The organism is Caulobacter sp. SLTY (assembly GCF_009905535.1).
In the GTDB taxonomy this organism is placed as follows: domain Bacteria; phylum Pseudomonadota; class Alphaproteobacteria; order Caulobacterales; family Caulobacteraceae; genus Caulobacter.
On sequence record NZ_JAAALA010000013.1, the window covers coordinates 1 to 55,595 of the forward strand.

The window sequence follows — 55,595 nt, forward strand, 5'->3', positions numbered from 1 at the left end:
GCTGGGTGCGGGCGGGGTCGAACGACACCACGGCGCCGGCGGCCCCGACGGCCGACAACGCTCCCACCAGCACCACGGCTGCGAACCTCAACATCGACGACACCCCGCCATTTTGGCTTCGTTGGGCCACGCCGAGGCGGGCCGGAGCGTCGAAGTTATCCGGGTTGGGTTTGCATACCGTGAATCACAGGCCAATCAGCCCGCCGGATAGAAGATCGCCAGCTTCTCCGGGCGGATGCGGCCCTTGCGGCCGGGCAGTTCGGCCATCAACCGCTCGCGCTCGTCCTCGCTGAACCGGGACCAACCGCCGATTTCCGGCAGGGTGCGGAGGCAGCCCATGCACAGGCTGGTCTCCGGATCGACGATGCAGATCTTGCGGCAGGGACTGGCAATGGCCTTGGGCGTCTCGGTCACCCGTTTGCTCCGTCCGGGATGGCGTAGGCGACCGTGGCCTTTGCGGCCGGCCGGTCGGGGCCTTCCGTATAGAGGAGGACGTCCACCGTGGCGATGCGTCGGCCCAGCTTCAGCAGCCGGGCCTCGGCGATCAGGGTTCCGGGCTTGCAGGGGCGCAGGAAGTGGATGGTCAGGGAGGTGGTGACCGCCATGGCCACCTCGCCGATGTGGGCTAGGATGACCATGTAGGCGGCGGAGTCGGCCAGGCTCATCTGGGTCGGGCCGGAGATCACCCCGCCCGGTCGCAGGTGGCCGGCGTCGGTCGGCATGGCCATCACCGCCACCCCGGCGCCAACGCTGGTCACCTTCGGCATGCGCTCCGGATCGCCCTCCGGGAAGGCGCGGGCCAGGAATGCGTTGAGCGCGGGCGCATCGAGGCGCAGGCCAGCCTTGCCGGTGACGTCTTCACGGATCATGCAGCCAAGGATCGCGTCGTGACGGGCTGGTGACAAGTGTGACGGTTCGAACAAGGTTATGTCATGTTTTCGCCTCGAACATTACACGAAAGTTAGAAATGAAATCTCTGTAATTGTTCGAGTCTTTCAGGAGTTTAATTTGTGAATACGGTGTTCGTGCCGCACCCTGCAGTCGTCGAGTTTGAACACACGGGAGCACACACTATGAAGAAGACGCTGATCGCCGCCGCCCTGATCGTCGCCGCCTCTGCGACCGCCGCCGCGGCCCAACCCGCCGCCCGCCTGACGGACGCGCAATTCGTCAAGGCCGCCCGCTGCAAGGGCCTCGCCAAGTCCGAAGCGCTCGGCGCCATCGACACCGCCGCGCTCGACGCGGTGATCAAGTCCAACAAGCGGGCTCGCGCCGACTTCGTGGTCGATCGCGCCATGAACGCCCAGGACGACGCCCAATCCGAAGCCGCCCGCGCCGACGACGCGCGCAAGGCCGAACTGATCGCCGAGCGGAACGGCGCCTGCGCGGCCATCGCCGGGTAGGACTTACTCCGCACTCTATCGAGCACCCAGAGCCCCTTGGCGCCCCGTCTCCCCCGGCGGGGCGCTCTTTTTTTGTTGGCCACGCGCCGCAACCCCCTATCAATCGACGCCACGTTGGCGTCGGGGGGTAAGGATGCTGGTCACAGTCCTTCTGGTTTCACTGCTGGGCGGCCAGGATCCGCCGGTCCCAATTTCGCCGTTGACGGCGGACCAGGTCCCGAAGACCCTGGCGCCTGCGCCTCCGGTCGTCGATCCAGCCGTTCCGCCCAAGGTCGTCCAGCGTCCGGCGTGGGCGCGTCGTCCGACCGGAGAGCAGGTCAATCGAGTCTACCCGGACCTCGCTTTTCGCCTGGCCATTCCCGGCCGCACCGTCTTGACCTGCAAGGTTCGCGACACCGGCCTCGTCGACGGCTGTGAAGTTGTCGAGGAAACCCCGGCCGACATGGGCTTCGGCGAAGCCGGTCTGCGGCTGTCCAGCGGGTTCCGCATGACGCCGCAGCTTCAGGACGGTGTCCCGGTCGATGGCGCGACGGTACGGATCCCGCTGAGCTTCTCCGCTCCGCCGGGCGACAGCCTCCAAGCCGAGGTGACCTACGAACAAGCCCTGACCTGCGTCAGTTGGCATAGCGCCCGGCTGTTGTTCTTGCCCAAGGACCCAGAATCGACCCGCGCTCTCCCCGAGGCGGAGGCCCTGGCCCGCCAGACCGGCGTCGGGCTCGACCAGGCCGCCGTTCGGGCCGCGATCGCCGGCGCAAGGATCACCCGCCGGGATGACGAGCGCCTCGCGACCCTTCCGCCCGCACCGGACGTCTGTCGGACTGCGGCCTGACCGCCCTGAGCCGCGGCGACGCCGTTTTCTCTGGATGTCCCAACCGGTAAAGCTAAGGTTGTGGCCTCGATGTCGGGCGTGTTGGGGGTGTCGATGTTTTCGGAACTGATCTTGCTGCTGGCCTTGTCGGCCGCGCCGCCGCCGCCTGCCGCTCCGCCCCGACCGGTCATCGAGCGGCCCGATTGGATCCAGAAACCCGACGGGGACGACGTCAACTATCACTACCCGGCCCGCGCCTCGCGAGAGAATGTGGGTGGCCGGGTGGTGCTTCGCTGCCTGGTGCAGGAGACCGGCTACGTCACCGACTGCAAGGTCGTGGAGGAGACGCCTGTCGGTTATGAATTCGGGGCGGCGGGCCTGGGCCTCTCCACCAAGTTCCGCATGAGGCCGATGAGCGCCGACGGCATGCCGGTCCGCGGCGCCACCGTGATGATACCCCTGAGATTCCAACCGGCGGAGGAGGATGCAGGGGAACCCTCGATGCTTGGTTCGGAACTTCCTGATCTGGAGACCGGGCTCAAATGCTACGGCCATTTCGCCGCGTTGGGAGAGAAAGAGCCTGCAAACGCAGAGGCGAGAGCCAATGCCGCCATCTATCTGTTGCCTGTAGCGATCGGCGGGTTCCAGGCGGGATGGAGCCCGTCAAAGACGGAGGCGGCTCTCATCGAGGCCCGGAAAGCTGGAGATCCGGCAAAGCGCCCGGATGACTGCGAGGCCTTTCTCGGCGCCGGCGAGCGCCTTGGGGACCTCTAGGCGCTTACGTTGACGCGAGCGTCATCTTTCCAAACAACTGTTCGGCCCCTATGATCCCGGCCAACGACAAACGGTCCGTAAGCGACCGCGCCGGGAGCCCCTGATGAATCTCGATTTCTCGCCTGAAGATCTCGCCTTCCGCGACGAGGTCCGCGCCTTTGTGGCCGAAAACTATCCTGAGCACCTGCGGGCCAAGTCCGACGAGGGCGAAGAGCTTTCCAAGGAAGACTTCCTGTCCTGGCACAAGGTGTTGGCCAAGAAGGGCTGGGTGGCGCCGTCCTGGCCGAAGGAGTGGGGCGGCTGCGGCTGGACCTCGACCCAGAAGTACCTGTTCGGCGAGGAAATGGCGCGGGCGGACGCGATTCCGATCCTGCCCTTCGGCGTCGCGATGGTCGCCCCCGTGATCTACACCTTCGGCACCCAGGCGCAGAAGGAACGCTACCTGCCGAAGATCTACAATGGCGAGGAATGGTGGTGCCAGGGGTACAGCGAGCCGGGCGCCGGGTCCGACCTGGCTTCGCTGAAGACCAAGGCTGAGCGCATCACCGGGGACGACGGCAAGGAATACTACATCGTCAACGGCCAGAAGACCTGGACCACCCTGGCGCAGCACGCCGACTGGGGCTTCTTCCTGGTCCGCACCGACATGAACGCCAAGATCCAGGAAGGCATCTCCTTCCTGCTGATCGATATGAAGACGCCGGGCATCACCGTGCGCCCGATCATCACGATCGATGGCGGCCACGAGGTCAACGAAGTCTGGCTCGAGAACGTCAAGGTGCCGGTCGAGAACCGGGTGTTCGAAGAGAACAAGGGCTGGACCTGCGCCAAGTTCCTGCTGGCCCATGAGCGGTCGGGCATCGCCGGCGTGGCGCGTTCGAAGCGCGGCGTCGAGCGGATCCGCCAGATGGCCGGGACCGAGCTGGGCGACGATGGGGACAGCCTGATCAAGGACAGCGATTTCAAGCGCAAGGTCGCCGAGCTGGAGATCGACCTGACGGCGCTGGAGTTCACTGAACTTCGCGTGCTTGCCAGCGAGAGCGCCGGCAAGGGCCCGGGTCCGGAATCCTCGCTGCTGAAGATCAAGGGTACCGAGATCCAGCAGCGGCTGACCGAGCTCGCCCTGGAGGCCGCCGGTCACTATGGCGCGCCCTACTTCCGCGGCTTCCCGACCGACGGGGACAACATGCACCCGATCGGCCCGGACAGCGCCCATCGCACCGCGCCCAACTACTTCAACACCCGCAAGACCTCGATCTACGGCGGGTCGAACGAGATCCAGCGCAACATCATCGCCAAGATGGTTCTGGGCCTCTAGGCTCGGTTCCAACCACAAGAAACGCATCAGTCAGGGACGCCCGATGGACTTCAATTTCTCCGAAGAGCAGTCGATGCTGCGCGACACCGTCGCCAGCTTCCTGCAGGACCGCTACGACTTCGATTCTCGCCAGAAGCTCATCAAGACCGAGAGCGGCTGGAGCCAGGCCAACTGGGACGCCTTCGCCAATGAGCTGGGTATCCTCGGCGCGCCCTTCTCCGAAGAGCTGGGCGGCCTCGGCGGCGGCGCCATCGAAAACATGATCGTCATGGAAGAGTTCGGTAAGGCTCTGGTCATCGAGCCCTACCTCTCGACCGTGGTCATCGGCGGCGGCTTCCTGAAGCATTCGGGCCATGCCGGCGCGGCCGAGCACATCGGCGGCATCATCGAAGGCAAGACCATCATCGCCTTCGCCTACGCCGAGCCGCAGGCCCGCTATACCTGGCAGGACCTGAAGACGACGGCCAAGAAGGACGGCGCCGGCTACGTCATCAACGGCCACAAGGCCGTGGTAATCGGCGCCCCCTGGGCCACCCACCTGATTGTCACCGCCCGCACCGGCGGCGGTCAGCGCGACGAGCAGGGCGTGTCGGTGTTCCTGGTCGACAAGAACGCCAAGGGCGTCACCACCCGCGACTACCCCACGGTCGACGGCCAGCGCGCCTCGGAAGTCTATTTCGAGAACGTCTCGGTCGGCGCGGACGCCTTGATCGGCGAAGAGGGCAATGGCCTGGGCCTGGTCAACAAGGTGATCGACGAAGCCACCGCCGCCTCCTGCGCCGAGGCCGTGGGCGCCATGCGCAAGATGCATGAGCAGACCCTCGACTACGCCCGCCAGCGCAAGCAGTTCGGCACCGCCATCGCCAACTTCCAGGTGCTGCAGCACCGGATGGTCGACATGTTCATGAACGTCGAGCAGTCGGTGTCGATGACCTACATGGCCACCCTGAAGCTGGACGAGAGCGACGCCGAGCGGGCCAAGGCCGTCTCGGCGGCCAAGGTGCAGATCGGCAAGGCCTGCAAGTTCGTCGGCCAGAACGCCATCCAGATCCACGGCGGCATGGGCATGACCGACGAACTGGCGGTCGGCCACTACTTCAAGCGCGCCACCATGATCGAAGGCCTGTTCGGCTCGGTGGACCACCACCTGCGCCGCTACGAGACGCTGAGCTTCGGCAAGGCGGCCTAGGGTTTTACCCGGGCGAAATTATTGAGGGCCCGGTCGCTCAGGCGGCCGGGCCTTTTTCTTTGCGGCGTCGGGCGACAGTCTTGAACGGCTTGGGTTCGGGCGCCGGGCTGTCGATCAGCCCGGCCAGCAGACCGATCCCGAGCCACGCGCCCAGGATCGGGCTGGGCCCGACGCCGGCGAAGGGCACGGGGAAGGCGCCGAAGAAGGGTGTGGCGATCCAGGCCAGCAGCAGCAGGCTGAGAAACAGGCCGGCCAGGCGCGCGCCTGGGCTGCGAACCGTCAGGATGGTGGGCAGGGCCGCCGTGGCGATCAGCAGGGCCGTCAAGGCCAGGCCGGTCCAGGGCGACAGGGCCTGGGCCAGGCCGATGATCCCTTCGACCTCCGGCACGGGGGCCAGGGGGTCCGGTTGCAGCCAGGCGTCGGCCGCCGCGACGATAGCCGCGGCGACAACCGCCAGGGCAATGAACCAGCGGTCTCGCAGCCGCACGGCAGCGATGACCACCACGACTGCCAGGGCCGTGGCCTGCGAGGCGTCGGGTTGCCAGACCAGCAGGGGCAGGGCGGCCACGATCGGAATCCAGCTCAGCCAGCCGGTCCGACTGGCCGCCGCGAAGGCGACGACCGCGGCGGGCAGCACCAGCATGGCGGCGTTCAGACGAATGGGCCCAAGGCCGATCCAGCGATGGACACCCTGCAGGTCCGGCATCAGGAAACAGGCGCCCAGGAGCAGCGGGGCGAGCCAGGCGATCCAGCCGGGGACGCCTCGGCGAGTGGCGGTGGCGAGGCCTATGGCGCAAAGCCCGCCGATCAGCCAGGCGGCGAGATTGCGCGCGACCAGTCCGGCCGGGACCTGACTGGCCAAGGCCACCCATCCGCCGACGAGAACCGTGGCGAGCATCAGGCCGCCGAACAGCAACAGCAGTCGGGTGGAGGGGCGCGAAAGCCAGGTGGTCATCCCGCGCGGTTAGCAGATGGCCGTCTGGGCGTCTTCGGCTTTCCCGGTGCGGACTGCTATGTTTCCGCGAACCTTTGGGAATCTCCGCATGATCGATCTGTCGCGCCGCTCCGCCCTCGCCCTGTCCGGCGCCGCCCTGGCCTTCGCCTCCGCGCCGCGCGTGCTCGCCCAGCCCAAGGTCGCGGCCGAATGGACGCCGGACCAGGCCCGCGAAATCCTCGACAAGACGCAGTCCCTGACACTGAGCCCCGACCTCTCGCACCTGTCGCCAGGCGAGGCGGTGGCGGTCCGCTTGCTGGTGGAGGCCGGCGCCATCTTCCAGGAGGTCTATGAACTGCAGCGGCACCGCGATGCGCCGAAGGTCCGCGCCGCCCTGGCCAAGCGCACCGACGCTCATGGCAAGGACCTGGCCACCCTCTACCGCGTGTTCCAGGGTCCGGTCGCCACCACCCTGGACAACAAGCGCATCCCCTTCGTCGCGGTCGAGGACGCGCCGGCCGGCAAGAACGTCTACCCCTGGGATCTGACCAAGGCCGAGTTCGAGGCCTATGTCGCCGCCCATCCCGATGAGCAGGCCTCGCTGATGCACCTGCGCTCGGTCGTGCGCCGGGCCGACAAGGCTTCCCTCGAGCACGACATGAACCGGTTGCAGCAATACCCGGCGTTGAACACCCTGCACCCCGGCCTCTGGGACAGGCTGGCGGCGCTGGCCGACAAGCCGGACCGCAAGGTGCTCTACGCCCTGCCGTATTCGGTGGCCTTCGCCGACCAGATGGTCACTGCTCACGGCCTGCTCAACCAGGCCGCCGATGCGGTCGAGCCCAGCGACTGGGCCTTCGCCCGCTTCCTGCGCAACCGCTCCCGCGACTTGCTCAGCGATGACTATGAGTCGGGCGACGCCGCCTGGCTGAAGGGGCGGTTCAAGAACCTCAACGCCCAGATCGGCGCCTACGAGACCTATGACGACGAACTGCTGGGCGTGCGCGCCTTCTACAGTTTCAGCCTGCTGGCCACCCGCAACGAGGAAGGGGCGGCGCTGCGCAAGGCGATGAGCGGCATCCAGGCGCTGGAGGACAGCCTGCCCACGCCACACCACCGCAAGGTGGCTGAGGTGATTCCGGTCGGGGTCTACGACGTGATCGCCGACTTCGGCCAGTCGCGCGGGGCGAACACGGCCACCAACCTGCCCAACGAGGCCTACCTGACCGAGCGCTACGGCAACATCATCCTGCTGCGCGTCAACATCATGCGGAACCCTGACCTGTTCAAAGGCAGCGGGGATACCTTCGGGGCCGCGATGGCCACGCCGTTCGCCGGCCACCTGACGTCGGACGCCAACTTCTACCGCACCCTGTGGCATGAGGTCGGCCACTACCTCGGCCCGGACCTGACCACCGACGGCCGGGAAATGGACATCGCCCTGGGCCCGGACGCCAGCCTGCTGGAGGAGATGAAGGCCGACCTGGTCTCGCTTTTCGTCGCGCAGGAGTTGGGCAGACGCGGCTACTACACACCCGAACAGCAACGGGCAGTCTACGCCAGCGGCATCCTGCGCACATTGCAGAACAACAGGCCGCGCCGCGAGCAGCCCTACAACATGATGCAGCTGATACAGTGGAACTGGTTCCTGGACCGGAAGGTGCTGACCTTCGACGCGGCCACGGCCAAGATGTCGATCGACTACGGCCGCTACCACGACGCCGTCGCGGCCCTGTTGAAAGAGGTGCTGGCGCTCCAGGTCGGCGGCGACCGGACGGTGGTCGAGGCCTTCATCGCCAAATGGGGAACCTGGGACGAGGCCCTGCACGGAGTCATCGCCACAGCTATCCGCGGTCAGCAACGCTACCGCTACCGCCTGTTCAATTACGCGGCGGTGGAGGCCTAGCAGGGGACTGGTTCGCCGCGCAGAGGCACAGCCAGTGAGCCCCCATCGGTTGGGGCGGCGTACCTGTCCCCGGTCAGCGCCGACCGGGGACAAGTACGCCGCTCCAGACGCCAATTATCGGTCGGATCAATCGTGCGCGGCGAACCAGTCCCCTCGACTTCCGCTGCGTGACCTCTCCAGTCTGCGCGCAAGGGAGAAAACCATGAACTACGACGAGGTCGTCCTGGGGCGGCGGAGCATCCGGGGCTACAAGCGCGAGCCGGTGCCGAAGGAGACGATCCGCGAGGTCCTGCGGCTGGCCATGCGGGCGCCCTCGTCGCTGAACAGCCAGCCCTGGAACTTCCATGTGGTGGCGGGCGAGGTGCTGGACCGCATCCGGGCCGGCAACACCGAGCGCAATCTGGCCGGCGTGCCGCACAGTCGCGAGTTCCGCAGCGGCGGCGAGTTCACCGGCGTCCACCGCGAACGGCAGATCGGCGTGGCCAAGCAGTTGTTCGCCGCCATGGGCATCGCCCGCGAGGACAAGGAGGCGCGCATGGACTGGGTGCTGCGCGGCTTTCGGCAGTTCGACGCGCCGGCGGCGATCATCGTGACCTATGACCGCGCGCTGCATGGCGGGGACATCGCGCCGTTTGACTGCGGCGCGGTCGCGACCGGGATCGTCAACGCCGCCTGGTCCAAGGGCCTGGGCTGCGTGATCAACAGCCAGGGGATCATGCAGTCGCCGGTGGTGCGCGCGGAGGCCGGCATCCCGGACGATCAGGTGATCATGATCTGCATTGCCATCGGTTACCCGGACGACAGCTTCCCGGCCAACGCCGTGGTGTCTGAACGCAAGTCGGTGGACGAGGCGGCGGTGTTCCTCGGCTTCGACGACTAGGGACCGCAGGTCCAGCTGCCCGGCAGGGTGACGCTCTGCCCGCCGGAGGGTGCGTAGGTCAGGGTGGCGGGGCTTGGCGGAGATTCTCCGCCGCCGGTAGCGGGGCCGGTCACCGCGATGGTCACCGTCGCGCCGGCGCCGGTGAAGCTGGCGCCCTTCAACATGCCGTCGAACCCGCCGGGCGCAGTCAGACGCTGGACCACGCCGCCGGCCTTGATCAGGCCCTGAGCCGGTTCGGTCGACGAGACCAAGCCCTTGGCCAGCAGCATCGTGCCCGCCTCGGTCGCGAAGCCACAGGCCAGCTCGCCATCGACCGGGTTTGCCGCGATGTCCGCTTCGGTGAGGGCGGAGAGCGCGAGGGCAGGTTCGGGCATCGGGGCAGGCGGCGCCGCAACAGGTGGCTCGGCGGACGGCGGGGCCGCCGCGGGCTGGCCGCAAGCCGCCAGCGCCAGGGCGGCGGCTAGAGGGATCAGGACGGATCGCGACAGGGCCATGGGTTTCTCCGATGCCCGGAGAGTACGCCTGCGCGGGGCGCCAGTTCCCTATAGCGGCGCGCAGGCTTCCTTCAGCCACTCGCCGGCCGGGCCGTCGACCAGCGGGCCGATCTCCTTCAGGACCCGGGCGTGGTAGGCGTTGAACTGCGTGCGCTCGACGTCGGTCAGCATGTCGAGAACCACCAGCCGCTTGTCGATCGGCGCCAGGGTGAGGGCCTCGAACCGGTGCATGGGGCGTTCGCCGCCGGGGATGGGCTCGGCCGGCATGACCACTTCCAGGTTCTCGATGCGGATGCCGTATTCGCCGTCCTTGTAGTAGCCCGGCTCGTTGGAGACGATCATCCCGGCCTGCAGGGCGACGGTGTTGGGCGCCTTGGCGATCCTGTGCGGGCCTTCATGGACGCCGAGATAGACACCGACGCCGTGGCCGGTGCCGTGGTCGTAGTCGAGGCCCTCGGACCACAGGGCGGCGCGGGCGAAGGCGTCGATCTGGCTGCCGGTGGTGCCGGCCGGGAAGCGCAGGCGGGCGAGGGCCAGGTGGCCCTTGAGCACCAGGGTGTTGCGCCGCTTCATCTCCTCGGTCGGCTCGCCGATGGCCATGGTGCGGGTCACGTCGGTGGTGCCGTCTAGGTACTGGCCGCCGCTGTCGACCAGCAGCAGGGAGCCTAGCGCGGCGCGCTCGTTGGATCGTTCGGTCGGGCGATAGTGGGGCAGGGCGCCGTGGCCGTTGGCGGCGCCGATGGTGTCGAACGACAGGTCGCGCAGCATGCCGGTGGCCTCGCGGAAGCTCTCCAGCTTGGCCACCGCCTCCTTCTCGTCCGGCGGGTTGATCTGGCCCTCGGTGGCGATCCAGTGGAGGAAGCGGGTCAAGGCCGCCCCGTCGCGGCGGTGCGCCTCGCGCGTGCCGGCGATCTCCACCGCGTTCTTGCAGGCGCGGGGCAGGGTGGTCGGGTCCATGCCCCGGATCACCGTGGCGCCGGCGGCGGTCAGGGTGTCGAAATACCAGGCAGAGGACTGGCCGGGATCGACCAGCACCTTGGCGCCCTTCAGATCGGCCAGGGCGGGGCCGAGGTCCTCGGGGTTCTCCAGCGACACCTGGTTGCCGAGCCAGGCCGGCAGTTCGGCGGTCACCTTGTCCGGATCGAGGAACAGCCGCGCCGTCCCATCCGCCCGCACCACGGCCTGGCTGAGCGGCAGGGGGGTGCGGATGACGTCGCCGCCGCGCACATTGAACAGCCAGGCGATCGAGGCCGGGGCGGTCAGCACGGCGGCGTCGGCGCCTTGTTTCTTCAGCGCCTCGCCGATGCGGGCGCGCTTGGCGGCGCTGTCCTCGCCGGCGTAGTCGAGCGGTTGGGGCACGACCTGGGCCTTCGGCTGGGCCGGGCGATTATCGCCCCAGGCCGTGTCGAGCGGGTTGGGGGCCACGGCCTTCAGCGTCGCGCCGGCCTTGTCGGCGGCCTTCTTCAGGCCCGCGAGGGCGTCGGGGCTGTGCAGCCGCGGGTCGTAGCCGATCACCGCCCCGGCCTGCAGCTCGACATAGGCGGGCACCCCGCCGTCGACCAGATCGCGGATCTCGAACAGTTTCTCGTCGACCTGCTCGCGGACCTGCAGGGTGTAGCGGCCATCGACGAAGACGGCCGCCTTGTCCTTCATGATCACCGCCGCCCCGGCCGAGCCGGTAAAGCCAGTGGCCCAGGCCAGCCGGTCGTTGGCGGCGGGCAGGTATTCGTTCTGGTGCTCGTCCTCATGCGGCACCAGCAGGCCGTCGAGCCCCTGCTCGGCCATGGCGGCGCGGATCAGCGGGACGTGCCGCGAGCCGAAGGAGGGGTCGGTGGATTCATCGAAGGTCTGGCGCATGGATGAGATTTAGGCCCCTGGTGGAGCGGGTGCAAACACTTGGGGCGTGGGTGACGCCGCGCCTACGCGAAATCCCGATCTGGCAAGCGCCGCCCGCGTCTGGAACAACAGGCGGAAACACAGGGAGAGAAAAATGGGCGATCTGACAGGGCGCGTGGCGCTGGTGACCGGGGCGGGGCGAGGGATCGGCGCGGCTTGCGCGCGAGCGCTGGCGGAGGCGGGCGCTCAGGTGATCTGCTCGGACCTGTCCGCGCCCGACGATCTGGCCGCGGAACTCGGCGGCCTGGCGATGGCCCAGGACGTCACCGATGAAGCCGGCTGGACGGCGGCCATGGACTTCGCGCGGCGGGAGGCCGGCGGGCTCGATATCCTCGTGAACAACGCCGGCCTGTTCCTGATGAAGCCGCTGACCGAAACTACGCTGGAGGACTGGCGGCGGATTCATTCGGTCAATGTCGAGGGGGTGTTCCTGGGTTGCCGGGCGGCGATCCCGCTGCTGGCCGAGCGGGCCGGGCGGTGGGACGGCGGGACCGCCATCGTCAACCTGTCGTCGATGGCCGGGCTGGTCGGGTCGGCTGGCGCGGTCTGCTACAATGCCTCCAAGGGCGCGGTGCGGTTGCTGACCAAGGGGCTGGCGATGGAGCTGGCGGCGGCCGGGGTGCGGGTCAATTCGGTGCATCCCGGGGTGATCGAGACATCCATGGGCGATGAAGTCATCGCCGCCTTCTCCGGCGCGACGGGCCTGGGCGACAACGAGGCGCGGACCCAGCTGGCCGCCCGCCACCCGCTCGGCCGGATGGGCCAGCCGGGGAATGTGGCCGACGCGGTGGTCTTCCTGGCCTCCAGCCGCTCGGCCTTCGTCACCGGATCGGAACTGGTCGTCGATGGTGGCTTCACCGCCAACTGAATGCTGTTTAGGTTCTCCCCAACAAAGAAGGGGAGAGGGACAATGGCTGACGGTTCGGTTCAAGGTTTGACGCACGACAAGTTCGAGGCCGTGCGCGGGGTATTCGAGGGCAACCTGGCCAGTGGCGAGGACCTGGGCGCGTCGTTCTGCGCGACGGTGGGCGGGGAGACGGTGGTCGACCTGTGGGGCGGCTGGGCCGATCCGGCCAAGACGCGGGCCTGGGAAAAGGACACGATCGTCAACGTCTATTCGACGACCAAGACGATGACCGCCCTGACCGCCCTGCTGGTCGCCGACCGGGGCGAGCTCGATTTCGACGCGCCGGTGGCCAAGTATTGGCCGGAGTTCGCCGCCAACGGCAAGGCGGACGTCAAGGTCAGCCACCTGATGGCCCATTCCGCGGGGCTGTCGGGCTGGCGCGAACCGGTCACCCTGACCGACATCTACGACTGGGAGAAGGCCACCAGCCTGCTGGCCGCCCAGGCGCCGTTCTGGGAGCCGGGCACGGCCAGCGGCTACCATGCTCTGAGCCAGGGGTACCTGGTCGGGGAAGTGGTGCGCCGGGTGACGGGCAAGAGCCTGGGCACGGTGTTCCGCGAGGAGATCGCTGAGCCCCTGGGCGCCGACTTCCACATCGGCCTGCCCGCCAGCGAGGATGGTAGGGTGGCCGAGCTCGTGCCGCCGCCGCCGGGCGGGGCGCTGGGCGAGGGGACGACCAGCGAGCTGGTCCGCAACATGTCGACCAACCCGCCGATCGACGTGACGGCCACCAAGACGCGCGGCTGGCGCGGCGCCGAGATCCCGGCGGCCGGCGGCACGGGCAACGCCCGGTCGGTGGCCCTGGTGCAGTCGCTGATGTCCAACGGCGGCGCCGTCGGGGGCAAGCAGATCCTCTCGGAAGCCGGCGTGCGCCGGGCGCTGGAGCCGCAGATCCAGGGCGTCGACCTGATCCTCGGCATGGAGGTGAAGTTCGGCCTCGGCTACGGCCTCAACGGCGGGTCGGTGCCGTTGCCCAACGACGAGACCTGCTTCTGGGGCGGCTATGGCGGCAGCCTGGTGATCAACGACATGCAGGCCCGCACCACCTTCGCCTACGCCATGAACCGGATGGCCGGGACGACCACGGGCGACATGCGGGCGTTCGGTCTGTGCATGGCCATGTGGGGCGCGCTGGGGGGCTGATCCTCTAATGACGGGTGTTCCGGGCGCGGGAGCGGCTTGACGAATCGCATAAGTATCGACTTATGTATCGGCATGCCTGAGCCCGACATCTTCCGCGCTCTTGCCGACCCGACCCGCCGGGCGGTGTTCGAGCGGCTGAGCGCGGCGGAGATGACCGTCTCCGACCTGACCCGCGGCTTCGACGTCTCCCAGCCGGCCATCTCCCAGCACCTTGCGGTGCTCAAGGGGGCCGGGATGGTGGCCGAGCGGCGGGAGGGTCGGCAGGCCTGGTACCGGGCGGCGCCGGACGCGCTGAGCGGGCTTGAGGCCTGGGTGGCGCGCTACCGCACCTTCTGGCCCGAGCGGGTCGAGGCGCTCAAAACCGTGCTCAAGGAGATGGACGAATGAGGGACATCGACCTTTGCTTCGAGCTGGAGGACAGCGCCGACAAGGTCTGGCGGGCGCTGACCACGCCGGCGCTGCTGGCCCGCTGGCTGGGGCCGAACGACTTCGTGGCGCGGGTCGGAGCCCGGTTCACCGTCGGCGGGGCGGCCAATGACAATGTCGATTGCGAGGTGCTGGCGCTGGAGGCCGGGCGGCTGCTGCGGCTGGGCTGGCGCGAGGGTGAGTTCGACAGCGTGGTCACCTTCGCCCTGGAGCCCGGCCTTGAGGGCGGGGTGCGGCTGCGGCTGACCCACGATGGCTTTGTCACCCACGGCGGCCTGCCGGCGCCGCTGGTCATGGACCCGATAGGGACCGGCGGCTGGAGAATGTCATGGGCGGCCTGATGAACCTGGTGCCGATGGTGGTGGAGTCCACCAGCCGGGGCGAACGCAGCTTCGACATCTTCTCGCGGCTGCTGCGGGAGCGGATCATCTTCGTCAACGGTCCGGTCGAGGACGGCATGGCCAGCCTGATCTGCGCCCAGCTGCTGTTCCTGGAGGCCGAGAATCCCAAGAAGGAGATCGGCCTCTACATCAACAGCCCTGGCGGCGTGGTGACCGCCGGCCTCGCGATCTATGACACCATGCAGTACATCAAGGCCCCGGTGGCCACCCTGTGCATGGGCTTCGCCGCCTCCATGGGCTCGCTGCTGCTGATGGCCGGCGAGCCCGGCCAGCGCGTCTGCATGCCCAACGCCCGCATCGTGCTGCACCAGCCCAGCGGCGGCTTCTCCGGCCAGGCGTCGGACGTGGCGCGCCACGCCGAGGACATCATCAAGATGCGCCAGAGGATCTATGAGCTCTACGCCAAGCACTGCGGCCGGACGATGGAGGAGGTGGCGGTGGCGCTGGACCGTGACAACTTCCTGGATGCGCAGGAGGCGAAGGCCTGGGGTCTGGTCGACCACGTCTATTCCAGCCGGGAGGAGGCTGAAGCGGAGGCCTGACGCAACGTCATACTTTCCGCGCACGTCAACGGAGCGCATGATCCGCCCAACGAAAGGGAGCGAGACATGTACGATCTGGTAATCCGGAACGGGCGGGTGGTCGATGGGACCGGGGCGCCGGCCTTCCAGGGCGACGTCGCGATCAGCGACGGGATCATCGTGGCGGTCGGGACCGTCCAGGGCGCTGGCAAGCGCGAGATCGACGCGGCGGGCAAGCTCGTCACCCCGGGCTGGGTCGACATCCATACCCATTACGACGGCCAGGCGACCTGGGACCCCTATATGTCGCCGTCCAGCTGGCATGGCGTGACCACGGTGGTCATGGGCAACTGCGGGGTCGGGTTCGCGCCGGTGAAGCCGGACAAGCACGACTGGCTGATCGAGCTGATGGAGGGGGTGGAGGACATCCCGGGCGCCGCCCTGGCCGAGGGCATCAAGTGGAACTGGGAGACCTTCCCACAGTACATGGACAGCCTGGATGGCCAGGCGCGGGTGCTGGATATCGCCACCCACGTGCCGCACAGCGCGGTGCGGGCCTATGTGATGGGCGAGCGCGGGGCGCATAACGAGCCGGCGACGCCCGAGGACATCGCCCAGATGGCGGCGATCGTCGCCGAGGGGATCGAGGCCGGGGCTCTGGGCTTCTCCACCTCGCGGACCATCGTCCATACGGCCAAGAACGGCGAGGTGATGCCGGGCACCTATGCCGGCAACGATGAGCTGCTGGCCATCGGCAAGGCTATGGCGGCCGTGGGGCCGGGGGTCTTCGAGATGAGCTCGGACATGGCGCCGGCCGAGCATGAGTTCGAATGGATGCGGGACATGGCCACCGAGACCGGTGTGACCGTGACCTACAGCCTGCTGCAGTCGCCGATGAAGCCGGATAACTGGAAGCACCTGCTGGACCTGACCGCCCAAGCGCGGGCCCAGGGGGCGGCGATCACGGCGCAGATCGCCTGCCGCCCGACCGGGCTGGTGCTCGGCTGGCGCAGCACCATCCATCCCTTCGTGGGCCGCCAGACCTATCGCGACATCGCCCACCTGCCGTTCGAAGAGCGGCTGGAGAAGCTGAAGGACCCGGTGGTTCGGGCCGCCATCCTGGCTGATCCCAGCAAGAAGATGGGGCCGCTGGGCGCCATCATGACCCAAGGCTTCGACCGCATGTTCCGGCTGGTGCAGCCGGACGGCGGGCTGGACTACGAGCCGCGGGCCGAGGACAGCATCGCCGCGATCGCGCAGCGCACCGGCCAGGCGCCGGACGCCATCGTTTATGACATGCTGATGGAGATGGACGGCAAGGGGTACATCTACCTGCCGCTGCTGAACTACGGCCTGTTCAACTTCGACCACATCGAAACCATGATGCACGACCCCAACACCGTGCTCAGCCTGTCGGACGGCGGGGCCCACTGCGGGGTGATCTGCGACGCCAGCTTCCCGACCTACATGCTGACCCACTGGGTGCGGGACCGGAAGCGGGGGCCGACGCTTCCGCTGGAGAAGGTGGTGTCGATGCAGACGCGGGACACGGCCCGGCTCTATGGGCTGAACGACCGGGGCGTGCTGGCCGTGGGCATGAAGGCGGACCTCAACGTCATCGACTTCGAGCGGCTGGCCATCCAGGCGCCGGAGATGGTGTTCGACCTGCCCGCCGACGGCCGCCGGATGATCCAGAAGGCGCAGGGCTATGTGGCGACCATCGTCAGCGGCGTGGTGACCTATGAAGAGGGCGAGGCGACCGGGGCGATGCCGGGCAAGCTGATCCGGGGACCGCAGGGCGTGGATGTCCGCATGGCGGCCGAATAGGCGGGTCAAACGCCTGTTCAAATCCTCCTGGGTTCCTGCCAGTATGGTCCTCAACAAAGGACCATCGGGAAGGAAACCCAAGCCATGCGTGAAGCCGTCATTGTCTCCTATGCTCGCACCGGTCTGGCCAAGGCCGGACGAGGCGGCTTCAACATCACCCCGCCGATGACCCTGGCGGCCCATGCCATCAAGCACGCGGTGGCCAAGTCGGGGGTGGACCCCAAGGACATCGAGGACTGCTACCTGGGCAACAACGCCCATGGCGCGGCCAACATCGGCCGGCTGGCGGCGTTGCTGGCCGGGATGCCGGTGACCACGGCGGGGGTGACCATCAACCGGTTCTGCTCCTCGGGCCTGCAGGCCATCGCCATGGCCGCCAACTATGTGCGGGCCGACGGCGGGGACTGCGTTGTGGCGGGTGGCGTGGAGAGCATCTCCATCCCCGGCGGCGGCGCGGGCGGCTCGGCGGCCAATGACCCGGAACTGCTGAACATCGCCCCGGCCATCTACATGGCTATGATCGACACGGCCGACATCGTGGCCGAGCGGTACGGGGTCAGCCGGGAGTACCAGGACGAGTACAGCCTGCAGTCCCAGCAACGGATGGCGGCGGCGCAGGCGGCCGGCAAGTTCGCCGACGAGATCGTGCCGATGAGCACGAAGATGAAGGTCGTCGACAAGGTCACCAAGGAAGAGAGCATCGTCGACTACACGGTCGATCGCGACGAGTGCAACCGGCCGGACACCACGCTGGAGGGCCTGGCCTCGCTGCAACCGGTCAAAGGCCCCGGCAAGTTCATCACCGCCGGCAACGCCAGCCAGCTGTCCGACGGCGCCGCCGCCGTGGTGGTGATGGAGGCCAAGGAGGCCGAGCGGCGGGGGCTGGAGCCGATGGGCCGGTTCGTCAGCTGGGCCGCCGCCGGCTGTGAGCCGGACGAGATGGGCATCGGGCCGGTGTTCGCCGTGCCCCGCCTGCTGGCCCGCCAGGGGCTGAAGGTCGATGACATCGACATCTGGGAGCTGAACGAGGCCTTCGCGTCGCAGTGCCTGTACAGCCGCGACAAGCTGGGCATCGATCCGGAGAAGTACAACGTCAACGGCGGCTCGATCGCCATCGGCCACCCCTTCGGCATGACCGGCGCCCGCTGCACCGGCCACCTGCTGCAGGAAGGCAAGCGTCGCGGCGCCAAATGGGGCGTGGTCACCATGTGCATCGGCGGCGGCCAGGGCGGGGCGGGGCTGTTCGAAATCTATTGATCAGCTGCCGACAGCATCGGCGGGGTTTACGCCGCCGATGCTGCGCCGCAGGATCGTCGCCTGTTCAGAGGTGAGGGTGTGATGCGGCATTGGCGTGTGGGGATGGCCGGCCTGGCTTTGGGGTTGGTGTTGCCCGTGGCGGCGGGGGCGACGATCCCGCCCAGTTACAAGGTTCTGGTGGTGGCGCCGGACGAGGAGACCGAGGCGTCCAGTCGCGCCCTGGTGGAGGCGATGACCACCTTCAACGCCTTCTTCAAGGCCCCGTCGGACATCCACAAGAACGAGATCGCCGCCTGCCTGCCCGAGCCGGACCTCGCCGCTTGCGTCCACGCCAAGGTGGCGGCCCGGCCGGTCGATGAGCGAGCCAGGCCGGTGATCATCGTGGCGCGGCCGGTGTCGCCGGGCGTGGTGACCTGGACCTGCTTCGGCAGCGGGCGGAATGCCAAGGCGCCGCCATCGGGGACGGTCCGCATCGACCTGAACGCGGCCCTGTTCGGCGCGCCCAAGCCCCGCACCGAGGCGCGGCGGGAGGCGATGGGCTGCATCTACGCGGCCGAGACGGAGTCGGTTGAGAGCTGAAACCGGCCTTCCGGCCGGCGCGTTTGGTATAGGCCGACCGCCAAGGAGCCCCCCATGACCCGACTGTTCCGCCCACTGCTGATCGCCGCCGGGCTCGCCGCACTGGCCTCGCCTGCCGCTGCCGTCACGGTGCGGGCCTGCGACGGGATCACCGACCAGGCGATGAACATCATTGAGCCGTGGGAGCGCAACAGCTGGGCCTACTACGGCGGGCGGGTGCGGGTGGCCGTGCTGGACACCGGCGGGGAGCCGGCCTGCTGTAGCAGCCATCTGCTGGTGATGTTCCCGGACGACCAGTCGCCGGGCGGCGGTCTGGTCTGCCGCCTTATCAGCGACCGGGGCGCGAACGGCTTCGCCGGCATCGATCCGCGCTCGGTGAAAAGCGCCTACGACCCCAAGCGCGGGCTGCAGGTCAGCTTCAGCTACTCCTATTTCCCGCGCGGCGGCGAAGCGACGCGCCGGGGCGTGGCCAAGGTGCGGGTCAACCTGGCCCGCAACACCGTGACCGTGGAGTAGGGCGCCGGGCCGGCCTAAATCGAAAGGCCGCTGAGGCTCGGAGGGGAGCACTGCCAAATCTGTGCAACGCCCCCCATTCCTGGACGTCAGAGACCCAGTTTGCCGGCGTCGATGGTCTGGGCGGTCACACCGACCGCGGGTGAGGCGGCAATGGTGTTGGCGATCCTGGCGCCGAGCCACACGCCGCCGGTGCGGCCCGTCTCCGCCGGCTTTCCCGGGATGCCGAAGGCGTCTTTGTTGTCGCTGTCCAGGACGGTGAGGCCGTCGAAATACCAGTGCACGCCCAGGAACACCCGGCTGATCGAGTTATCGACGATGGCCTTCCACAGGCTGGCATAGCCGCGGGTGAACGGCGCGCGGGGGGCCATGGTGCGGGGGTCTATGTTGCGGCCATCGTATTCATCGGACTGAAACTCGAAGCCGATGTCGTCCTCGCCCATCCCGTCGTCGGCGAAGGCGCCCAGGCCCTTCTCCACCAGCATCAGCCGCAGGAGATGGAAGGCGGCCGCCCCGAAGGTGGCATGGCCGGAGGGGTAGGCCGGAAAGTCCGGCGACAGCGTCTGACCGGAGCCGTTGGTGTCCGGCCGGCCAAGCGGCAGCCAGCCGAGATCCGCAACCCCGTTGCCGGGCAGAGCTTTGGGGATGCCGACCACCGGCCGCCACATCATGTGATCGGCGCTGTACTTGTAGTACCAGGCGCTGATGCCGGCGTCGGCCATGGCCACGGCGACGGCCGCGACGATCCGCAGCTCCTCGAGTTCGGACAGTTTGCCAGGCTGCCGCGCCTCGATGTTGTCGAGCACTTCCAGCACCACCTGCAGGTACAGGCGCGGGGGCGTGCCCAGTTCCGGCGGGCCGTCATAGCCCCAGTAGATGCCGATCTGCTCCTGATCCAGGCTTCGGCCGTTCGGTCCGGGGATGGCCGCGCCCAAGCGCTTCACCTCCTCGAGATCCTGAGCGTAGTGAGCGGTGGGTTCGACCTGCACGCCGCTGATCCGGCCCGGGGGCTTGGGGAAGTTCGGAACGACTGGAACCATCAGCGGGACCGCCTGGCCCCAGAGGCCGCCGGCGAAGCCCTGGGTCGGCTCATGGGCCGGCCGCTGGTGGGTATAGGGGGCGCCAGTCGGCATGTACTGGCCGGCCTGGCCATGGGTGGGATCCTGGACGCCGATGGCATGCACCGCCGCCCCGAACAGGCGCCCGGCCTGCTCCGACGGTGCGTGGCCGCCGGCCAGGCCGTTGACGTCCAGCCAGTCCGCCCAGGCAGGGGCGAGGAACCGCACCTGTTTGGGATAGCGCAGCCGCAGGACCTGGTCGCAGGCGGCGGCGGCGGCGACCGTTCCGTTCAGCCCGGCGAGGCCGGGCGCGCCGGGCACGGTCAGCAGCGGCGTCGCACCGGCAACGATGGCATGGACGTCGTGCAGCGCCGCCAAGGCCATGCCCTGGGCCCGGGCCGACAGGAAGGGGCCACGTTGGTCCCCGGCGCTGATGGCGGGGGTGTGGTCGCGGCGGACACACTCCATGGCCACGTTGATCCAGAATCGGAAGGGGGCTGAGGCGGTGGTCATGATGAAGTCCTTGACGGGCGACGCCTGTGGCGGCCGCGGAGGGGAGGCGTAAGCGGCGAGCAAACTGACCTCACGGCCACGGCGGGTCGGGCGGTCGGACGTGGGCGCGGGGCGCCCGGCATCCGTGCTCTGCATAGGCCCGAGGCGCGCCGGTTGGCCGTGACCGGGATCACGCCGCCACCGGGCCTCAGGGCCAAAGACCAACGCCGGCGCCGATTTGCAGTCCCCCGGATCGGGTTGTCGCTCTACAAGCGCGGCATGCCTGCCTACAGATTCTACGGCCTGACCGCCTCCGCGCCTGAAGAGATGACCGTCGGCCTCTTCTACAGCGATGGCGCGGCGATGACCTGGGGGTTCAGCCGCGCCGGGGCCTCCGGGGTCGAGGTCTGGCAGGGCTCCCGCTTCGTCGGCCGGCTGCACGGGCCGGACGCCGGGGACCGCGAGGAGCCGGAAGCCGATTCTTAACGCCTGCACGCTAAGGTCGCGGCCGTGTTCAGAAAGGGCCGCGTAATGGGCTGTGCAGGGTGCAAGGACGGGGTCGGCTTCCAGTTGCCGATCACCATGGCGTTTCAACCGATCGTCGACGTGAAGACCGAGACGGTGTTCGCCTATGAGGCTCTGGTGCGCGGTGCGGACGGGCGCGGCGCGGGCGCCGTGCTGGCCGAGGTCTCCGAGGAGAACCGCTACGCCTTCGACCAGCAGTGCCGGACGACGGCCATCGAGCTGGCCGCCGACCTGAACCTGGCGGCGGACGGGGCCAACCTGTCGATCAACTTCCTGCCCAACGCGGTGTACGAGCCGAAGGCCTGTATCCGGCTGACCCTGGCGGCGGCGATGCGGACCGGGTTTCCGCTGAACCGGATCATCTTCGAATTCACCGAGGACGAGGCGGTGGACACCAACCACCTGCTGAACATCCTGCGCACCTATCGGTCGATGGGGTTCAAGACGGCGATCGACGATTTCGGGGCCGGGTTCGCGGGGCTGGGGCTGCTGGCCAAGTTCCAGCCGGACATCGTCAAACTGGACATGGCCCTGATCCGCGACATCGACCGCGACCGGGTGAAGCGGACGGTTGTCAGCCATACGTTGGCCATGCTGAGGGACCTGGGGATCGAGCCGGTCTGCGAGGGGGTCGAGACGGTCGCGGAGCACGACGTGCTGCGCGACCTGGGGGTGGACCTGATGCAGGGCTACCTGCTGGCCAAGCCACAGACGGCGGCGTTGCCGGCGGTGGACTGGGTGCGGCCGGTGGCGGACGAGGCGCTGCGGGCTTAGGGTCGAGGCGCGATCATTCGGCTTCCATCTATCTGCCTTGCGGCGGGGCCGAATTCCAACGCCCTGCTATAGATTCTTGGTGGTCGCGCGTTGGGTTCGATGGACGGCGCCCACTAATCGGAACACGCTCTAGTCAATTACCCAATGGTCTTCCGCCGGCCCCTGTTGTGGCTCCGGGGCAGGCACTGGAATCCGGCGGCACAAGCGCCGTATGCGCCTCAGAAACACGTCTGTCTGGATCGGCTTGGCCATGAAGTCCATGGCGCCCAACGACAGCGCCTTGTCCACGTCGACTGCCTGGTTCCGCGCGGTCAGCATCATCGTTGGGAGACGCTTGAGGCGACCTGACTGGGCAAGCAGGGACAGGACGGTGAAACCGTCCATTCGCGGCATGTTGACGTCGAGCACCAAGGCATCGAGCCGAACATGCGGAAGGCGTTCGAGAAGGCTGACGCCATCGGTGCATTTCAGTGGCTCGAAGCCCCCGAAATGCAGCCGGGTCATGAGCAGTTCGACGATAAGGGGATCGTCATCCACGACCATCACGCGTGGACGGGTTGAGCTAGCCGGCATGGTGGAGGACTTCCTGACCAAGCCGATCGTCCCCTGAGAGCGCTTCGACAACGTTTCCAATCAGGTTGGATGGCGAAATCGGTTTGCGAACCAGGCCGTCAAACGGCGTCGGCGCGCCATGTGCGCCGACATGAACGTCTGCGGAGAACGCCAGGATCGGAATGTTCACATTCGGCCCACTTCCCGACCGGATCGCTTGCAGCGCCTGAAACCCGTTCATGTCCGGCATTCGAATGTCCATCAGGATCAGGTCCAGGGGCGCCGCCCTGGCCGCCCTGATAGCGCCGGCCCCATCTTCCGCCTCCGTCACCTCCGCCCCCGATAACTTCAGCATGGTCCTCGCCAGTTCCCGGTTCATGGCATTGTCGTCCACAACGAGAATTCGGGCGCCGGCCAGGATGGCATCCTCGGCCGCAACCGGTGGGTGCTCCATGGATCCCTTCTCTTCGGGCGCAGGAATTTCAAACGTGAAGGCGGAACCCTGACCAACCTTGCTTTCGACGCCGATCGTGCCGCCCATCGCCTCCACCAGGCCTCGGCAAATGGCCAACCCCAGGCCGGTTCCCCCGTGCCGCCGCTCGGATGAGCTGTCGACCTGCGAGAAGCGTTTGAACAACTGTTGCTGTTGTTGCGGGGTCAGGCCGGGGCCGGTATCGCGGACGGTCAAGCGCAGGGTTTCCCGGACGGGATCGTGCCGCGCTTCGAGGACCACGCCTCCGCTGTCTGTGAACTTCACCGCGTTACTGATCAGGTTCAAGAGAACCTGCGTGACCCGGTTCTGGTCGAGCCGGACAAATGCGGGCAGGTCGGGGCCCGGGACGAAGTCGAGCGTCAGCCCCTTGCTCTCTGCTTGCCACGACAGCAGTTGCAGGGCGCCGTCCAGCATGTCGCGCGCGGCGACGGGCCGTTCGTCGAACTCCATCTGGCCCGCCTCGATCTTTGAGAAATCGAGAATGTCGTTCACAATCGTCAGCAACGCCCGACTGGCGTCCGACACCCGGCGGACGAAGCCGGCCGACCGATCCGACAACTCTGCGTCCTCGGAAAGTAGGCCGCTGAACCCGAGGATGGCGGTAAGCGGGGTGCGGATTTCGTGGCTCATATTGGCAAGGAAGTCGGCCTTGGACTGGGCGGCGCTCTCGGCTGAGTCTCGAGCCGCCTTCAGATCCGCCTCGATCTTGGCTCGGGCGCTGACGTCGCGCAGCAGATCGACGATCTCAGCCGGTCGGTCGAGGCTCTTGACGAGGGTCGGCGTACTTTCAAGCCAGATCCATTCGCCGTCCTTGCGCTGGAACCGGAAGCTTAAGCGGGCGGCGCTACCCTCATCGCCCGCGATGACCCGCCGAACTTCCGCGAGGCAGGGTTCTGCGTCGTCGGGGTGTAGCCGATCGATGAACCGTGGCTGGCCGTTGGAAAGCTCGTCGAAGGTGAAGCCGGTGATGGTCTCGAGAGACGCGGAGGCGTAGATCATATCCCCGCTGATGGTTGTGCGGGTGAGCAGATCCGAGGAGTTTTCGGAGACCACGCGATAGCGCAATTCGCTTTCCGCGAGGGCGAACTCCGCGCATTTCCGGTCGGTTATGTCCCGGACGCAGTCCTGAAACTCAACAAGATCGCCGGTCTGTTCGTCGAAGATTGGCCGGGGTTGGCCCTCAAGCCAGACCTCTCGTCCGTCCTTGCGCCGGGCCCGGTATTCGAAGCGGAGCGGCGCCGCGCCGGGGCCGGCGGAGACGAATTCCGCGAACCGGCGGATCACGGGGCCGACATCATCGGGATGCATGAAGGTCGTCACCGACTGGCCGAGCAGCTCGTCCGGCTCGTATCCCATAATGCTGGCGATCGCCGGCGACAGGAAGCTGAAGCGGCCGTCCGGGCTGTAGCAGGCGATGACATCCGTGGCGTTTTCCGCGAGGAGACGGTAACGCGTTTCGCTGGCCAACAGCCGCGCCTCTACAGCCTTGCGATCGGAGATATCGCGAAGGACGTTGACGATCTCGATCGGGGCGCCGGCCGCGTCCCGCACGATCGTCGGACTGCCCTCGACCCAAATCCAGCTTCCGTCGGCTTTGCGGAAGCGGAAGGTCGGTTGGGTTCCGGGGGGATCATCCAGCCCGGCCAAGCGCGCGGCCCTCAAGGCTTCGGCCCGAGGCAGGTCGTCCGGGTGGACGAGCTCGGCGGCGCGCAGGCCGACAAGGTCCTCGGGCCGGTAGCCCAGCCGAGCGCAGCTGGGCGAAACCCAGGTGATCCCCCGGCCGGGCTCGACCCGGATGATCACGTCGGCGAAATGTTCGGTGAGGAAGGTCAGCCGGGCTTCGTTCTCTCGCAGCCGCTGGTCGGCCAGCGCGACCTCCGTGACGTCCATGAAAGAGCCGAACAGGCGTTCCACTGAGCCATCGGGATTGCGATTCACTTCACCGCGGGCGGTGACCTGACGCTGTTCGCCGTCCGGACGGGTGATCCTGGCATTGAGGGAATAGGGCTCGCCGTGTTCAAGGGCCCGGGCGATCAGTCCGCTGAGTTCGGTCGCGTCCCGTGGGTCGTACAGGGCGAGGACACCCTCGAGGTTTGGCGGCGGTAAAGACGGGTCAAAGCCATGGATGCTGTAGACGACCGGCGACCAGGTCACGCTGTCTGTCGCCGGCCACCAGGACCAATAGCCGACGCCGGCCATCTCCTCGGCCTGCGCCAGGAGCCGGTCTTGCTCGACCCGGCTTCGTTCAAGTGCGTTCAGCCTGGCATTGTCATGTCGCAGCGACAGGGTCGCTGAAACGGTCTCGGCCATGGCCGCGAGCTGCCCCCGTGCCTGGGCATCGAAGTCCGCGCGCGGCTTGGAATCGATGACGCAGAGGGCCCCGATGCGGGTTCCGTTGGAAAGGGTGAGCGGCGCGCCAGCGTAGAAGCGGATGCCGGGGTGGCCCGTGACCAGCTCGTTGGCCGCAAAGCGAGCGTCGAGCGCCGCGTCCGGGATGACCATCACCTCGGAGCCGCGGATAGCATGGTCGCAGAAGGAGACATCGCGGGATGTCTCCCGGACGTCGAGGCCTATGCAGGCCTTGAACCACTGCCGCTCCGCGTCGATCAGGGAAATGATCGCGATCGGAACATCGAAGGTCAGAGCGGCCAGGCGGGTGAGGCTGTCGAAGGCCGGCTCTGGGTCGGTATCAAGGATATTCAGCCGACGGATCGCAGCCAGACGTCGTTCCTCGATGCTCTTGTCCACCGCGATGCCCTCTGTCGCTCATTCTGATCGACTAATGGTCGAGCTGAGTTGGACCGCGGTTAATGCTGACGCGGTATCCGCTCGATCCAGTGTGTCAAAGCGTCGCGCGGTATCGGGGCTATGCCGCCCAACAGGCGTCAAGTCTCCGTACGGGCCTCACCCCCGCTCCACAAAACTGTCGATCACCTTCTTCTCCCCCGCCTGCTCAAACGCCACCGTCAGCTTGTTCCCCTCCACGGCCACCACCGCGCCGTAGCCGAACTTGATGTGGAACACCCGGTCGCCCTTGGCGTAGGCGCTGCTCACCTCGGGGGCTGACACCGCCACCAGGCGGCCTTCGCCTTCGATGACCTGTTGGCGGCCGGGGTGGCTGCCTTGGTAGTTTCGGGATTGGGCGCGTTTCCAGCCCGGCGAGGTGTAGCCCTGGCCGAAACTAGTGTCGGCGTCCCAGCGGCTGGTGGTGGGTTGGCTCATGCCGGGGCCGCCGCCGTAGTATCCCGTCTCGGAGGCGGCATCGACGGTCTCGGGGGGGAGCTCGTCGACGAAGCGGCTGGGGAGCTGGGTGGTCCAGCGGCCGTAGACCTGGCGGTTGGCGGCAAAGCTGATGCGGGCCTGTTCGCGGGCGCGGGTGATGCCGACGTAGGCCAGGCGGCGCTCCTCCTCCAGGCCCTTTTCGCCCTTCTCGTCCATGCTGCGCTGGCTGGGGAAGACGCCTTCCTCCCAGCCGGGCAGGAAGACCAGGGGGAATTCCAGGCCCTTGGCGCTGTGCAGGGTCATGATCTGGACGCTGTCGTCCCCGCCGCCCTTGTCGAGGTCCATGACCAGAGAGACGTGTTCCAGGTAGTCGCCGAGGTTTTCGAACTGGGCCATCGACTGGACCAGCTCCTTGAGGTTTTCCAGGCGGGTCTGGCTGGTCGGGCCTTTGTCGAGGCGCAGGGCGTCGGTGTAGCCGCTCTCCTCCAGGATGGTCTCGGTCAGGCGGGCGTGGTCGGTGGCGCCGCTGGCCAGCTGGGCGGTCCAGCGGTCGATGTCGCGGACGAAGGTGGCGAGGGCCGTGCGGGTCTTGGCGGCCAGTTCGTCGGTGTTGACCAGGCCCCGGCTGGCCATGATGGCGCTGATCCCGTGGTGGCGGGCCAGGGTGAGGATCTTCTGGACGCTGGTGTCGCCGATGCCGCGCTTGGGGACGTTGACGATGCGTTCAAAGGCCAGGTCATCGTCGAGCGACTGGATCAGGCGCAGGTAGGCGTGGGCGTCGCGGATTTCGGCCCGCTCGAAGAAGCGGGGGCCGCCGATCACCTTGTAGGGGATCTGCAGCATGACGAAGCGCTCTTCGAAGGCGCGCATCTGGAAGGAGGCGCGGACCAGGATGGCGACGTCCTTGTAGCGGCGGCCGGTGCGGCGCCAGCGCTCGATCTCCTCGCCGACCAGCCGGCTCTCGGCCTCGCCGTCCCAGACGCCGTGCACGGTGATCTTGTCGCCGCCGTCCGCGTCGGTCCACAGGGTCTTGCCCAGCCGCCCCTTGTTGGCGGCGATCAGGCCGCTGGCGGCGGCGAGGATGTGGCTGGTCGAGCGGTAGTTGCGCTCCAGCCGGATGACGGCCGCGCCGGGGAAGTCGCGCTCGAAGCGCAGGATGTTGTCCACCTCCGCCCCGCGCCAGCCGTAGATCGACTGGTCGTCATCCCCGACGCAGCAGACGTTCTGGCGCTTCTGGCCGAGTAGTCGCAGCCAGAGGTACTGGGCGACGTTGGTGTCCTGGTACTCGTCGACCAGGATGTAGCGGAAGCGGTCGTGGAAGTCGGCCAGCACGTCCGGGTGGCGCTGGAAGATGGTGATGTTGTGCAGCAGCAGGTCGCCGAAGTCGCAGGCGTTCAGCGTGCGCAGCCGGGCCTGGTAGGCGGCGTAGAGCTCCTGGCCGCGGTTGTTGGCGAAGGCGCTGTTCTCAGGGGAGGGGAGGTTCTCCGGCGTCCAGCCGCGGTTCTTCCAGTGGTCGATCAGCCCGGCCAGGGTCTTGGGCGTCCAGCGTTTGGGGTCGATGTTGGCGGCCTCGATGATCTGCTTGATCACCCGTTCCTGATCGTCGGTGTCGAGGATGGTGTAGCTGGACTTCAGGCCGACCAGCTCGGCGTGGCGGCGCAGGATCTGAGCGGCGACGCTGTGGAAGGTGCCCAGCCAGCGCAGGCCCTCGGCGGACGGGCCGATGATCGCGGCGATCCGCTCGCGCATCTCCCGCGCCGCCTTGTTGGTGAAGGTGACGGCCAGCAGCTCCCACGGCTTGGCGCGGCCGGTGGCCAGGATGTGGGCCAGGCGGGTGGTCAGCACGCGCGTCTTGCCGGTGCCGGCGCCGGCCAGGACGAGGACGGGGCCCTCGACGGCCTCGACGGCCTGGCGCTGCTCGGGGTTCAGGCCCTGGAGGTAGTCGGGACCCTGCACGCGGGCGAGGTCTGAGATGCGGGGGGAGGGCAGGGAGTCGGTCATCAGGAGAACGTATGTAGCACAGGCGCGTCCGGTGGTGGGATTCGCTCTCCGCCCCCGAGAGGGGGCGGAGGACGGTTCGGAGCGTGAGCGACGGACCAGGAGGCGGGGCCGCGCCGGCGGTTGAGCGGAAAACTCGTTCCCGGCGGTGGGGGCCCCCTCGGTCTGGCTCGCTTTCAGCGCTCGCCAGAGCCACTCCCCCATTTCATGGGGGAGAGCGAAGCGAGTCGGCTCTCCTTGCAGGAACGGGGGCGGTTCCCGGCCGTTCTGTCGGGTAACGGAAGGAGCATTCACCATGGCGCGTACGCGGACACATCGACGGAGCGGGGGCGGAGTTTTTGCCGCGGTTCTGCTGGGCTCGGTGCTCGTCATCGCCTTGATGATCGGCTGGCTGGTGTGGGGCGGGCCGTCGCAACTGACGGAGCGGGCCTCGAACATCGACATCCAGATGCCGCGCGCGCCGGTGTTGCCGGCGACGCCGAACCCGGCACCCATTCCCCTGCCTACGCCCGCCCGGCCTGGGTAAGGGCGTAGACGCGGCAGGCGGAGGCGAGAGGGCGATCGCCCCGGCCCTCATCGATGCGGACGATCAAGCGGGGCAGGGTGAGGCCCTCCTGCGCGGCGACTTGCTCCAGGGCCGCCCAGAACTCCGGCTCCAGCGCCAGGGATGTGGCGTGGCCGGTGAGCGACACCGAGCGTTTGATCAGGCGCACCACGGGCGGATTTCCGATCTGAACGATGTTAACACTTGCGATCTAAGCGCTGTTCACATAAGGCTGGCGTCGTCCTCCCCGACTAAGGCCTCAAGATGAACGCCGTCACGCACAATTTCACGCCCAAGCGCCCGGAAGTCGAGTTCCGCAAGGGCGAGACCATGCGGCTGCAGCCGATCCGGGCCTTCAAAGCGGTGAGCCGGCTGATGGCCGACAAGGAAGACACCGCGGCGGTGTTCGACCTGATGCGGGCGCTGTCGGGCGACTCGGTGTCGAAGGGGTACGCGCGGCTGATGAAGACGCCGCGCGGCGGGCGGATCGCCTATGAGCGCGACGAACTGAACGACCGGCTGATGGACCGCGCCTGGCTGGAAAGCTTCGCGCCCGGCACGGTGGGCGCCGCCTATCTGGCGCACATGGACGAGCGAGGGTTCACCGCCGACGGCCTGAAGGAAATCAGCGAGCAGACGCTCGATAGCCAGGTCGAGGCGGCCCATCCGCTGACCTGGTACGGCCGGCGGCTTCGGGACGTGCATGACGTCTGGCACGTGCTGACCGGCTATCGCACCGATGCGCTGGGCGAGGCCTGCCTGGTGGCGTTCTCTTACCAGCAGACCCGCAGCCTGGGCTTCGGGGTGATCGCCTTCGCCGCCGGCAACAAGCTGGCGAGCGCGAAGAACGGCCAGCCGTACAAGGCGGCGATCCGCGAGGCGCACCAGAGGGGCAAAGCCTGCGCCTGGCTGCCGGAGGTCGACTATCCGGAACTGTTCGCCGAGGACCTGGAAGCGGCGCGGGCGCGGCTGGGGATCAGGCCGGCGCGCATCTATCTGAGCATTCCGCCCGAGTATCGCGACGGAGCCTTCGAGGCCGCGGCGGCCCACTAAGCGGCTTCGAACCCCGCCGCCGCGAAATCCACCATCCGTTGCCGCAGGCCGGCGACGTCATCCTCGCGGGTGAGGCCGTCGGAGAGGACGTGCAGGCGGTCCAGCTCCATGAACCGGTTCTGGTGGATCATGCCGAGTACGAAGTGGAGCCGCCAGTAGACCTCCTCCGGCGCCAACTGGGGGCAGGCGGCCAGCAGGGCGTCCGAGAAGCGCCGCAGGTGGGAGACGTCGGTGCTGAGCACTTCGCGGATCTCGGCGCCTCCCTCGCTGCGGGCGCGGATCAGGAACTGCAGCGAGATGCGGCGGTCGTTGGCCGGGTCCAGCCAGCGCAGGGGTGGGGCGATCAGGGCGGTGATGATCTCCCGTACCGGCGGCTTGCCCCCGTGGCGGTCGGCGGCTTCGTGCAGCATGCGGGCGCGCTCGCGGCTCAGCTCGGCCGTGCGGCGGCGGAAGATCTCGAACAGCAGGCTGTCCTTGGATCCGAAGTGGTAGTTGACGGACGCCAGGTTGACCCCGGCCTCGGCCGTGATGTCGCGCACCGACACGTTCTGAAAGCCGTTCAGCGCGAACAGACGCTCGGCGGCGTTGAACACCAGCTGCTTGGTGGCGGCCTCCGTCTCGGGTGCGTTCTCTTCGTTCAGACTCACGGGACAGCCCTTCCCTTCCGGAACCGGAGCATTACGGGGGCCGAAGGATTAGGCAAGCGGCGTTGAACGGCCGTTTCAAACGCCGATGGCCTCTTCGGCCGCCAGGCTGTTGGCCACGATCACGCCGGCAAAGAAGTCCTTCAGCCCGTCGTGCAGGCTGGGTCGGACGACGACGCGGCCGTCGCGCCATTCGAGAAAGCCGCCGGCCTGGGCCTGGCGTAGGACAAGATGGACCTGCGGACGGGAGATGGCGAAGCGGCGGCTGTAGGCCGAGACGGAGACCGCCAAAGGAGCGTCGGCGCCGTGGGCGCGGAGCATCAGGTCGTTGAGCACGAGGAAGCCGCCGACCCGCTCGATGCAGAATTCCAGCTGCGGCGCCTGGTCGATCAGGCGGCCGCCGCTGTCGAACTCCCGGCAGAGGGCGGCCAGGAACCGGCAGAGCAGGGCGTCGTCGGCGAGGCCCTCGGCCACCGCATGGGCGGCCGGGCTGACGTAGCCGACGGCGTAGAGTTCGCCCGCGATCCGCTCGCGGTGGGCGGCGAAGAACTTCGGCGTGGGGGCAAGGTTGCGGACCTCGCCGGTCAGGTATCCCGCCCAGCGCATCAGGGCGATCAGGGCGCTGGTGCGGCCGGGGCTGGCGAATCCCTGCTGGGCGGCAAGCTGCTTGAGGTTGGCGGGGGTGAGGCGCCCCTCCTGGCAAAGGCGGGCGACCAGCATGGCCACCACGAACCGGCCCCGATCCGAGGCGACGATGTTGAGCAGGGGATGGCCGCTGTAGGTGGTGACGCTGGTTCGCGCCAGGGCCAGGACGGCGGTCTCGAAGTCCGGATGGGCGCGAGCGGCCGCGATGCGCTGCGGCGTCAGGACGCTGGTCGGGCGCCGGTCTTCGGCGGCGGTCATGAGCGGCGGCCCCTATGCCCAATTCGAGCAAATTAGCAGTTTTCTACAGTTCACGGCTGCGCGTTGTGGTCGCATTTGGGCGGATCGCTTTCGAAGGACGATCCGATGGCCGCGCTCACGATCTGGAAACCGCAGTTCAGCTTCACCGGGACCGAACAGACCGTCGCCGCCTTGCCCGGCGGGGGCTTCGCGCTGGCCTACCTGGGCGCAACCGGCCTGACCTACCGCACCTTCGACTCGGCCGGCGAGGCGGTGATCGTGGACAAGGTGGTGCTCGCCGAGTTCGCGCGGCAGCCCACGGTGTCGACGACCGGCGACGGCCGGCCGGTGGTGTTCGGCTATGACGCGCTGCACACCTCCGGGGAAATCCTCGTGCTCAACGATGCGGGAGATCCTGTCGCCCGCGCCGCCGTGTCGATGCCGTCCGGCGGCCAGGTTGTCGATGTGCAGCCGATGCCCGGCGGGCGTTTCCTTGTCGCCTATTCGGCCCAGATCGCGGACGAGCCGACGTCGATCAACATCTACATCCAAGGTCTGCGACTTCAACGGCGCCGCCGCCACGGTCCCCATCCGGGTCAACCAGACGGTTCCCGGCGCCCAGGTTCAGCCCTCGATCGCCATCCTGGCGGACGGTGGGTTCGTGGTCGCCTGGCGCGACGCTTCCCTGGGACCGCAGGCGCGCCTGTTCGAGGCGGACGGCACGGCCCGCACGGCGGAACTGAGCCTGGCCGAGGCGGTGTCCACCGGAAACTATCCGCCGGAGACGGCGGCCCTGGCGGATGGCGGCTTCGTCGTGGCCTGGTGGAGCGCCAACGTGGCCTACGCCCAGCGGTACGACGCGGACGGCGTCGCGGTCGGGACCTCGATCACGGTCGGCCAGAGCAATGTGGCCGCGGCGATCTTCGGCTCGCCGATTGCGGTGCTCGGCCTGCACGACGGAGGCTTCGTCGTGGCGACCACCACCTATGGCCTGGACGACATCGGCCGCGCCTGGCTGCAACGCTATGACGCCGACGGCGCCGCTCTGGATGGTCCGCTCGAGGTCCTGCAGTCGGAGGATGGCGCGGGGCGGCGGCTGGTGACGCCCAGCCTGGCGCTGCTGGCCGACGGCCGCATCGTGGTCTCGGCGTCCGATGAGGACCGGGTGCTGGACCGGGTGGCGATCGTCGATCCCCGGGACAGCGGCGTCTCGCTAACCGGCTCCAGCGGCGCGGACACCTATTGGGGTAGCGCCTTCGCCGACACCATGATGGGCGGGAGCGGCGCCGACACCCTGAACGGCGCGGAGGGCGACGATCGGCTGGACGGCGGCTTCGGCGCGGACACCCTGTCGGGCGGGTCGGGCGGCGACACCTATGTGATCGACAGCGCCGGCGACCTGATCGTCGAGCTGGTCGGCGAGGGCATCGACACGGTCGAGACGGCGCGCGCCAGCTATACCCTGCCGGGTGAGGTGGAGAACCTGATAGGGACCTGGACCCGAGCCCAGGTGCTGACCGGAAACGGGCTCGGCAACCGGATCACTGGCGGGCTCGCCGATGACCAGCTGAACGGCGGCGGGGGCGGCGACCGCCTGGACGGCGGACTGGGCGCCGACGCCATGGCCGGAGGAACGGGGGACGACACCTACATCGTCGATGACGCGGGCGACCAGGTGATCGAAGCGGCCGGCGAAGGTTCGGATCGGGTCCGCGCCAGCGTCAGCTGGGTCCTGGCCGACGGGGTCGAGCACCTGCAGCTGATCGGCGCGGCGAACCTGGACGGAACCGGCAATGGGGCCGGCAACCAGATCGACGGCAATGCCGGCGCCAACGTCCTGCGAGGCGGCGGGGGAGCGGACCTGATCAAGGGTCATGGCGGCGCCGACTTCCTCGAAGGCGAAGCGGGGGCGGACCAGCTGCTGGGCGGCGATGGAAACGATAGCCTGGACGGCGGGGCGGATGCGGACCGTCTGCAGGGCGAGGCGGGCGCCGACCAGCTTTACGGCGGCCTCGGCGGAGACATCCTCGAAGGCGGCAGCGAAGCCGACACTCTGTACGGCGAGGACGGCGCGGACCAGCTCTATGGAGATGCCGGCGCCGACAGCCTCTACGGCGGCGGCGAAAACGATCATCTCGACGGCGGAGCGGGCGCCGACCGCATGGAGGGTGGGGCCGGGGACGACAACTATTTCGTCGACAATGTGCTGGATGTGATCGTCGAGGCCGCGGGCGAGGGGATGGACACCGTTCGCGCGGGCATCGGATGGACCCTCGGCGAGAACCTGGAGAGGCTGGTGCTCGAGGGGTCGGTCGGATTGAACGGGACGGGCAATGGGCTGGCCAACTTCATCGCCGGCAATGGCGCCGCCAACACCCTGGTGGGTCTCGGCGGCGGCGATCAGCTGCAGGGCGGGGCCGGAGACGACGTGCTGGACGGCGGGGCCGGCGCCGACATGCTGACCGGGGGCGCCGGCCGTGATGTCTTCCGGTTCGCGGCCGACGCTGTTCACGCCACCTCGCAGGGAGGCGCTGCGGATAGCGATCTGGTGACCGACCTGGACTTCACCACCGGCGACCGGGTGGATCTATCGACCATTGATGCCGACAGCGCCAGCTTCGGCGACCAGGCCTTCGGCTTCGTGTCGGCCTTCTCCGGGGCGGCGGGGCAGGCCGTGCTGACCTATGTCGCCGCGGCGGGCAGCAGCCTGCTTTACCTGGACGTCGACGGGGACGGGATCGCCGACCTGCAGGTGCGATTCACCGGCGACGTCACCGGGGGCCTCGTGCTGGGGGGCGGCGAACCGGCGGGGACTGGCGGATGGATGTTGTAAGGCAAACGAAAGGCGCTTCAACAAAAACTGTTTTAATCCCATCGATTTTATAGGAATAAGGAAGCCGCAGGCCGGCGCGCCGCCATAGGGGCGGGGGATAGCGCGCGGCCGGGGAGCTGTTTCCGATGTCCGTTCGTGCCCGCACCGCCCGAAAACTGGTCCTCCTTGCCGGGGCCGCCTGCCTCATGGCCGGCCCCGCTGCTTTCGCCGCCGAAGTCACCGGCGCCGATGAGACGGTCGCCGAAGCGAGCGCTGGAGAGCAGGCGCAGGACAATACCGTCGGCGAGCTGATCGTCACCGCCCGTCGCCGCGAGGAGAGCGCCCAGGCGGTGCCGATCGCCCTGCAGGTCACCACCGGCGAGAAGCTGGACAAGGCCGGGGTCAACAACATCACCCAGCTGACCCAGCTGGTCCCGACCCTGCAGGTGCTGTCGCCCAACGGGCGCAACACCGCCCTGACCATCCGCGGTCTCGGCGCCTCCTACGGGCTCGCCAACGACGGGCTGGAGAAGGGGGTCGGCATCTACATCGACGGGGTCTACAACAGCCGGCCGGGCTCGGCCCTGTCGGACTTCATCGACGTGGAGCGGGTGGAAGTGCTGCGTGGGCCGCAGGGCACGCTGTTCGGCAAGAACACCACCGCCGGCGCCCTGAACATCACCACCCGCGACGCCCGCACCGACGCCTATGAGGTCCAGGCCGAGGGCAGCTACGGCAGCTATAACTTCCGCCAGTTCAAGGGCAGCGTCAGCGGCCCAATCATCAAGGACGTGCTGGCCTTCCGGCTGTCGGCGGTCGGCACCTATCGCGACGGGGACATCTACAACCCGGTCCAGAAGAAGGACCAGAACGCCCGCGAGAGCGAGACCTACCGGGGCCAGCTTCTGTGGCAGGCCAATCCGGACCTGCTGCTGCGCCTGAACGTCGACTACACCACCCAGCAGCCGGAATGCTGCACCCAGCTCTACTGGAAGGTGGCGCCGACGCTCAAACCATTGAACCAGCAGTACGCGGCCCTGGCCGCCGGCCGCGGCTATGCCCCGGCCAGCACCAACATTCATGATCGGCTGGCAGACGTCGACAGCGAGATCCAGGCCGACCAGCGCCTGTTCGGCTATGCCCTGACCGCGGACTACGACTTCGGGTGGAGCACGCTGACGGTCATCGGCGCCCACCGCGAGTGGGACTGGGAGCCGCGCAACGACCGCGATTACACGGCCCTGGACGTCACCCGCCAGTCGGCCAACCCCTCAATCCAGAAGCAGGACAGCCTGGAAATCCGCCTGGCTTCGAATGGGTCGAACCGCATCGATTGGACCGCGGGCCTCTATTACTTCGACCAGAACATCACCACGACAGGGGTGACACAGTACGGCGCCGACGCCTCCTACTGGCTGCTGCCGGGGACCGGCTCGCCCGATGCCCTGCTCGACGGCTACACGGTGTTCAACAACTCCACCATCGACACCACCTCCTATGCGGCGTTCGGCCAGCTGACCTGGAACATCACCGACAAGCTGCGGGTCACCCCGGGTATTCGCTACACCCAGGAGGAGAAGCAGGGCGAATATGTCGCCACAGTCTCCGGCGGCCTGGTTACGGCCAACACCACCTTGATCAACCGTCGCCTGGGCATTGCCCGGCCGCAGGCCTATGAGGCCTCGACGGACGACGGCAGCTGGTCGGGCCAGATCGCAGTGTCCTATGACATCACCGACAAGATCCACCTGTACGGGACCTATTCGCAGGGCTTCAAGTCGGGCGGGATCAACATGTCGGGCATTCCGAACACGGCCTCTGGCGCACCGTCGTTGGTCAACGCCGTGGTCGAGCCGGAAGAGGTGACCACCTACGAGGCCGGCCTGAAGACCCAGCTGTTCGACGACCTGCTGGTGTTCAACGTTGCGGTGTTCGCGACCGACGTGACGAACTTCCAGGCCAACGTGGTCGATACCGGCCCCGGCGCCCTGCGCGGCTATCTGGCCAACGTCGAGAAGGTGACCCTGAACGGCGTCGAGCTGGACTTCACCACCCGCCGGATCGGTGGCTTCAGCTTCTACGGCAACCTTGCCTACACCGACGCCCATTACGACAGCTTCGCCAATGGGCCCTGCCCGATCGAGCGGATCGGCACGGCGACCGCCGCCTGCGACCTATCAGGCAAGGAACTGCCGGGCGTGTCCAAATGGGCCGGGTCGTTCGGCGGAGAGTACCGCCAGGACGTCTCCATCGGCCGGCTGACCGGCGAGGGCTACGTCGGCGCCGACGCCAGCTTCCGTTCTGCCTACTACGCCGACGCGGCGGTGTCGGAGTACGCGCGACTGCCGGCCTACGAACTGCTGAACCTGCGGCTCGGGTTCAGCTCCGACGCGGGCTGGGAAGCCTTCGTGCTGGTCAAGAATGCGCTGGATGAGGAATACATCCAGAACATCACCGTGGTATCGGGCAACTCGGGCCTGATCGTCGGCACGCCGGGTGAAGACAGAACCGTCAGTCTGACCTTGCGGGCGCGGTACTGACCGATCCTGCGTCCTTCGACACGCCCGCCGGGGCGGGCTGCTCAGGATGACGGACAGGAGTGCGCTTCACCCTGGTTCGTCATGCTGAGCAGCGGCCGCAAGGCCGCGTGTCGAAGCACGCAACCTGCCCGCCGCCCTGGCGTTGGACTCCGCGAATCGGAGACTCCCTATGGCTGCCCGTCCTACCTGGCAAGGCCACCTGCGCCTGTCCCTCGTCACCTGTCCGGTGGCGCTCTACACCGGCACGCAATCCACGGCCGACGTGCGGTTCAACCTGCTGCACAAGGACACCCACAACCGGATCAAGATGGTCACCACCGACCCGGAGCTGGGCCCGGTCGAGCGCAAGGACCTGGTCAAGGGCTATGAGTATGAGAAGGACAGCTACATCGTCGTGACCCAGGACGAGATCGACAGTGTCCGCCTGGAAAGCACCCGCACCATCGACATCGAGCGGTTCGTCGATGCGGCCGATATTGATCGGCTCTACTGGGACAATCCCTACTACATGGTCCCGGACGGCAAGATCGCGCTCGACGCGTTTTCGGTGATCCGCGAAGCCATGGCCAAGACGGGCAAGATCGCCCTTGCCCGCCTGGTTATGCATCAGCGCGAGCGGCTGCTGGGCATCGAGCCGCGCGACAACGGCCTGATCGCCTGGACCCTGCGCAGCAACAAGGAGGTGCGCGACACCGCCGACTTCTTCGACGACATCGCCGACCACAAGCCCGACAAGGAGATGGTGGCGATCGCCGAGAAGATCATCGAACAGAAGGAAGGGCCCTTCGACCCCTCAAAGTTCAACGACCGTTATGAAGACGCCCTACGCGAGCTGATCGCCGAGAAGAAGAAGGGCAAGGGCCGGGTGGTCACCGCCGAGGAGCCGGAAGACACCAATGTGGTGGATCTGATGGCGGCGCTTCGCAAGAGCCTGGAAGCGAAAGGCAAGACGTCTCCGGCGAAGAAGGCGGCTCCGGCGAAGAAGGCGACCGCCAAGGCGCCGGCGAAGAAGCGGGCCTAGGCCGCCGCCTTTGTCCCGCGCTCCAGCCGCTTGATCGCTTCGGCCAGCGGCCGCTCGCTGTCGCAATAGTCCTCCCACGCGCTCATCCCCTTCACGACCTTTGGCGCGGTTCGGATCGTGTACTTCATCGGATCCAGCCCCTTCTTCACCTGCGTCCAGTTCAGCGGCATCGACACCGGCGCCCCGGGCCGTGAGCGAGGCGACAGCGGGGCCACCGCCGTGCTCATTCGGTCGTTGCGCAGGTAGTCCAGGAAGATCCGCCCCTGCCGCTTGGCCTTGCTCATGTTGATCAGGTAGCGGTCTGGGCTGTCGGCCGCCATCCGGGCGCAGACCTCGCGGGCGAAGGCCTTGGCGGCCGCCCAGTCGGGGCCGTTGTCCACGTCCGACAGGGGCGTGACCACATGCAGCCCCTTGCCGCCCGTGGTCTTGCAGTAGGTCACCAGGCCCAGTTCCTCCAGCCGGTCGCGGATCTCCCGCGCCGCCGCGATCACGTCCTCGAAACCCAGCCCCTCGCTGGGGTCCAGGTCGAAGACCAGCCGGCCGGGCTCCTCAGGAGCGAACGGCTGGCAGTTCCAGGGGTGCAGCTCGGTGGCGCTGGTCTGCGCCACGGCGATCATCGCCTCCACGCGGTCGATCTGCAGGTACGGCTTGTGGTCGCCGAAAACCTTGACCTCGGTCAGCAGGTTCGAGGCGCCCTTCATCAGATGGCGCTGGAAGAACCGCTCGCCCGCCATCCCGTCCGGCGTCCGGATGATCGAACAGGGGCGGCCCTTGATGTGCTCGATCATCCACGGGCCGACCGCCTCGTAGTACTCCGCCAGGTCCAGCTTGGTTACCGGCCGGCCGTCCCCGCCGTCCGGCCACAGCGGCTTGTCGGCGCTGGACAGCCGAACCCCCATCACGTCGGCGGAGTTGGCGGCCTTGACCGTGATGGTCCTGGCCTTGACCACCGCCGGGTTCGGCTCGGCCAGGTCGGTCGTCGCGGCCGGGGCAGGGGCGTCGGCCTCCACCTCCCTGGCCGGCTTGTCCTCGCGCAGGCCCTTGAAGGACGCCTGGCGGATGTTTCCGTCGCCGGTGAAGCCGGCGTACTCGATCTCGGCGACCAGTTCCGGCTTCACCCAGTGCGGCGTGCCTGCTTTGGTCCCGCTCCGACCCTTGGGCTCCCGATCGCTGAACGGCGACTTGTCGATCTTCAGCGGCTTCAGCCTGGCCAGCAGCCCGTTCACCTTGTCCTTGCCGAACCCCGTGCCGATCCGCCCGACGTGGACCAGCTTGCCATCCCGATAGACCCCGGCGATCAGCGAGCGGAAGGCGCTGCCTGTCTGTGTCCAGCCGCCGATCACCACCTCATGCCCGGCCCGGCACTTGGCCTTGGTCCAGCTGGTCGAGCGCCCGGACTCGTAGGGGGCCTTGAGTTCCTTGGAGATGATGCCTTCCAGGTCCATCCGGCAGGCCGAGCTGAGCACCGCGTCGCCCGCCTGGGTGAAGTGCTCGACATAGCGCAGCCGCGGCGTGCCATCGCCGATCAGCGCTTCCAGCCGCGCCTTGCGTTCGGAGAGGGGGAGGGGGCGGAGGTCCTCGCCCCCCGCCGCAAGCAGGTCGAAGGCGAAGAACACCAGCTCGTCGGTCTGCTCCGCCGACAAGGCCGCCTGCAGCCCGGCGAAGCTGGGCGAGCCGTTCTCGTCCAGCGCACAGATCTCGCCATCGATGATCCCGTCCGGCAACGCCGCGCCGTCCTTGGCGATGGCCGCGAACTTATGCGTCCAGTCCAGGCCCTTGCGGGTGCGCAGGGTCGCCTGGCCGTTCGCGGTCCGCATCTGCATGCGATAGCCGTCGAACTTGATTTCATGGGCCCATTGCGCCCCGGGGGGCGGCCGGTCGACCAGCTTGCACAGCTGCGGCTCGATGAAGTCGGGCAGCTTTTTCAACGCCTTGGCCTTGGTCGCCAAGGCCTTCGGCCGCTCCGCCGGCTTGGCCTTCGGCGCATCCGCCGTCTTCGCGGCGGCCTCCGCGCTGGCCTCCGGATCGCCAGTGCTCCGCCAGACCGCGTCCGCCTTCGGCGCGCTCTTTGTCATGAAGGCGGTCGGCCGCTTGCCCTTGCCGGCGGCGATGTCCTCCATGGACCGGCCGGATGCGATGGAGACGGCGTTCTTCTCCAGCAGGGCATCCGCATCGCCCTCCTTCACGAACTCGTCGCGGTGCTTGATCAACAGCCAGTTCTTGCGCTTACCGCCGAACTTGTCGCCCTGCATCCTTACCAGCGCATAGCCGCCCTTCACCCGCTCACCGGCGAAGACGACCTTCAGCTCGCCCTTCTTCAATCCCTTGGCGACATCGAACCCCGGCTCCGGCGCCCAGACACCCCGGTCCCATAGCATCACCGTGCCGCCGCCGTATTGGCCCTTCGGGATCGTCCCCTCGAAGTCGCCATAGGCCAGGGGATGATCCTCGACCTCGACCGCCAGCCGCTTGTCGGCCGGGTCGCGCGACGGCCCCTTGGTCACCGCCCAGGACAGGAAGACGCCCTCCCACTCCAGCCGCAGGTCATAATGCAGGCGGGTGGCGGCGTGCTTCTGGATGACGAAACGCAACGCCTTCGACGGCTTTACTTCGGATTGGCTGCTCGGCTCGGCGGTGACGCCGAAGTCGCGCATCGAATCGTAGGTCTTCAGATCGCGCTTGGCCATGAGCCGACAACGCCCATGGCCCAAGGTTGCTCCGTCCTACAACCCCTTGCCCAGCCCCAGCCGGTAGACCATCGCCGCCTGATCGGCTGGCAGCTTCAGCTGCTCGTCGATCAGGGCGATGTTGTAGCGGCAGAGCAGCGCCTGGCGGCCCGGGTTGTCGATGGCGACCTTGCGGCCGGTCAGCATGGTGATGACCTTGGCGTCGGCGGGGGGGAAGGTGGCCAGAACCTTGTCGCTGATCTTGTAGCGCAGCTCGTCCTGGTAATACTTCTTGATCGAGGCGGGCAGGTTGTCCGGATTGACGTCGGCCCCGGCGGCGTCCTTGAGCGGGTTGGTGGCCACCTGCTGCAGGATGACCGCGACGGTCTCACGTTCACGCTTGACGATGCCGGGACCGGCCGCCGCGTCGACATCGAACTCCAGCCGGGCGTTGCGGGTGAAGTCATAGCAGTAGGCCGGCGACTTGGCGCCCAGGGCCTCGGCCTTGTCCCGCTTGATCTTCATCAGGGTAATGATGTTGGCGTCGTTGGCCTGGCGAACCACCCGCTGCATCACCGCGCCGGTCGCGGCGCGGACCTGCTGATCCACCGCCAGGGCGCCGCCGCGGTCGTCCTTGATCAACTCCAGCTCCCGCTGAAGCTTGGCGTAGTCGGCCGGGTAGTACTGCTTGAGCACCTTCATCTCGGGCAGATCCTCGGCGGCCACGCGGGCGGCGTCGAACTGCTGCCGCGGGATGACGTCCTGCTTGGCCAGGAAGTAGCCGACCCCGCCGAAGCCCCCGGCCGCGATCACGGCGATCACCGCCGACAGCGCCGCCCCCTGCTTCAGCGCCGCCTTGCCGACGACGAAGCCGAGCACGGCCCCGACCAGCGCCGCGCCTGCGGCGATGAGGATCACTGTGGTGTTGGCATCCATGACGCGAAGAACCCCGAAACGATTTTGCCGGGGACCTTCGCGGGAATCTAAGCGCGCTGCAACGGCCTAATGCCCGCGCACCAATTCCCGCATCGCCTTGTCCAGCCCGTCGATGGTCAACGGGAACATCCGGTCGTTGACCAGCTGCTTCATCACCCCGATCGACTGGGTGTAGTCCCAGTGCCGCTCCGGCGTCGGGTTCAGCCAGACGCAGCTGTGATAAATCTGGGTCACCCGGTCCATCCAGATGGCGCCCGGCTCTTCGTTCCAGTGCTCGACGCTGCCGCCCGGATAGGTGATCTCGTAGGGGCTCATGGTCGCGTCGCCGACGAAGATGACCTTGTAGTCCGACGGGAATTTGTGGAGCACGTCCCAGGTGTTGGTCTTCTCGGTCGACCGGCGGCGATTGTCCTTCCACACGCTCTCGTACAGGCAGTTGTGGAAGTAGTAGAACTCCAGGTTCTTGAACTCGGTCCGCGCGGCGCTGAACAGCTCCTCACAGAGCTTGATGTGGCTGTCCATCGAGCCGCCGATATCGAAGAAGATCAGCACCTTGATCTTGTTGCGGCGCTCCGGCCGCATGACGATGTCCAGATAGCCCTTGCGGCTGGTCCCCTTGATGGTCCCGTCCAGATCCAACTCGTCCGGCGCCCCCTCGCGGGCGAACTTGCGCAGCCGGCGCAGGGCCACCTTGATGTTGCGGGTGCCAAGCTCGACCGAGTCGTCGAGGTTCTTGTACTCCCGCTTGTCCCACACCTTCACGGCCCGGCCGTGGCGGCCCTTGTCCTGGCCGATCCGCACGCCCTCGGGATTGTAGCCGTTGGCGCCGAACGGGCTGGTGCCGCCGGTGCCGATCATCTTGTTGCCGCCCTCATGGCGCTTCTTCTGTTCGGCGAGACGCTCCTGCAACGTCTTCATAAGCTCCTCGAAGCCGCCCATGGCCTCGATGGCGGCCTTCTCCTCGTCGGTCAGGAACTTCTCGGTCAGGGCCTTCAGCCACTCGGCCGGGATCTCGCTGGTGACCCCTTCGCCGACCGTCTCCAGCCCCTTGAACACATGGCCGAACACCCGGTCGAACTTGTCCAGGTTCTTCTCGTCCTTCACCAGGGTGGCGCGGGACAGGAAGTAGAAGTCCTCGACGCTGCGGTCGATGACCGACTTGTCGAGCGCCTCCATCAGCACGAGGTACTCCTTCAGCGTCACCGGCACCTTGGCCTGCCGCAGTTCGGAGAAGAAGGTCATGAACATGAGGAGATGTCCGAACGGATGTTTGAACCGGCAGGATGGGGGCTAGCGGGCGCGGTGTCCAGCGTGACGGAAGGTCGGCCTGTGCCGTTGCCAGGGCGGCGAGCAGGCGCTAGGGCCACGCCAACCCCCGGAGGCCCTATGAGCGAAGCGAAGATCATCGACGGCAAGGCGTTCGCCGCCGGGCTGCGGGAGCGGGTGGCGGGCGAGGTCGCGGCGCTGAAGGCCGAGCATGGCGTCATCCCCGGCCTGGCCGTGGTGCTGGTCGGCGAGGATCCCGCCAGCCAGGTCTACGTCCGCAACAAGGGCGAGCAGACCACCGCCGCCGGCATGTATTCCGAAACACACCGCCTGGCGGAGGACACCCCGGAGACGGAGCTGTTCGCCCTGATCGACCGGCTGAACAGCGACCCGGCGATCCACGGCATCCTGGTGCAGTTCCCCGTGCCCGCCCACCTCAGCCAGGACCGCATCGTCGCGCGGATATCGCCGGACAAGGACGTCGACGGCCTGACGGTGACCAACGCCGGCCGCCTGGCCAGCGGACTTCCGGCCCTGACCAGCTGTACGCCGGTGGGCTGCATGATGCTGTTGAAGGACGTGCTGGGCGACCTGAAGGGAAAGCGGGCGGTGGTGATCGGCCGATCCAACCTGATGGGCAAGCCGATGGCCCAGCTGCTGCTGGCCGCCGACTGCACGGTGACCATCGCCCACAGCCGCACCGTCGATCTGCCGGCCGTTTGCCGCGAGGCCGACATTCTGGTTGCGGCGGTCGGTCGGGCCGAAATGGTGCGTGGCGACTGGATCAAGCCCGGCGCGGTGGTGATCGACGTCGGCATCAGCCGGTTCCCGTCCCGCGATCCGGTCAAGGCGGCCGAGGGCAAGACCCGGCTGGTCGGCGACGTGGCGTTCGACGAGGCCAAGGCCGTGGCCGGCTGGATCACCCCGGTGCCGGGCGGGGTGGGCCCTATGACCATCGCCTGCCTGCTGGCCAACACCCTGACGGCGGCGAAGCGGCTTCATGGGATTGGGGCGTAGGCTCGCCCCTCCCGCGGAAGTTTGGGTTGCCAACAAGGGTGACGCTGGTGTCACCTTTGCCCAAGAGCGGACTCACGCGCTCATGGGGACGGCATGATCAGGATTTCACTGGCAGTGGCGGCGGCGTTGGGGCTGGCCGCCTGTGGGGCGCACCCCAAGGCGATCACGCCCGAGCAGTCCGCCGCCCTGGCCCCGGCCGATGCGCGGCTGAGCGGGCTGTATGAGACCTCCTGCAAGACCTGCCACACCATCGCCGGGTCCGGCGCGCCGCTGACCGGCGACGCGCGGGCCTGGGAGCCTCGGATGAAGCAGGGGATGGCGACCCTGGTGGCCCACACCGTCCAGGGCTTCAAGGCCATGCCGGCCGGGGGACAGTGCGCGGCCTGCACGGCGGCGGACTACGAGGCGCTGATCGTCTTCATGTCGAAGGAGCCCTGAGCCATGTTGACCAGACGCAAGGCCTTGGCCATCACCGGCGCGGCGGTTGGCGGCGTGGCCATTGCCGGAACCGGGGCGGCGGTGCTGGCCAACCGCGACAAGCCCGAGCCGCCCTCACCGGCGGCGGTGGACGGCCAGGGCCGGATGCTGTGGCGCAACTGGTCGGGGATCCAGAACGCCTATCCGGCCGCGCGGCTGGCGCCCAAGGACGAGGGCGAACTGGCGGCCGGGTTGAAAGCCGCAGCCGCCCCGATCCGGGCCGTCGGGGCCGGCCACAGCTTTACCGCCCTGGCCGCCACCAGCGGGACCTTGGTGTCGCTCGACGCCATGGCCGGGGTGACCGGTTGGGACGGCGACGTGGCCACAGTGCGGGCCGGCACGCGGCTGGGCGCCCTGGGACCGGCGCTGGCGGCCAAGGGCCACGCGATGGCCAACCTGCCCGACATCAACAAGCAGTCGCTGGCCGGGGCGATGGCCACCGCCACCCATGGGACGGGGCAGGGGCTTAAGGCGCTGCACGGCGACGTGGTCGGCCTGACCCTGGTCACCGCCGAGGGCGAGACCATCGAATGCGACGCCGTCCGCCGGCCGGAGGTGTTCCAGGCGGCCAAGGTGTCGCTGGGGGCGCTGGGCATCGTCACCCAGGTGCGGCTGGCCACCGGGGCCAACCGCCGCGTCCGCCGTCGCGTCTGGCTGGAGCCCTTCGAGGAGACCCTCGGCAAGGCCGAGGAACGCTGGCGCACCCATCGTAACTACGAATTCTACGCCGTGCCCTTCACTGGCTTGGCCGCCAACATCACCCACGACGAGACCGACGATCCGGTCCAGGCCCCGCCGCCCAGCCAGGACGACGCCTTCCTCGACGCCCTGAAGATGCTGCGCAACACCTTCGGCTGGTCGCACGGCCTGCGAAAGACCGCCGCCGGGGTCCTGCTCGGCGGCGCGGAGGAGGAGACGGCGGTCGATGAGGGCTGGAAGCTGCTGTCCACCGAACGCCCCGTCCGCTTCAACGAGATCGAATACCACCTGCCGCCGGAGACCCAGCTGGAGGCGCTGAAGGCGGTAATGGCCGTCATCGAGAAGGAGCGCCCCGACGTCTTCTTCCCCATCGAAGTCCGCCGAACGGCGGCCGACGAGGCCTGGCTCTCACCCTTCCAGGGCGGCGCGCGGGGCTCGGTCGCCGTCCACGCCTGGTACAAGGACGAGTACGCCTTCTTCTTCGACCTGATCGAGCCGATCTTCCAACGCGCCGGCGGCCGGCCACACTGGGGCAAGCTGCACAGCCTGAAGGGCCAGCGGCTGAACGGCCTCTATCCCAACTGGAAGGATTTCCTGGAAGTGCGGAGGACTCTGGATCCGAAAGGGCGAATGCTGAACCCGTACCTGACGGGGTTATTCGACCTGACGTGAGCCTCAGCGCAGCAGTTCGAGGCCGTGCTTCTCAACTAGGGTGAGGAGCTTGAGCGCGGGGCCGCTGGGCGCCTTCGCACCGGCTTCCCACTTCTGAATCGTGGACTCTGAGGTGTTCAGGATCGAGGCGAACACCGGCTGGCTGACATTGTTGGCCAGCCTCAAGGCCTTGATGCGGCCGGGTGTGAAACGCTGGACCGGCGTAAGGCAGGTCTCATCGAACTGGCGCAGCGTTTCCTTACTGATCGTACCGGCCTTAGCCATGCCGGACACGGCGCTGTGGATCGCCTCGAAGGCTTCAGATTTGAAGGTCCGACCCTTAGGTTGGCTCATTCGAAATCTCCATCAGTTCACCGGCCTCAAGTTCAGCCTTCAAGTCTGCGTCGGTCTTCAGTGCATAGAGATCGGCGAGGACCCGGAAAGCCAGAAGCTCACTGTCGTCGATGTTTTCCCTGTCCTTCTTAGCGAAGAGGTACGCATAGATCCAATGTCCTCGCCCCTTCATAAGGATGATGGAGCGGTGCTGGTTCTTATTCAGCCGCTTCTTGAAGACTCCGCCGCCGAGATCGCTGGCCTGACCCTTCTCCGCTTCCTGAATGGCTTGCCGAAGCTCGGCATCGTTGATACGCGCCTTTCGGGCGGCGCGACTGAACCATTTCGTCTTGAATATCCGGCCCATAAGATAGCACGCGGTGCTATGTTTTCAACCCCGTTCTACCGCCCGCCCTCCAGCGACACCACCCAGCTGTTCAGCTGCGTCAGCGTCTGCGTCAGCGCGGTGTTGTAGGCCGGGACGATTGCGCTGACGCGGTTGTCGCTGGTCTGGATTTCGGCCTTGAAGACCTTCTCCACGGTCGTCCCGTCGCGCTCGTTGCGGCGCATGGCGGCCTTGATCTCCACCACCACCACCGGCGCGCCTTCCGGCCCGTTGCGGTACTGGACTTCAAACCGCTGTACATCCAGCCGCAGGATGAAGTCCGTGCGCCCCATCTCGCCGGGGCTGACCAGGCGGGCGTTGCCGGCCTGGAAGGCGCGGATCAGTTCTTCCTCGAAGATCTGCGCGGCGGGCGCGCCCCACCGGGCGCTGTCGATATAGGCCAGTTCGCCATTGGTGACCGTCAGGAGGCCGTCGCCGGAGGCTGCGCGGTCGAAGGCGATCGGGCCCCGGCTGACGTCGAACGTCTTCACCGACACCTCCGAGGGGGCCTCGATCTCGAAGCGGTAGAGCTTGGACGGCTCGGCTTCCGGGAACAGGGTGATGCAGGCGCCCAGGCCCAGGGCGGCGGCCGCGAGGACGGCGGTGCGGAGGAGCGTCTTCACGGCTTCACCTTCTTCTTCTCGGCGGGCGGCTTGCCGACCAGGCCCTGCGGGTTCTTCTCGGCCTCGTTGACCAGCCGCTCGAAGGAGTCCACGGCCCCCTGCAGCGAGCTGACGGCGCTGGTCAGCTGGGGCAGGCCCTCGTTGGCGAAGTCGTTCACCGGGCCGTCGAGCTTGGCCAGGATGGTCGACACGTCGGCGGCGGCCTTGTCGACCTTCAGCGCCGCGGCGTCGATGTTGGCCAGGGTCTGTTTGGCGTCCTTGTCGATCAGGCTGCGGCCGGACTTGGCCAGCTCGGTGTATTCCTTGGCCGCGACCTCGAAAGTCTGGAGGGCGCGGCGGGCGTCGGCGATGATTTCCTTCTGCTCGCGCGCCTCGGCGGTGAAGGCCTGGAGGTCGTCCAACGCGGCGCCGAAGGTGGTGATGTTCTCATCGCCCAGCACCCGGTTGATCCGGTCCAGCGCCTCGATCGTTCGGGTCAGCACCGTGCCGCCCCCGGCCAGCAGGTCCGAAAGGGCCGACCTCTGGGTCCGGATGATCGGCACCTCGCCGTCTGCCACTGTGTCCTTCAGCAGCCGCTTGGCGGGATCCCCTGCGGTGATCTGGATGTAGTTGATGCCGGTGATGCCCTGGGGCTCCAGGGTGGCGTAGCTGTCCTCGCGGATCGGCACGTCGGTGGTCACCTTGATGCGGGCGATCACGCGATTGGGGTCGCGGCTGTCCAGCTTGATGGTGGAGACATCGCCCACCTTGATGCCGTTGAAATGCACCTCGCCGCCCTCGGACAGGCCGCGCACCGGGCCGACGAACAGCACGTCGTACTCGTCGAACTGCTTGTTGAAGCCCAGCCTCGCCAGCCAGAAGACAAAGACGACGGCCGCGATGAACAGCAGCAGCGAGGCCGCTCCCACCAGCGCGTAGTTGGCGTTTCTTTCCATCAGACTCTCGTGCCCTGTTGGCTCGCGCGTGCGGCGCGGCCTCGCGGACCCAGGAAGTATTCCTGAATCCAGGGATGTTCGGAATGCTCAAGTTGGCCGACCGGCGCCACGGCCACCACCTGCTTGTCGGCCAGAACGGCGACCCGGTCGGTGATCGTATAGAGGCTGTCCAGGTCGTGGGTGATCATGAACACGGTCAGGCCCAGGCTGCGGCTGAGGTCGAGGATCAGCTCGTCGAAGGCCGAGGCGCCGATCGGGTCGAGGCCGGCGGTCGGCTCGTCGAGGAACAGGAGCTCGGGATCGAAGGCCAGGGCGCGGGCCAGGCCGGCCCGCTTGCGCATGCCGCCGGAGAGTTCCGCCGGCTTCAGCGCCCCGGCGCGGGGCGGCAGGCCGACCAGGGCGATCTTCAGCTCGGCCAGCTCGTCGATCTCGCGGCGGGAAAGATCGGTGTGCTCGTGCAGCGGCGCGGCGACGTTCTGCTTGACGGTGAGCGAGGAGAACAGCGCCCCCTGCTGGAACAGCACGCCCCAGCGCCGCTCGATAGCCGACCATTTGCGGCGGCTGGCATGCTGAATGTCCTGGCCGAAGATGCGGACGCTGCCGCCCTCCGGCTCCTTCAGCCCGATAATGGTGTTCAGCAGCACCGACTTGCCGGTGCCCGAGCCGCCGACCACACCCAGCACCTCCCCGCGCTTGACGGTCAGGTCGAGGTTCTCGTGGATGACGGTGTCGCCGAAGGCCGAGTACAGGCCCTTGACCTCGATGGGCGGCGCCTCGGCGTCGAGGCCGTCCTCTTCCAGGGCGCGGTCGTGCGGGTCGAGCGTGGCGTCGGTCATATGTTCAGCTCCATGTAGAGGAGCGCGAACAGCGCATCGACCAGGATGATGGCGAAAATCGCCTGGACCACGGCCGAGGTCACCCGGCGGCCGAGACTCTCGACGTCGCCCTCAACCTCCATCCCCTGGCGGCAGCCGATCCCGGCAATCACGATGGCCATCACCGGGGCCTTGGACACCCCGGCCCAGAAGTGGGCGGCGCCGACGTTGTCGGCGATCCGCTGCCAGAAGAAGGTCGGCGACAGGCCCAGCGTGTTCCAGCTGACCACCAGCCCGCCGATCAGGCCGGCCAGATCGGCGACGAAGGTCAGCAGCGGCATGGTCACCAGCAGCGCCAGGAAGCGCGGCAGCACCAGGGCGTCGAAGGGATCGACCCCCATCACCCGCATGGCGTCGATTTCCTGGTTCATCTTCATCGAGCCGATCTCGGCGGCGAAGGCCGAGGCCGAGCGGCCGGCCAGAAGCACGGCGGTGATCACGATGCCGAACTCGCGCAACACCGACACCCCGATCAGCTCGACCACGAACACCTCGGCCGCGAAGGCCCGCAGGGTGTTGATGCCCAGCAGCGCGACCACCGCTCCCAGGAAGAAGGTTGTGACCGCGACGATCGGCACGGCGTCCAGCCCGGCGCGCTCGCACAGGGCGACGAAGGGGGCGGCGCGAAACTTGCGCGGATTGGTGATGGCGCGGCCGACGGAGGTCAGCAGGTGGCCGAGGAAGACCAGGGTCTCGTAGAGGTCGATCCCCAGGTTGACGACGCCCCGCCCGATGCGGACCAGCAGTTCGTAGAAGCCGCGATCCTGGCGATGGGGGCTGTGCTCGGCCTGCACCGCCTCGCCCACCAGATGCAGCAGCCGCTCGGTTTCCGGCCGGGCCAGCAGCAGTCCGGCTGATTCGCGGCCATCGGCGGCGCGGATGATGGCATAGGCCCCCGCGGTGTCGCAGCGGCCGACCTGCCGCAGGTCCAGGGTCACAGCTTTGGAATGCAGCAGGTTTTCGCTGAGGCGCGCGCCCGCGTCCTCGAGCGACTCAGCGGTCCAGTCGCCTGTCAGCTTGGCCGTCGAGCCATGCTCGCCCTGCAGAAGGGAGAAATCGGCGGGTTGAGGCATGGACCGTGTCGGCTTCCCTTGTCGCGCACGGAAACTGCCACGCCCCGGCCCCATCGCAAAGGGCTTCGCCTGGGACGAAGTTCCCGCAAACCGTCGGTTGGCGCCGTTCAGACCGCAAAAGCTGCACGCAGGCCACAGTCGGCGCCGATCGAACGCGCCGACGCTAGCCGCCGAACCGACCGTCCATCAGCGCCGGCAGGCTGGCGGGCAGGCCCAGCAGGGGCCCGGAGGAGAGAAGGAGGACCACCTCTTCGCCGGTCAGGTCTGTCAGCTGGCTCTCGACTTCGCTCGGCGTGGCTGCGCCGGCGGCGGGCACGCCCGCGGCGTTGATCCGGGCCAGAATGTCATCATGTGTCAGCTGACTGTGGCTCGCCGCGCCGTGAACAGGCGGGGGGATGACGATCACCCGCGCCACGTCATCGAAGACGGTGTCGTACCAGGTCAGCCCCTCGCGGTTCCGCCAGCTGAAGGTGTGCGGTTCGAAGATCACCACCAGCGGCCGGCCGGGATAGTGGAGAATCATCGCCTCGATGGCCGAGCGGGCCTTCTCGTAAGAGGAGCCGAACCCCTCGATCACCGGGACTTTCGAGGTGGTGGTCAGCCGGTCCAGCCGGCGGCGGATGCCCTGGAAGGATGAGACGGCGGACACCAGCTCCCCTTCGGTGACCAGGCCCCGGGTCAGCAGGAAGGCGGCCACGCCCACCACGTTCTCGATGTTGTGGGCGCCCAGCAGCTGGGTCTGCAGGTCGAGGGTCCGGCCGTCCGGGGCGACCAGGGTGAAGCTGGAAGTCTCGCCGAACACCACGTCGCGGCAGTACCAGCCCTCGCCGGGCGCCGTGCCGTACCAGACCGGCGAGACAGCGCAGTCGCCGGCGATGGCGCGTAGGGCCGGGGAGTCGCGCAGCACCACGGTGGCGCCGGGCTGGACGCGGGCCAGCAGGGCGCGGAACGGGGCCTCGTACTCCGGATAGGTCGGGAAGACGTTGAGGTGGTCATGCACCAGCGAGGTCAGCAGCAGGTGGTCCACGTCATAGAGCATGAACTTCGAGCGTCGGTCGGCCTGGCTGACGATGTACTCGTCGCCCTCCAGGATCATCGGCCCCGATCCCCAGGCTCCAGTCGGCCCGCCGCCGGCGGGAATCGCGCCGATCATGTAGCCGGGATCCTTGCCGGCCTCTCGCAGGATATAGGCCATCAGGGCGGTGCAGCTCGACTTGCCGAAGCTGCCGGCCACCAGGGTGACATCGCGGTCCCTGGTCTGCTCCGCGATCAGCTGGGGAAAGCCGGTCATCTCGATGCCGCGCGCGACCGTCTCGACGTATTCGGGGTTGGCCTCGCCGTGCAGCTTGGCGCTGCCGCCCAGGACGACCAGGTCGATCTCCGGCCCGATGTTCTCGGCCGCCAGGGTGCGGCGGAAGGGGATGCCGAGGGTTTCCAGATAGGTGCTGATCGGCGGGAAGGCCTCCTCGTCGGAGCCTCCGATCACATGGCCGGCGTCCCGCATCATCAGGGCGGTGGCGCTCATCCCGGCGCCGGCGATGCCGATGAAGTGGATGTGGCGGGGGGTATCGGTCGTCATCCGGGCGGTGTCGGACCCCCGCGCCGCGATGTCAAATCCCCTCGTCAAGGATGCGACGCAGGGCCGCCGGATCGCCGCCCAGGAAGCGGTGCGCGAGGCCCCGCAATTCTACCCGGATAAAATCCTCACGGGTCATCTGGGGGTGGTAGCGCTGGCGGCCCTCTTCGCGCACCGACGTCACCAGGCCCTTGCCGATCAGGCGATGCAGCAGGGTCTTGATGGTGGCGTCACCCCAGGGTTGGACCGCCTTCACCTCCTCGATCAGCGAGACGAAGGGGAGGGGCCCGCGCCGCCAGAGCGCCGCCAGCACCTCGCTCTCCGCCTCGGTGACGTGGACCCGGCTCACCGGCTGAGCACGGCGCGGTCGATCCGGGCCTCGACGGCCCAGTGGCAGATGACCGCCACCACGCCGCAGACGAGGCCCAGCAGGATGATCAGCATGGCTTCGGCCAGGCCCGGCGCCACCACATGGAACGGTTGGGGCCCGCGCGACAGGCCCATGAACATGGCCAGGCCGTTGTAGGCTCCGCCCAGCAGGCCGATCAGTGGCCCGCCCAGCCGCAAGGCGGAGAGGAATGTGGATCCGCCGCTGAGGTTGGGTCCGGCCATCAGCTTTCGCACTGCGATCGCGATGGCCGCGACGCTCGCCAGGATCAGGGCGGCCATGACCAGCTTCATCGAGGGGGCGGCGTCCATGAAGACGATCGTCGGATTGAGTGGGCCGGCCCAGGCGGCGCCTGGCAGGGCAGCGGCGATCAGGGCGAGGGCGGCAAGGCGTTTGGTCGTCATCTGTCTTCTCCCGTCTACAAACGTAGACGTATGAGCTTACGTTTGTAGTCATCTGTCAAGCGTAATTTCTGCGGTTTGGCGGAGGTCGGTTGTTGACCCGCGGGAGCCTCGCCCTTCTCATCGGCGCGATGTCTTCCACGACCCTCGATCCGAGACTTCTGACCCAGGCCGGAGCCCAGGCGCTGAGCCGTGGCGACTTTTCGGGCGCGCGCGACCTGTTCGAGAAGATCGTCGCGGCGGGGCGGGCGGACGGCCCGGTCTGGCTGGGGCTGGCGTTTGCCAGGCGCGGGCTCGGCGACCATGCGGGCAAGCTGGAGGCGCTCGAGCGATTGCTGGCGCTGGAGCCAAGGCACCTGCGCGGCCTGATCATGAAGGCCGACCATTTCGCCGAGGCGGGAGACGGCCGCGCGGCCTCGGCCTTCTACCGGGCGGCGCTGCGGGCCGCGCCGCCGGCCGAGCGGTTGCCCCCGGAACTGCTGGCCGAGCTGCGGCGGGCGCAGGCGGCCAGCGACCGCTATGCCGCCGAGTACGAGGCCCAGCTGCTTGGCGCGATCCCTGCCGGGCCAGGCGCCGAGCGGTTCGCGGAGTCCATCGACCTGATGCTGGGCCGCAAGCAGATCTTCCTGCAGGAGCCGCGCCACTACTATTTCCCCGGCTTGCCGCAGATCCAGTTCTACGCCCGCGAGCCCTTTCCCTGGCTGGATGGTCTGGAAGCGGCCACGGCCGACATCCGCGAGGAACTGGGTGGCCTGCTGGCGGTCGGCGGGGCCTTCGCTCCCTATGTGAAGACTCAGTCCGACCGCCCGTTCGACGACGGCCACGGCATGCGGGACAACCCCGACTGGAGCGCCCTCTACCTTTGGAAGGATGGGGCGCCGGTCGAGGAAGCTGTCGCCCGTTGTCCCAAGACCATGGCGGCGCTAGCCGACCTGCCGCTATGCCGGATCGAGGGGCGGACGCCGTCGATCCTGTTCTCTCGGCTGGCGGCGGGGGCCAAGATCCCGCCGCACAACGGCTTCATCAACACCCGGCTGATCGGGCATCTACCCTTGATCGTGCCTGGCGGCTGCGGCTTTAGGGTCGGCAACGATGTGCGTGAATGGCGCGAGGGCCAAGCTTGGCTGTTCGACGACACTATCCAGCACGAGGCCTGGAACAACAGCGACGAGGAACGGATCATCCTGATCTTCGACATCTGGCGGCCGGAGCTGAGCCAGGCTGAGCGGGCCATGGTCCAGGGCCTGTTCGCCGCCGTGGACGCCTATGGCGGCGGCCAGGCCTGGGGGGTCTGATCCGATGACCGCCTTCCTATTGCTGCTTGTCCTGGGCGTGCTGGTCGCGCTGTCGACCGCCGCCGTCCGGCGGGACCGCCGCACCAAGGCGGCCGAAGCCTTTGCCGCCGACCTGCGTGAGCGACGTCGACTCGAAGCGATGTATGTCTCCAAGCTGGACCGCAGTTTTGTCGCCTTCCGATTCAGCGACCATACCCTGGTGCTGGGCGACGGCTCGGAAGAGCGGGAGTATCCGTTCGCAGCCATCATCGGGGCTGCCGTTGAAGTTACCCGGACTCCGGCCAAGTCCGGCCGGCACGAGGATGGCTGGATCAAGCAGCTGGCGGTGCGTGTGAGGGTCAACGACCCTGATCGTCTCTCCTGGGCCTACAGCATCCTGGCCTGGCCGCGTGGCAAGGGTCTCCCGGCGGACGCGCCAACCGCGCTGGCCATGATGGACCAGGCCCAGCGGATCGTGGCCCAGGTCGAGGACGCAAAACGGGTCGGGCTGGCGCCATGACCGACGAAGACCTGCTCGCCCAGATCCAGGCTCGCACCTTCGCCTCGATGATCGCCGCCACCGACCGGGGCTCGGGCCTGACCGCCGACCGCTGGCCGACGCCCTCGGCCTGTTCGATCGCCGCCGTGGGATTCGCGATGACCTGCTGGACGGTGGGAGTGTCGCATGGCTGGATGACACGCGCCCACGGCGCCGACCTGACCGTCCGCGCCCTTCGCACCCTGCATGACGCGCCGCAGGGGGATGGGCCTGACGGTGTGTCGGGGACCCGGGGCTGGTTCTACCACTTCCTCAACATGCGAACGGGCTTGCGGGCGGGGACCTGCGAGCTGTCGACCATCGACACCGCCCTGCTGCTGGCCGGCGCCCTCTGCGCCGCCCGGTTCTTCGACGGCGAGGATGCGGTCGAGGCCGAGATTCGCACCCTGACCGCCGCCCTGATGGCCCGGGTCGACTGGGCCTGGTTCCTGCGCCCCTCCGGCCGCTTTGCTCTCGGCTGGGCGCCAGAGAGCGGGTTCATCCCCTACGAGTGGGTCGGCTACAACGAGGCCATGATCCTCTACATCCTGGCGCTGGGAGCGGAGGGATCGCCGGTCCCGGAGAGCGCTTGGACGGCTTGGTGCGAGGGCTATGGCCGCAGCTGGCGCGGCGACCACCTCAGCTTCGGCCCCATGTTCGGCCACCAGTACAGTCACCTTTGGGTCGATTTCCGGGGCGTGCAGGACGCCTTCATGCGCCAGCGGGGCCTCGACTATTTCGAGAACAGCCGCCGGGCTGTGGCGGCGCAACAGACCTACGCCCGCGAAAACCCCGGCCGCTGGAACGGCTATGGCGACGATCTCTGGGGCCTGACGGCGTGCGACGGGCCGGGGGATTTCCGGCGGCTGCGTGGGTTCTCGATCAAGGCCTTCCGGGCCTATTCGGCGCGCGGCGCCTGGGATTTCGACGACGGCACCCTGGCCCCGACAGCGGTGGCCGCCTCCACGCCCTTCGCGCCCCAGGCCTGCGCCGCCGCCCTGCGGCGGATGATCGAGGATCACGGGCCGGCTATCTACGGTCCGCACGGCTTCCAGGACGCCTTCAATCCCTCCGTGGACCGCGCTCCGACCGACCATGGCGAGGTGCGGCCCCTGACCGGCTGGGTCGGCCGCGACATGCTGGGCATCGACCAGGGGCCGATCGTGGCGATGATCGAGAACCACCGCAGCGCCCTGATCTGGCGTCTGATGCGCCAGGAGCCGGTCATCCGCCGCGGCTTGGAGCGGGCCGGTTTCGGAGGCGGCTGGCTGAGCGACGTCAGTCCGTAGGCCGGCGGGCCAGCACCCGGCGCTGAGACGGCTTCAGGCTGCGCAGGCAGGCGCTGGACGGTAGCCAGGCGCGCACCTCGGTCAGGCTGGCGCCTTCGAGTCCCCGATCCCGTCGGGAAGCGCTGGCGAACTGCTGCTCCGCAGCCTCGCGGTTACGAAAAGCGCGGACTTCGACCACTGAGCGGTTCTGTTCGACAAGCACGCGCGAGAGGCCGAGCCAGTGCCGGCGCTCCTGATGGTTCGTCACTGGCGTCGCGCTTCCGGGATGGCGCACGACGCAGTACCAATGCAGCAAGGCCTGTCCCCCAAGAGAAGCCTGGAGGCACTCTACGCCGGGCCGTGTCTTGGGAGAACGGCGCAATCCGTCGCATGCGACAAATTCGCAATCTCAGCCTGGCGGTCCCCGA

At 67.9% G+C, this 55,595-nt stretch carries 54 protein-coding genes (1 of these 54 running past the window's edge); 28 read left to right on the top strand and 26 right to left on the bottom strand.

What is annotated here, in order from left to right; all coding sequences use genetic code 11:
* Positions 1-195: 195 nt before the first annotated feature.
* Positions 196-414: a DUF1289 domain-containing protein gene (locus GVN21_RS09145; RefSeq protein WP_346764238.1), complete on the bottom strand. Its 219-nt coding sequence runs from the start codon at positions 412-414 to the stop codon at positions 196-198.
* Positions 411-869: a PaaI family thioesterase gene (locus GVN21_RS09150; RefSeq protein WP_166574427.1), complete on the bottom strand. Its 459-nt coding sequence runs from the start codon at positions 867-869 to the stop codon at positions 411-413. The genes GVN21_RS09145 and GVN21_RS09150 overlap by 4 nt, the downstream gene beginning before the upstream one ends.
* Before the next feature lie 204 nt (positions 870-1,073).
* Here GVN21_RS09150 and GVN21_RS09155 point away from each other — a divergent pair, with 204 nt between their 5' ends.
* From GVN21_RS09155 to GVN21_RS09175, 5 genes are all read left to right on the top strand, one after another.
* On the top strand, positions 1,074-1,403 hold the full coding sequence (locus GVN21_RS09155; protein ID WP_166574428.1) for a hypothetical protein: 330 nt from the start codon (positions 1,074-1,076) through the stop codon (positions 1,401-1,403).
* 133 nt (positions 1,404-1,536) lie between these two features.
* The gene (locus tag GVN21_RS09160; RefSeq protein ID WP_166574429.1) at positions 1,537-2,232 is read left to right on the top strand and encodes a TonB family protein; all 696 of its coding nucleotides are present in this window, start codon (positions 1,537-1,539) and stop codon (positions 2,230-2,232) included.
* 93 nt (positions 2,233-2,325) lie between these two features.
* Positions 2,326-2,985 carry an energy transducer TonB gene (locus tag GVN21_RS09165; RefSeq protein ID WP_166574430.1) on the top strand — a complete coding sequence of 220 codons (660 nt, stop codon included), beginning with the start codon at positions 2,326-2,328 and terminating at the stop codon, positions 2,983-2,985.
* A gap of 103 nt (positions 2,986-3,088) precedes the next feature.
* A complete protein-coding gene (locus GVN21_RS09170; RefSeq protein ID WP_166574431.1) occupies positions 3,089-4,303 on the top strand; it encodes an acyl-CoA dehydrogenase family protein in 1,215 nt (404 codons plus the stop codon).
* 43 nt (positions 4,304-4,346) lie between these two features.
* Positions 4,347-5,492, top strand: coding sequence for an acyl-CoA dehydrogenase family protein (locus tag GVN21_RS09175; protein ID WP_166574432.1), 1,146 nt, complete (start codon positions 4,347-4,349; stop codon positions 5,490-5,492).
* A gap of 37 nt (positions 5,493-5,529) precedes the next feature.
* On the opposite strand, the gene GVN21_RS09180 is transcribed toward GVN21_RS09175, so the two are convergent.
* A complete protein-coding gene (locus GVN21_RS09180; protein WP_205690008.1) occupies positions 5,530-6,447 on the bottom strand; it encodes a hypothetical protein in 918 nt (305 codons plus the stop codon).
* A gap of 88 nt (positions 6,448-6,535) precedes the next feature.
* Between GVN21_RS09180 and GVN21_RS09185 the strand changes: the two genes are divergently transcribed.
* Both GVN21_RS09185 and GVN21_RS09190 read left to right on the top strand, forming a co-directional pair.
* Entirely contained in the window at positions 6,536-8,332 is a 1,797-nt protein-coding gene (locus GVN21_RS09185; protein WP_166574433.1) for a zincin-like metallopeptidase domain-containing protein, read from the top strand.
* 202 nt (positions 8,333-8,534) lie between these two features.
* A complete protein-coding gene (locus tag GVN21_RS09190; protein ID WP_166574434.1) occupies positions 8,535-9,212 on the top strand; it encodes a nitroreductase in 678 nt (225 codons plus the stop codon).
* Here the strand turns inward: GVN21_RS09190 and GVN21_RS09195 are convergent.
* Both GVN21_RS09195 and GVN21_RS09200 read right to left on the bottom strand, forming a co-directional pair.
* The gene (locus tag GVN21_RS09195; RefSeq protein ID WP_166574435.1) at positions 9,209-9,706 is read right to left on the bottom strand and encodes a hypothetical protein; all 498 of its coding nucleotides are present in this window, start codon (positions 9,704-9,706) and stop codon (positions 9,209-9,211) included. The genes GVN21_RS09190 and GVN21_RS09195 overlap by 4 nt on opposite strands.
* Before the next feature lie 48 nt (positions 9,707-9,754).
* Positions 9,755-11,563, bottom strand: a complete 1,809-nt coding sequence (locus tag GVN21_RS09200) for an aminopeptidase P family protein (protein WP_166574436.1) — start codon at positions 11,561-11,563, stop codon at positions 9,755-9,757.
* A gap of 133 nt (positions 11,564-11,696) precedes the next feature.
* Between GVN21_RS09200 and GVN21_RS09205 the strand changes: the two genes are divergently transcribed.
* The 9 genes from GVN21_RS09205 (at position 11,697) to GVN21_RS09245 (ending at position 19,179) form a co-directional block, all read left to right on the top strand.
* A complete protein-coding gene (locus tag GVN21_RS09205; protein ID WP_166574437.1) occupies positions 11,697-12,470 on the top strand; it encodes a glucose 1-dehydrogenase in 774 nt (257 codons plus the stop codon).
* 42 nt (positions 12,471-12,512) lie between these two features.
* Complete coding sequence (locus GVN21_RS09210; RefSeq protein WP_166574438.1) at positions 12,513-13,652, top strand: serine hydrolase domain-containing protein; 1,140 nt, start codon at positions 12,513-12,515, stop codon at positions 13,650-13,652.
* A gap of 72 nt (positions 13,653-13,724) precedes the next feature.
* A complete protein-coding gene (locus tag GVN21_RS09215; protein WP_166574439.1) occupies positions 13,725-14,039 on the top strand; it encodes a metalloregulator ArsR/SmtB family transcription factor in 315 nt (104 codons plus the stop codon).
* Positions 14,036-14,419, top strand: coding sequence for an SRPBCC domain-containing protein (locus GVN21_RS09220; RefSeq protein ID WP_166574440.1), 384 nt, complete (start codon positions 14,036-14,038; stop codon positions 14,417-14,419). The genes GVN21_RS09215 and GVN21_RS09220 overlap by 4 nt, the downstream gene beginning before the upstream one ends.
* The gene (locus tag GVN21_RS09225) at positions 14,407-15,021 is read left to right on the top strand and encodes an ATP-dependent Clp protease proteolytic subunit (protein WP_205690009.1); all 615 of its coding nucleotides are present in this window, start codon (positions 14,407-14,409) and stop codon (positions 15,019-15,021) included. Before GVN21_RS09220 ends, GVN21_RS09225 begins: the two co-directional genes overlap by 13 nt.
* 66 nt (positions 15,022-15,087) lie before the next feature.
* On the top strand, positions 15,088-16,827 hold the full coding sequence (locus tag GVN21_RS09230) for an amidohydrolase family protein (RefSeq protein WP_166574441.1): 1,740 nt from the start codon (positions 15,088-15,090) through the stop codon (positions 16,825-16,827).
* Between the two features lie 84 nt (positions 16,828-16,911).
* Entirely contained in the window at positions 16,912-18,084 is a 1,173-nt protein-coding gene (locus GVN21_RS09235; protein ID WP_166574442.1) for an acetyl-CoA C-acyltransferase, read from the top strand.
* Between the two features lie 81 nt (positions 18,085-18,165).
* Positions 18,166-18,663, top strand: a complete 498-nt coding sequence (locus tag GVN21_RS09240) for a hypothetical protein (RefSeq protein ID WP_166574443.1) — start codon at positions 18,166-18,168, stop codon at positions 18,661-18,663.
* A 54-nt stretch (positions 18,664-18,717) separates the two neighbouring features.
* Positions 18,718-19,179 carry a hypothetical protein gene (locus GVN21_RS09245; protein ID WP_166574444.1) on the top strand — a complete coding sequence of 154 codons (462 nt, stop codon included), beginning with the start codon at positions 18,718-18,720 and terminating at the stop codon, positions 19,177-19,179.
* 86 nt (positions 19,180-19,265) lie between these two features.
* Here GVN21_RS09245 and GVN21_RS09250 read toward each other — a convergent pair whose 3' ends face one another.
* Complete coding sequence (locus tag GVN21_RS09250; protein WP_166574445.1) at positions 19,266-20,747, bottom strand: vanadium-dependent haloperoxidase; 1,482 nt, start codon at positions 20,745-20,747, stop codon at positions 19,266-19,268.
* A gap of 258 nt (positions 20,748-21,005) precedes the next feature.
* Between GVN21_RS09250 and GVN21_RS09255 the strand changes: the two genes are divergently transcribed.
* Together GVN21_RS09255 and GVN21_RS09260 are read left to right on the top strand one after the other, a co-directional pair.
* The gene (locus GVN21_RS09255) at positions 21,006-21,212 is read left to right on the top strand and encodes a hypothetical protein (protein WP_166574446.1); all 207 of its coding nucleotides are present in this window, start codon (positions 21,006-21,008) and stop codon (positions 21,210-21,212) included.
* A 45-nt stretch (positions 21,213-21,257) separates the two neighbouring features.
* Positions 21,258-22,025, top strand: a complete 768-nt coding sequence (locus tag GVN21_RS09260; RefSeq protein ID WP_166574447.1) for an EAL domain-containing protein — start codon at positions 21,258-21,260, stop codon at positions 22,023-22,025.
* Between the two features lie 129 nt (positions 22,026-22,154).
* Here the strand turns inward: GVN21_RS09260 and GVN21_RS09265 are convergent, their stop codons facing one another.
* The 4 genes from GVN21_RS09265 to GVN21_RS09280 all read right to left on the bottom strand — a co-directional run bounded on the left by GVN21_RS09265 (position 22,155) and on the right by GVN21_RS09280 (position 29,006).
* Positions 22,155-22,562, bottom strand: a complete 408-nt coding sequence (locus GVN21_RS09265) for a response regulator (RefSeq protein WP_166574448.1) — start codon at positions 22,560-22,562, stop codon at positions 22,155-22,157.
* 25 nt (positions 22,563-22,587) lie between these two features.
* Positions 22,588-25,818 (bottom strand): PAS domain S-box protein, encoded by a 3,231-nt coding sequence (locus tag GVN21_RS09270; protein ID WP_166574449.1) that lies wholly within the window; start codon positions 25,816-25,818, stop codon positions 22,588-22,590.
* A 156-nt stretch (positions 25,819-25,974) separates the two neighbouring features.
* Entirely contained in the window at positions 25,975-28,293 is a 2,319-nt protein-coding gene (locus GVN21_RS09275; protein WP_166574450.1) for a UvrD-helicase domain-containing protein, read from the bottom strand.
* A 500-nt stretch (positions 28,294-28,793) separates the two neighbouring features.
* Positions 28,794-29,006, bottom strand: coding sequence for a ribbon-helix-helix domain-containing protein (locus GVN21_RS09280; RefSeq protein WP_346764239.1), 213 nt, complete (start codon positions 29,004-29,006; stop codon positions 28,794-28,796).
* A 92-nt stretch (positions 29,007-29,098) separates the two neighbouring features.
* Between GVN21_RS09280 and GVN21_RS09285 the strand changes: the two genes are divergently transcribed.
* Entirely contained in the window at positions 29,099-29,887 is a 789-nt protein-coding gene (locus tag GVN21_RS09285) for a Coq4 family protein (RefSeq protein ID WP_166574452.1), read from the top strand.
* Here GVN21_RS09285 and GVN21_RS09290 read toward each other — a convergent pair.
* Positions 29,884-30,534 (bottom strand): TetR family transcriptional regulator, encoded by a 651-nt coding sequence (locus tag GVN21_RS09290; protein ID WP_166574453.1) that lies wholly within the window; start codon positions 30,532-30,534, stop codon positions 29,884-29,886. The two genes, GVN21_RS09285 and GVN21_RS09290, sit on opposite strands and share 4 nt — an antisense overlap.
* Before the next feature lie 75 nt (positions 30,535-30,609).
* Complete coding sequence (locus tag GVN21_RS09295; RefSeq protein ID WP_166574454.1) at positions 30,610-31,434, bottom strand: hypothetical protein; 825 nt, start codon at positions 31,432-31,434, stop codon at positions 30,610-30,612.
* A 472-nt stretch (positions 31,435-31,906) separates the two neighbouring features.
* On the opposite strand from GVN21_RS09295, the gene GVN21_RS09300 reads away from it, so the two are divergent.
* From GVN21_RS09300 to GVN21_RS09310, 3 genes are all read left to right on the top strand, one after another.
* The gene (locus tag GVN21_RS09300) at positions 31,907-34,246 is read left to right on the top strand and encodes a calcium-binding protein (RefSeq protein ID WP_166574455.1); all 2,340 of its coding nucleotides are present in this window, start codon (positions 31,907-31,909) and stop codon (positions 34,244-34,246) included.
* Positions 34,247-34,371: 125 nt separating this feature from the next.
* On the top strand, positions 34,372-36,765 hold the full coding sequence (locus tag GVN21_RS09305; RefSeq protein ID WP_166574456.1) for a TonB-dependent receptor: 2,394 nt from the start codon (positions 34,372-34,374) through the stop codon (positions 36,763-36,765).
* A 169-nt stretch (positions 36,766-36,934) separates the two neighbouring features.
* Positions 36,935-37,786 (top strand): Ku protein, encoded by an 852-nt coding sequence (locus tag GVN21_RS09310; protein ID WP_166574457.1) that lies wholly within the window; start codon positions 36,935-36,937, stop codon positions 37,784-37,786.
* On the opposite strand, the gene ligD is transcribed toward GVN21_RS09310, so the two are convergent.
* The 3 genes from ligD to GVN21_RS09325 all read right to left on the bottom strand — a co-directional run bounded on the left by ligD (position 37,783) and on the right by GVN21_RS09325 (position 42,636).
* The gene (gene ligD, locus GVN21_RS09315) at positions 37,783-40,473 is read right to left on the bottom strand and encodes a DNA ligase D (RefSeq protein ID WP_166574458.1); all 2,691 of its coding nucleotides are present in this window, start codon (positions 40,471-40,473) and stop codon (positions 37,783-37,785) included. The genes GVN21_RS09310 and ligD overlap by 4 nt on opposite strands.
* A 36-nt stretch (positions 40,474-40,509) precedes the next feature.
* Complete coding sequence (locus GVN21_RS09320; RefSeq protein WP_166574459.1) at positions 40,510-41,388, bottom strand: hypothetical protein; 879 nt, start codon at positions 41,386-41,388, stop codon at positions 40,510-40,512.
* A gap of 66 nt (positions 41,389-41,454) precedes the next feature.
* Positions 41,455-42,636 (bottom strand): VWA domain-containing protein, encoded by a 1,182-nt coding sequence (locus GVN21_RS09325; protein WP_166574460.1) that lies wholly within the window; start codon positions 42,634-42,636, stop codon positions 41,455-41,457.
* Between the two features lie 138 nt (positions 42,637-42,774).
* On the opposite strand from GVN21_RS09325, the gene folD reads away from it, so the two are divergent.
* The 3 genes from folD to GVN21_RS09340 all read left to right on the top strand — a co-directional run bounded on the left by folD (position 42,775) and on the right by GVN21_RS09340 (position 45,519).
* Positions 42,775-43,671 (top strand): bifunctional methylenetetrahydrofolate dehydrogenase/methenyltetrahydrofolate cyclohydrolase FolD, encoded by an 897-nt coding sequence (gene folD, locus GVN21_RS09330; RefSeq protein WP_166574461.1) that lies wholly within the window; start codon positions 42,775-42,777, stop codon positions 43,669-43,671.
* Between the two features lie 93 nt (positions 43,672-43,764).
* Positions 43,765-44,109 carry a c-type cytochrome gene (locus tag GVN21_RS09335; RefSeq protein WP_166574462.1) on the top strand — a complete coding sequence of 115 codons (345 nt, stop codon included), beginning with the start codon at positions 43,765-43,767 and terminating at the stop codon, positions 44,107-44,109.
* Positions 44,110-44,112: 3 nt separating this feature from the next.
* Positions 44,113-45,519 carry a D-arabinono-1,4-lactone oxidase gene (locus GVN21_RS09340; RefSeq protein WP_166574463.1) on the top strand — a complete coding sequence of 469 codons (1,407 nt, stop codon included), beginning with the start codon at positions 44,113-44,115 and terminating at the stop codon, positions 45,517-45,519.
* 3 nt (positions 45,520-45,522) lie between these two features.
* Here the strand turns inward: GVN21_RS09340 and GVN21_RS09345 are convergent, their stop codons facing one another.
* The 9 genes from GVN21_RS09345 to GVN21_RS09385 all read right to left on the bottom strand — a co-directional run bounded on the left by GVN21_RS09345 (position 45,523) and on the right by GVN21_RS09385 (position 52,090).
* Positions 45,523-45,852, bottom strand: a complete 330-nt coding sequence (locus GVN21_RS09345; RefSeq protein ID WP_166574464.1) for a DNA-binding transcriptional regulator — start codon at positions 45,850-45,852, stop codon at positions 45,523-45,525.
* On the bottom strand, positions 45,839-46,198 hold the full coding sequence (locus GVN21_RS09350) for a type II toxin-antitoxin system RelE/ParE family toxin (RefSeq protein ID WP_166574465.1): 360 nt from the start codon (positions 46,196-46,198) through the stop codon (positions 45,839-45,841). Before GVN21_RS09350 ends, GVN21_RS09345 begins: the two co-directional genes overlap by 14 nt.
* 35 nt (positions 46,199-46,233) lie before the next feature.
* Positions 46,234-46,839 carry an ABC-type transport auxiliary lipoprotein family protein gene (locus tag GVN21_RS20845; RefSeq protein WP_166574466.1) on the bottom strand — a complete coding sequence of 202 codons (606 nt, stop codon included), beginning with the start codon at positions 46,837-46,839 and terminating at the stop codon, positions 46,234-46,236.
* Entirely contained in the window at positions 46,836-47,774 is a 939-nt protein-coding gene (locus GVN21_RS09360; RefSeq protein WP_166574467.1) for an MlaD family protein, read from the bottom strand. The genes GVN21_RS20845 and GVN21_RS09360 overlap by 4 nt, the downstream gene beginning before the upstream one ends.
* A complete protein-coding gene (locus GVN21_RS09365; RefSeq protein WP_166574468.1) occupies positions 47,774-48,610 on the bottom strand; it encodes an ABC transporter ATP-binding protein in 837 nt (278 codons plus the stop codon). Before GVN21_RS09365 ends, GVN21_RS09360 begins: the two co-directional genes overlap by 1 nt.
* Complete coding sequence (locus GVN21_RS09370) at positions 48,607-49,722, bottom strand: MlaE family lipid ABC transporter permease subunit (protein ID WP_166574469.1); 1,116 nt, start codon at positions 49,720-49,722, stop codon at positions 48,607-48,609. The genes GVN21_RS09365 and GVN21_RS09370 overlap by 4 nt, the downstream gene beginning before the upstream one ends.
* A 163-nt stretch (positions 49,723-49,885) precedes the next feature.
* Entirely contained in the window at positions 49,886-51,301 is a 1,416-nt protein-coding gene (locus GVN21_RS09375; protein WP_166574470.1) for a Mur ligase family protein, read from the bottom strand.
* 31 nt (positions 51,302-51,332) lie between these two features.
* Positions 51,333-51,647 (bottom strand): BlaI/MecI/CopY family transcriptional regulator, encoded by a 315-nt coding sequence (locus GVN21_RS09380; protein ID WP_166574471.1) that lies wholly within the window; start codon positions 51,645-51,647, stop codon positions 51,333-51,335.
* Positions 51,644-52,090 (bottom strand): MotA/TolQ/ExbB proton channel family protein, encoded by a 447-nt coding sequence (locus GVN21_RS09385; protein ID WP_166574472.1) that lies wholly within the window; start codon positions 52,088-52,090, stop codon positions 51,644-51,646. Before GVN21_RS09385 ends, GVN21_RS09380 begins: the two co-directional genes overlap by 4 nt.
* A 92-nt stretch (positions 52,091-52,182) precedes the next feature.
* Between GVN21_RS09385 and GVN21_RS09390 the strand changes: the two genes are divergently transcribed.
* The 3 genes from GVN21_RS09390 to GVN21_RS09400 are packed head-to-tail and all read left to right on the top strand — an operon-like array spanning position 52,183 to position 55,188.
* Entirely contained in the window at positions 52,183-53,382 is a 1,200-nt protein-coding gene (locus GVN21_RS09390; protein WP_166574473.1) for an aspartyl/asparaginyl beta-hydroxylase domain-containing protein, read from the top strand.
* 4 nt (positions 53,383-53,386) lie between these two features.
* Positions 53,387-53,881 carry a hypothetical protein gene (locus GVN21_RS09395; RefSeq protein WP_166574474.1) on the top strand — a complete coding sequence of 165 codons (495 nt, stop codon included), beginning with the start codon at positions 53,387-53,389 and terminating at the stop codon, positions 53,879-53,881.
* Entirely contained in the window at positions 53,878-55,188 is a 1,311-nt protein-coding gene (locus GVN21_RS09400) for a glucoamylase family protein (RefSeq protein ID WP_166574475.1), read from the top strand. The genes GVN21_RS09395 and GVN21_RS09400 overlap by 4 nt, the downstream gene beginning before the upstream one ends.
* Here the strand turns inward: GVN21_RS09400 and GVN21_RS09405 are convergent.
* Positions 55,178-55,483, bottom strand: a complete 306-nt coding sequence (locus GVN21_RS09405; protein ID WP_166574476.1) for a hypothetical protein — start codon at positions 55,481-55,483, stop codon at positions 55,178-55,180. The two genes, GVN21_RS09400 and GVN21_RS09405, sit on opposite strands and share 11 nt — an antisense overlap.
* Positions 55,484-55,576: 93 nt before the next feature.
* On the bottom strand, positions 55,577-55,595 hold the 3' end of the coding sequence (locus GVN21_RS09410) for a metallophosphoesterase family protein (protein WP_166574477.1). It continues 674 nt past the right edge of the window; 19 of the gene's 693 nt are visible here — the last part of the coding sequence; its start codon lies off the right edge, out of view; its stop codon occupies positions 55,577-55,579.

Excerpts from the sequence above, each read along its gene's own strand:
- GVN21_RS09310 (WP_166574457.1), top strand. The coding sequence starts at position 36,935 with ATGGCTGCCCGTCCTACCTGGCAAGGCCACCTGCGCCTGTCCCTCGTC.
- GVN21_RS09350 (WP_166574465.1), bottom strand. The coding sequence starts at position 46,198 with ATGGGCCGGATATTCAAGACGAAATGGTTCAGTCGCGCCGCCCGAAAG.
- GVN21_RS09195 (WP_166574435.1), bottom strand. The coding sequence starts at position 9,706 with ATGGCCCTGTCGCGATCCGTCCTGATCCCTCTAGCCGCCGCCCTGGCG.
- ligD (WP_166574458.1), bottom strand. The coding sequence starts at position 40,473 with ATGGCCAAGCGCGATCTGAAGACCTACGATTCGATGCGCGACTTCGGC.
- GVN21_RS09225 (WP_205690009.1), top strand. The coding sequence starts at position 14,407 with ATGGGCGGCCTGATGAACCTGGTGCCGATGGTGGTGGAGTCCACCAGC.
- GVN21_RS09365 (WP_166574468.1), bottom strand. The coding sequence starts at position 48,610 with ATGACCGACGCCACGCTCGACCCGCACGACCGCGCCCTGGAAGAGGAC.
- GVN21_RS09340 (WP_166574463.1), top strand. The coding sequence starts at position 44,113 with ATGTTGACCAGACGCAAGGCCTTGGCCATCACCGGCGCGGCGGTTGGC.
- GVN21_RS09275 (WP_166574450.1), bottom strand. The coding sequence starts at position 28,293 with ATGACCGACTCCCTGCCCTCCCCCCGCATCTCAGACCTCGCCCGCGTG.
- GVN21_RS09345 (WP_166574464.1), bottom strand. The coding sequence starts at position 45,852 with ATGAGCCAACCTAAGGGTCGGACCTTCAAATCTGAAGCCTTCGAGGCG.
- GVN21_RS09185 (WP_166574433.1), top strand. The coding sequence starts at position 6,536 with ATGATCGATCTGTCGCGCCGCTCCGCCCTCGCCCTGTCCGGCGCCGCC.
- GVN21_RS09305 (WP_166574456.1), top strand. The coding sequence starts at position 34,372 with ATGTCCGTTCGTGCCCGCACCGCCCGAAAACTGGTCCTCCTTGCCGGG.
- GVN21_RS09255 (WP_166574446.1), top strand. The coding sequence starts at position 21,006 with ATGCCTGCCTACAGATTCTACGGCCTGACCGCCTCCGCGCCTGAAGAG.
- GVN21_RS09175 (WP_166574432.1), top strand. The coding sequence starts at position 4,347 with ATGGACTTCAATTTCTCCGAAGAGCAGTCGATGCTGCGCGACACCGTC.
- GVN21_RS09210 (WP_166574438.1), top strand. The coding sequence starts at position 12,513 with ATGGCTGACGGTTCGGTTCAAGGTTTGACGCACGACAAGTTCGAGGCC.
- GVN21_RS09160 (WP_166574429.1), top strand. The coding sequence starts at position 1,537 with ATGCTGGTCACAGTCCTTCTGGTTTCACTGCTGGGCGGCCAGGATCCG.
- GVN21_RS09180 (WP_205690008.1), bottom strand. The coding sequence starts at position 6,447 with ATGACCACCTGGCTTTCGCGCCCCTCCACCCGACTGCTGTTGCTGTTC.
- GVN21_RS09165 (WP_166574430.1), top strand. The coding sequence starts at position 2,326 with ATGTTTTCGGAACTGATCTTGCTGCTGGCCTTGTCGGCCGCGCCGCCG.
- GVN21_RS09205 (WP_166574437.1), top strand. The coding sequence starts at position 11,697 with ATGGGCGATCTGACAGGGCGCGTGGCGCTGGTGACCGGGGCGGGGCGA.
- GVN21_RS09370 (WP_166574469.1), bottom strand. The coding sequence starts at position 49,722 with ATGCCTCAACCCGCCGATTTCTCCCTTCTGCAGGGCGAGCATGGCTCG.
- GVN21_RS09215 (WP_166574439.1), top strand. The coding sequence starts at position 13,725 with ATGCCTGAGCCCGACATCTTCCGCGCTCTTGCCGACCCGACCCGCCGG.
- GVN21_RS09250 (WP_166574445.1), bottom strand. The coding sequence starts at position 20,747 with ATGACCACCGCCTCAGCCCCCTTCCGATTCTGGATCAACGTGGCCATG.
- GVN21_RS09260 (WP_166574447.1), top strand. The coding sequence starts at position 21,258 with ATGGGCTGTGCAGGGTGCAAGGACGGGGTCGGCTTCCAGTTGCCGATC.
- GVN21_RS09235 (WP_166574442.1), top strand. The coding sequence starts at position 16,912 with ATGCGTGAAGCCGTCATTGTCTCCTATGCTCGCACCGGTCTGGCCAAG.
- GVN21_RS09240 (WP_166574443.1), top strand. The coding sequence starts at position 18,166 with ATGCGGCATTGGCGTGTGGGGATGGCCGGCCTGGCTTTGGGGTTGGTG.
- GVN21_RS09320 (WP_166574459.1), bottom strand. The coding sequence starts at position 41,388 with ATGGATGCCAACACCACAGTGATCCTCATCGCCGCAGGCGCGGCGCTG.
- GVN21_RS09150 (WP_166574427.1), bottom strand. The coding sequence starts at position 869 with ATGATCCGTGAAGACGTCACCGGCAAGGCTGGCCTGCGCCTCGATGCG.
- GVN21_RS09155 (WP_166574428.1), top strand. The coding sequence starts at position 1,074 with ATGAAGAAGACGCTGATCGCCGCCGCCCTGATCGTCGCCGCCTCTGCG.
- GVN21_RS09360 (WP_166574467.1), bottom strand. The coding sequence starts at position 47,774 with ATGGAAAGAAACGCCAACTACGCGCTGGTGGGAGCGGCCTCGCTGCTG.
- GVN21_RS09395 (WP_166574474.1), top strand. The coding sequence starts at position 53,387 with ATGACCGCCTTCCTATTGCTGCTTGTCCTGGGCGTGCTGGTCGCGCTG.
- GVN21_RS09200 (WP_166574436.1), bottom strand. The coding sequence starts at position 11,563 with ATGCGCCAGACCTTCGATGAATCCACCGACCCCTCCTTCGGCTCGCGG.
- GVN21_RS09385 (WP_166574472.1), bottom strand. The coding sequence starts at position 52,090 with ATGACGACCAAACGCCTTGCCGCCCTCGCCCTGATCGCCGCTGCCCTG.
- GVN21_RS09285 (WP_166574452.1), top strand. The coding sequence starts at position 29,099 with ATGAACGCCGTCACGCACAATTTCACGCCCAAGCGCCCGGAAGTCGAG.
- GVN21_RS09170 (WP_166574431.1), top strand. The coding sequence starts at position 3,089 with ATGAATCTCGATTTCTCGCCTGAAGATCTCGCCTTCCGCGACGAGGTC.
- GVN21_RS09245 (WP_166574444.1), top strand. The coding sequence starts at position 18,718 with ATGACCCGACTGTTCCGCCCACTGCTGATCGCCGCCGGGCTCGCCGCA.
- GVN21_RS09400 (WP_166574475.1), top strand. The coding sequence starts at position 53,878 with ATGACCGACGAAGACCTGCTCGCCCAGATCCAGGCTCGCACCTTCGCC.
- GVN21_RS09295 (WP_166574454.1), bottom strand. The coding sequence starts at position 31,434 with ATGACCGCCGCCGAAGACCGGCGCCCGACCAGCGTCCTGACGCCGCAG.
- GVN21_RS09220 (WP_166574440.1), top strand. The coding sequence starts at position 14,036 with ATGAGGGACATCGACCTTTGCTTCGAGCTGGAGGACAGCGCCGACAAG.
- GVN21_RS09335 (WP_166574462.1), top strand. The coding sequence starts at position 43,765 with ATGATCAGGATTTCACTGGCAGTGGCGGCGGCGTTGGGGCTGGCCGCC.
- GVN21_RS09325 (WP_166574460.1), bottom strand. The coding sequence starts at position 42,636 with ATGTTCATGACCTTCTTCTCCGAACTGCGGCAGGCCAAGGTGCCGGTG.
- GVN21_RS09230 (WP_166574441.1), top strand. The coding sequence starts at position 15,088 with ATGTACGATCTGGTAATCCGGAACGGGCGGGTGGTCGATGGGACCGGG.
- folD (WP_166574461.1), top strand. The coding sequence starts at position 42,775 with ATGAGCGAAGCGAAGATCATCGACGGCAAGGCGTTCGCCGCCGGGCTG.
- GVN21_RS09375 (WP_166574470.1), bottom strand. The coding sequence starts at position 51,301 with ATGACGACCGATACCCCCCGCCACATCCACTTCATCGGCATCGCCGGC.
- GVN21_RS09190 (WP_166574434.1), top strand. The coding sequence starts at position 8,535 with ATGAACTACGACGAGGTCGTCCTGGGGCGGCGGAGCATCCGGGGCTAC.